The following is a 57,671-nucleotide window of genomic DNA, read 5'->3' on the forward strand; positions in this document are numbered from 1 at the left end:
ACTCCGGTTACCTACACATAAATATGTAATTGCACGTTTACCCATGATTTTTGGTCATGGCTCCCCAAGAATTCAAGAATTAAAACAGCTACACCATCTAAAAGCCTCTATTGAAGTTTTTCCAAATGTAATACTGAACGCTACAACCGTATCCAAATTTACTCAACAATTACATTATATTATTAATAGAAATCGAAAAGGAGTATTTCATTTAGGAAGCGAAAACCTGATACATCATTTTGATTTAATTAAGGAAATCACTCAAGAATTGAGTCTGAAAGATTGTATTTACAAACAGGTATACAATTCTAATAATGACAGGTATCTGGCAGTTCTTCCAAAAGATAATCTTTTGCCCAAATACCTACAATTTACTATTGATGATGTTGTTAAAGGTAGCTTAAAAATTTAAATCTTATACTACCATTTCTCCTACCCGATTAGCTATTACATTTAGTTTTTTATTGATACGGCTAAAAATTAAATTTTAATATTGTAAAATTCAAATTAAATTAGAGTAACACAAACTAATCAAAATGATAAAAACGGCATTGATTACTGGAGCCAGTAGTGGTATAGGAAAAGAACTTGCATTTATACATGCTGAAAATAAAGGAGACTTAGTAATAGTTGCTCGTAACGAAGAAAAACTATTAGATTTAAAAACTACACTAAAAGAAACTTACGGAATAAATGTGCTTGTTATTGTTAAAGATCTAACAAAACCAAATGCCCCCCAGCAGGTATATAATGAAGTTAAAAGTGCTGGTTTTCAGATTGATTATCTAATTAATAATGCGGGCTTTGGGGGCGTAGGTGAATTTTATAAAAGAAATTTAGCTCAAGAAATGGAAATGATACAATTAAATGTAATGGCTTTAACCGCTTTAACACATTTGTTTTTACAAAATTTTATACAATTAAATCAAGGAAAAATTTTAAATGCATCCTCTACTGCCAGTCTAATGGCTGGTTCTATGCAAGCAGTTTATTTTGCAACAAAAGCTTATGTAACTTCTTTTAGTAATGCTTTAGCAGAAGAGTTGAAAGGCACTAATGTAACTGTTACTAATTTAATGCCTGGTGCTACTGATACAGAGTTTGCAAAAACATCAGGCATGGATAAAACTTCTTTGTTTGATAATACTGCAACTGCAAAATCAGTGGCTACTGATGGTTACCAAGCCATGCTTTACGGAAAACTAGATGTTATTACCGGACTCACATTTTCACAAAAATTACTGATGGCACTAGTACCCTTCATACCAAAAAAAATGATGCTTAAGCAAATTAAAGAAATGCAGACTGATAAGAAATAACGATTTTTATAGTAAAACCACCCATTAAAATAGTTCTTTTTAATTGATAATAAAATAATTAAATATATAAATATACCGAATTAAAGTGCACCTTTAGAAATTCTACGTCAACATAATAATGAATTTATAGGTAATAAAAGCTATTTTTAATTTTTACATAGACTAACAGAATACGTGAACCAGTGAATATGATAAAATGTTTATCTTTAAATAATATCATTACTTTTTATAGTGTACTGTAAATCGCCAATATGAAATTGCACCTAACAATAGCGCTCCTGCAATAGTATAATACACAAAAGTTGGGGTTATTACTTGATCACCACTGGCATAGGAATGCAGCCCTGATAGATAAAAATTAACCCCAAAGTAGGTCATCAAAATACTTGCAATAGCAATCATAGATATAAAATTGTAAGTCCATTTTCCTCGTAAGCCAGGCACCAAACGCATGTGTATAACAAAAGCATAAACCATAATACTAATCAAAGCCCAGGTTTCTTTAGGATCCCAACCCCAGTATCGCCCCCAACTTTCATTAGCCCACTGACCACCTAAAAAGTTTCCAATAGTAAGCATGACTAAACCAATGGTCAGCGACATTTCATTAACCACAGTGAGTTCTCTGATATTTAATTTCATCTTTTTCTTATTGGAATTTGTGGTTAAAATCATCAACAATAAAGCTACAGCTCCCAAAATAGCCCCTAAAATAAAAGGCCCGTAACTAGCTACTATAACAGCTACGTGTATCATTAACCAATACGAATTTAACACAGGCTGCAAATTTGCTACTTCAGGATCCATCCAATTCATGTGAGCTACCCAAAGTATAATTGCCGCAACAAAAGCTGTTGCTCCTACGGTTAAATCACTTTTTCGACCTAAAGCAATACCAAAAAATACAGTTGCCCAGCCCACATAAATCATAGATTCGTAAGCATCACTCCAAGGTGCATGTCCAGACACGTACCATCGGGCAATAAGACCAGCTGTATGTAACAAAAACAACAATACAATACTGTATTTGCTAATATTTACCAAAACACGAACTACTTTACCCGAATTAAAAATTTGAACTATCGTAAAAATGATCATTAGTAACCCTGCAAAGGCATAATACCTGTATAGCTTTCTAAATATATCATATTTATTGTATGCAATTTCGGTTTGTATTTTTTTATCGGAAGGCAATACTTCGCTTCCATATTTTTTTTGGAAGTTTCTAATGCTGGTCAAATACTTATCTGGTTTGGAATAGTCTCCTGTTTTTCTAGCTTCAACCAAAGCAGATTTATAAATAGGAAGAATTTGACGTGTATAGACCGAATCAATTCCAGAAAATTTTGATTCATTTAGCATTGGTGGTGAAACCCATTTGTTATTGTCATCTTCAGGTAGTGGAAAAACACGCATAACACTTCCACTTAGTGCTGCATTTAATAAATAAAACTTTTCATGGGTTTTAATAAAATCTTTTTCAAACTGATTGGGCGTGTTTGTACTAGTAGCTGCATCCAAATATGGAGCTAATTTGTAACTACCATCTTTTTCAAAAAGATCTACCAAGGCAATTCTGCTAGCACTTTTAGGAACCCCTATAATTTTACGAATACTATCATTTTTCCAATCAATGTAAATTAAGGGTACATTGTACCAAACTATTGGATTTTCTTGCATGGAAATAAACACCTGATCGCTATTCAAACCTTCGTACTTAGTACGTTTGCTCAATTTTCGCAATAATTCGGATGCAAAAGTATTTACAGGCTTCATACGTCCACTTTCATCCTGAATAACAATAGCTCCAAACTTTTCCGCATGTGCCTTACTTACAGCATTAGCTTTTATTAATGAATCCAATTGTTTTTTTGTTGGTCTTAACGGTTCATTACTATCAGGTAATACGGATTGCGCTTTCGCAGAAGAAAAGTTTAATAATCCGCAAATCAAAAGCAAGCTCAAAGCAGCTTTTTTAAGTTTAATGTCACTCAACATTTTTTCCAAATCTTTAAAACGTGATCCTTTTAAAAATAAAATAGCCATTAAACCGATATACAATAAAGAGTATCCTAAATACGTCAACCAGCTCCCCCAAAAATCATGATTTACTGAAAGTACCGTTCCTTTTTCATCTGGAGGAAAGCTCGCCTGAAAAAAACGATACCCTTTGTGGTCAAGTACATTATTCATAAAAATTTCTTTAGGAGTTGCATTTCCATCTTCCACTAAATCAACTTTACTTTTATAGGAAGCATATCCTTTTTCGGTTCCTGGATATTTAGTAGCAATAAAATCTTTCAATTTTATAGCAAATGGCAGTTCCATTTCTTGCGATCCAAAGCGTAATGAAAGTTCCAAACCGCCCATTTTAATTTGCTTATAATCATTTACAAAACCCTTACCTCCCAAAAGCTTTAAACGCTTAGTTTCATTTTTAGTAGTAACATCAACAATCAAGGCGTTTTGTTGCCCTTTCTCTTTTATTTTGGTTGGAATCACATCATAATTCCCTTTAACTGGTGGCTCAGGTATTACAAATTGCGTCCCCGCCATTTGATACAAGGAACGCAATTGCAACTCTTGCACGCTATCCTTTACTACCTTACCTTGCAGTTGATCAGCCATGCGCATAAACGTTCCCTCAAAAGGAGCATAAATACTGTAATTTCCCTTATCATAAGTAATATTAATGGCACCCTCCGTAGGTTTATTAAAAGCATATAAAATATTATGAATATTACTTACCTCGCCAGCTTTTAAAAAATGTTCGTGTCGTTTACCTTCACCTGCTTCAACTAATTTTAGGTGTAACGCGCCATCATCACTAGGCACTAAACCTAGCTCTGCTCCTTCAACAAAGTCTACATAATTAATTAGTACTGGCTGTTTGTTAAAATCGGTAGCTACAGTAAAATCATTATTTGTTGGTGCGGCAAGCTCCAACGGGGTGTTTACTTTTCGTTGTTTTAATTCTCCGTTGTAATCGCCAACCATTAAAAGTTGTAAATACGTTTTTTCAGAAAGAAACTTGTTTGTAGTTTCCCCTTCATTAATAGGCATAATTCCCTCATAACTGATATATCTTGTTACAAATGCTCCGAGCAATATAAAAATGAATGATAAATGGAGTAGTAATGTAGGCCATTTTTCACGTTTGTGTAATCGGTATCTAAAAATATTTCCAAAAAAATTAATTAAAAATATCCCCATTATAGCTTCAAACCACCAGGTATTGTACACCCAAATCCGAGCAGCAGGAGTTCCGTAATCATTTTCTAAAAATGTACCTATTGCCATTGAGGTAGCAAACACTAAAAAAAGGATTGCCATTAATCGCGTTGAGAAAAGAACATTAGCAATTTTTTTAAAAACCATATACTATATTTATCGTCACATTATGGACATTATTATTTAGAAGTTTCTAAATTGGATGCAAATTTACGAACTGAAGTATTGTTTTGCTACAAAACCAATACATATTTAAAAGAACATTTGTTAGTATTTTTATAATACTTCTTTATTTTTAACGTATGATTAAAGTTGTTATTTTGGGCGCAGGAAATTTAGCTACGCATTTATGTATTGCATTAGAAAAACACACCAAAATTTTATTATTACAAAACTTTAACAGGAAAGGTGAAAAAATTTTAAATTGTGGAGTTCCTGTAACCAATAATCCTGACGAAATTACTGATGCCGACCTGTATATTTTTGCAATCAGTGATAATGCTTTACTAGATATAAATAATAATTTTAGCCATTTGAAAGGGCTCGTTGTACATACTTCAGGTAGCACACCTATGGACGTGCTTTCTAATTTTAACAGAAAAGGAGTGTTTTACCCTGCTCAAAGTTTTAATAAACATTTACCCGTTTCTTTCGATACTATCCCGATTGCAGTAGAAGCTTCTAACAAAAGTGATCAACAAATTTTACTGAAACTTGCTCATAGTATTTCCACAACTGTGTACGTATTAAATTCCGAACAAAGAAACGCTTTACATGTTGCCGCTGTTTTTGCTAACAACTTTAGTAATTTTATGTACATTCAGGCAGAAGAAATTTGTAAGGATAGTGGTATCGATTTTACTATTTTAAAACCCCTAATAAATGAAACAATTGCCAAATTAGCCAACAATAGCCCACGTAACGTACAAACGGGACCAGCGGTTAGAAAAGACAATAAAACAATTGAAAGACATATCACAACACTTACCGATCAAAAAAAAATAAAATTATATCAACTGCTTACCACAGCGATACAAAACTATTATGAGTAAAAGTTATAAAGAATATTTGAATGAAATTACCACGTTTATGTTTGATGTGGATGGTGTATATACAGACGGATCATTATTAATTGATCATAATGGAAACCTACTACGTAGTATGAATACTAAAGATGGATATGCTACAAAAGTAGCCTTGGACAAAGGATATAACGTTTGTATTATTTCTGGAGGCAAAAATGAAGCGGTAAAAAGTAGATTTGAAGGCTTGGGCGTTAAAAGTGTTTACCTTGGTGCGGGCGATAAAATTAAGTGCTACGATGAATATTTGAAAGCTAATAACGTTAAGCCAGAACAAGTGCTATACATGGGCGATGATTTACCCGATTTACCCGTAATGAACCGTATTGGGTTACCAACTTGTCCTCAAGATGCTGTAGCCGAAGTGAAAGCTGCCTCCAAATACATTTCGCACATTAATGGTGGTAAAGGCTGTGTGCGTGATGTTATTGAACAAGTACTTAAGGTACAAGGTAAATGGCCCACGGATGACGAACGTACGATTACTAGTGCTTAATTTTAATAGGTTAAGGGTTAAGGGTTAAGGGTTAAGGGTTAAGGGTTAAGGGTTAAGGGTTAAGGCACAACAAATCTATAATCTAAGTTCGTATACTTCCTTAAATCTTTTTTAACAAATTAATCAAATCATCACCGAACAACGAACAACGAACAACGAACAACTAAACTATAAAAATGCCAGAAATAAGCGATAGCCAGCTTTATAAAAATTTAAAAGAATACTTTGGGTATAGTGAGTTCAGACAGCAACAAAAGGAAATAATAACTGCTATTTTTAAAGGAAATGACAACTTGGTAATAATGCCTACTGGAGGTGGAAAATCAATTTGCTATCAATTACCTGCTACCTTACTCAATGGACTTACTTTAGTTATTTCGCCATTAATTGCTTTAATGAAAGATCAAGTGGATGGATTGCGTGCAAATGGTATTGGTGCTGCTTTTATAAATAGCAGTCAGGCTGCAGAAGATCAACATGCTATTTTTAATGCTATTTTAACAAATGAAATTAAGTTACTTTACGTGGCTCCTGAAAGTCTATCGCAACTTGAAGGTATTTTAAATCAAACTACTTTAAGTTTGATTGCTATAGATGAGGCACATTGTATTTCAGCATGGGGACATGATTTTAGACCGGCATATACCCAGTTAGGATTTTTAAAAAATAGGTTTCCGCATACACCGATAATAGCTTTAACAGCAACGGCTGACAAAGCCACGCGCGAGGATATTTCAAAACAATTAAATTTAAATCATCCCACCTTACATTTAAGCTCTTTTGACCGCCCAAATTTAAGTTTGTCCGTAAGGCCAGGTATTGATCGCGTTAAAAAAATTCTGGAGTTTGTGGATGATCATCCCAATGACAGTGGTATTATTTACTGCTTGAGCAGAAAAACAACTGAAAACTTAGCCGAAAAGTTAGATAGTGCTGGTTTTAAGGCAAAAGCCTATCATGCTGGTTTGGGACATCACGTTAGAGAACAAGTACAAAATGAATTTATAAATGACCAATTGCAAATTGTTTGTGCTACAGTAGCATTTGGAATGGGTATTGATAAATCTAATGTCCGCTGGGTTATTCATTACAACTTGCCTAAAAATATTGAAGGTTATTATCAGGAAATTGGTCGTGCAGGAAGGGATGGTGTACCTTCAGAAACTATTCTATTTCATAGTTATGCCGATGTAGTACAATTGCAACAATTTGCCACAAAATCAGGAAATACCGAAGTACAACTAGCCAAGTTAGATCGTATGCAACAATACGCCGACGCGCTAAGCTGCCGCCGTAAAGTACTTTTGAGCTATTTTGGCGAACTCCCCGAAAAAGACTGTGGTAATTGTGACGTATGCAAACACCCTCCTACTTTTTTTGACGGCACTATTTTAGCTCAAAAAGCATTATCAACTATTGCACGTGTTAAACAAAACGAACCCCTGGCAACTATTATTGATATTTTACGTGGGGCTCAAAATGCAACTATTTTAGATAAAGGTTTTACTCAAATTTCAACTTACGGCATTGGAAATGACGTTTCTTGGAAACATTGGCAACAATATATTATTCAATTAATTAATCAGGGAGCTATTGAAATTGCTTTTCACGAAAAAAATCATTTGAAATTAACTCCCATTGCAAAAAAAATACTGTTTGAAAAGCAAACTGTTAATTTAGCTAAAATCATCGAAAAAGCTGCATTGAAAACAGCTGCTAAAAAAGAAATTAGCGTTAAAAAGAGTACTGATTTATTTGAACGTTTACGCTTGCTTCGTTTAAAATTATCAAGAGAAGAAGAAATTCCTGCCTATCAAATCTTCAGCGATGCTTCATTGAAAGAAATGGAACAAGCTAGACCAATGACGGATGATGAATTTATTCAAATTAGTGGCGTTGGAAAAAAGAAGATGCAAGACTATGGACACGACTTTATTTCTGAAATAATTGCATTTCATAAAGAAAAAAATACTTCAAAAAAAGCTAAAAAAGAACCTACATATATTACTTCTGCAAACTTATTTAAAAATGGATTAAGCATAGCTGATATTGTATTGGAACGTAAAATTGCAGAAACCACAATTCTTTCGCATTTATGCAAAGCTTATGAAATGGATAAATCAATCGCGCTAGAAAAATTAATTGACCCAGTGGACTTAAAAGCCATCGAAAAAGCAAAAACAGCATTGGAGAATCCAAATGCGCTACGCCCCTATTTTGAATATTTTAAAGAAGAAATGCCTTATAGTACCATCCGTATTGGACTTGCCATTTTAAGCAATTAATTTTTTAGGGTAAAACTTACAATAAGTGTTTTAGTTATGTCGAAACTAATTTTGATGTAAAACAAAACATGTAATAAAATGAAAAGAAAATTATTGCTTATTCTTTTTTTAGGCGCAAGCTTAATGGCTAATTCGCAAAATGTAAGTGTTGAAAATTCACAATTTGGCGTACAAGCTATTATAATTTCTATTTATGCGCAGTATGAAAAAAAACTTACTAATTTGGTTACCTTAAGGGGAGAAATTGGACTGGAACCTGGTATTACCGCTGAAAGTGACGTTGATTCAAGAAGATTGTTTTTATCCCCAGTACTAAATCTTGAATCAAGATGGTATTATAATTTAAATAAAAGACTTAAAAAATCTAAACGAATTGATCTTAATTCTGGAAATTTTGTTTCATTAAGAACGAGTTATCACCCTGGTTGGTTTGCTATTTCAAGAAGTAATATTCCAATTAATGTTATTAGCGATATTGTTATTAATCCATATTGGGGAATTAGAAGAAATTTAGGAAAAAAATTTAATTACGAAGTGGGAGCTGGTGTAGCTTTTGTTAGTAGGTTAGAAGAATTTTCGTCCAGATCAATTAAAAATAATTTTTTTATTGCTGACTTACATCTAAGAATAGGATATACGTTTTAATGATAAATACTTGTTGTGCATTTAGAAACTTAAATTTTTAAAATGTAAGTTCGAATGCTTTTGAGGCACGAAAAAGTGTATCGAGAACTATTTCTAATTCAAAATTCTTATTCTCGGTACGATTTTTCTCCATTTTATTCCAAAAAATCACTACCATTGACAGAATTTTGCTCCAAATGCACAACAGGTAATAAATATAAATTTCGTAAAACAAAAGTAACTTTTATAGGTATAACCAAAATGCCAAACCCTTACTGTTCGTAAGGGTTTTGTTATTAATTATTATAATGATGATATCAACTGTTGTACTAGTGCTTACTTTAAATTACTCAAATAAAAAAAGATAAATTTTGTTTGGACACAAAAGTAAATATGAGCCTAGCCATAGCTACAGTATTGCTTCATTTTGAACTGTTAAGCAAAAAAATCATGAAATTTTTACAATTTATCCAAAAATAGCAAAAGCGCTTTTTTAATTTTAGATTTAACTCTAATAATCGAAACCAATCTAAAAATCGACTTAATATTATAGTTTTGTTTTGACTTTAATTGAAAAATGATAAACAAAATAGCTATTAGAATGAAATTTCCTAGAATCATCAATAAATTAGATGCTCTAAAAAATTTAAAATTCACATTAAGTAAACCACTATTCTTTAACAAAAAAACGCCTGTTGATACTTATCAATCATCGCAAAACATGGTTGGTAATCAACATTTAATTGCTCTGAATTATCTGAACGATTATAATGTAAATCTAGGTTTAGATAACACAATTACTACAAATGTATTTATTATAGTTAAGAGTAATGAAAGAGTGTGTATTAAACGCAATAGAGTTTCTAAGGAATGTTCTCAAATAAATTACAATGAAAAAAAAATATAATAAAGCAACTCATTATGCTTCAGTATTTTTTTTAAAAGATTCTAAAACTATTTACAGTTAATCATTTATAACTATATAAAATTATGTGCTACCACATTAGTCAAACCAAATCTCTTTCGGAATTAGAAGAAATATATAATGTGCGCCGAAGTAATATTTTTGCCATAGGCAAACACGCAATCCATGGTTTATACTTAGATGGTTTTAAGCATCCCGAACTTGCGATATTGACCCAAGAAAAACCAAAGGAGTTGTATCCTGCAAAATGGGGATTAATTCCAAAAAATATTATTGCCGCAATGCAAAAAAAATATTATTTAAAAATTAAAGGAGATTCCCTTAATGCCAAAAGCGAAAATATATTTGACTACCCACTTTATTCAAATTCTATATATACTAAACGCTGTATTATTCCAATTACTGGGTTTATTGGACTACATCATTTGAATAATGAAATTTACCCTCATTTTATAGAAAGATATGACCAATCAACTATTTCAATTGCTGGAATTTATAGTGTTAGTGACAATACAGTTAGCTTTACAATGTTGACTAAAAATGCCAATTCTTTTATGGCGAGGATTCATAATAAAGCGCAAAGACAACTAGTTATGCTGGATGGTAGTTTTGAAAAAGATTGGCTTTCCAAAAATTTAAACGACAAACAAATTATGGAAATTATCAATAGTAATTACAATGATAATGAGCTAAAATCATATACAATCAGTAAAAAAATATTTGAACCAAAACACACCGCTAAAAATAGGGAAACAGTGCTGAAACCTGTAATTTATTCTGAATTGGAAAATCAATTATTTTAGTTTGTTCATAAAACTGTTTTAAAGTCATTTTTGCAACATAAATATAGCATTAGCTAAAATAAAATTGCAAAAAATTAAATAAAATCACAACCACCATTCACTTTTATTTCAATATTTAAGTTTTAAAAAACATATCATGAAGCTAGTTAAATCATTATCATTTCTCTTATGGATAAATTTATTAGTAACAATTCAGGCTCAAGCGCAACATATTAATAATAAGAAAAATGAAATTATTGAAGTTGCTACATTTAAGGGGCAACAAGTAACTGGTGTTAGTATATCTGCAAAAGGTAGGCTGTTTGTAAACTTTCCAAGGTGGAGAAAAGGGGTTGCCAATTCCGTAATTGAAATTACTGAGGATAAAAAACAAATTAGTTATCCCGATAAGGAGTGGAATTCTTGGGAAATTGGACTTCCAATTAAGCAGCAACAATTTGTAGCTGTTCAGTCTGTTTTAGCTCACAAAGGAAAGTTATATGTATTGGATACCCGAAACCCTAAATTTCAGAAAGTTTTGGATGCTCCCAGAGTATTTGTATTTGATTTAGAAACAAATATTCATTTGAAAACTTATATTTTCACTAACGGCAGTTACAAACAAAACTCTTACATTAACGATTTACGCGTTGATACTGCTAAAAACAAAATTTACTTTACCGATTCAGGAGTATCAGGACTTGTTGTTTTAAACATGATTTCAGGTACAAGTACACGAATTTTAGACCAGCATTATTCCACAAAAGCTGAACAAAATTACCTTACCTTCGGCACAAAAAAATGGAAAAACACTGTACATTCTGACGGTATTGCTTTAAGTAATGATAAAACAAAATTATTTTATCATGCCCTTACTGCGTATAGCTTGTATTCAATTGATACGGATCAGTTAACTACAAATCCTGAAAAAAGTGTAGTTTTTGAAACTAAAACCGCTGCTCCCGATGGTATGATTTTTGACAACAGCGGAAACTTGTATTTTGCTGATTTGGAGCATCACAAAATTCAATACAGAAAGCCTAACGGAAGCATTTGTACTTTAGCTGAAAGTGATCAAATTAAGTGGGCAGATACTTTTAGCATTTACAATGGATACCTATACTTTACAAATTCCAGAATACACGAAGTTGAAGAATCTGTAGCTAACATGACTTTTAGTTTAAATAAAATAAAATTACCCTAAAAAATTAGTGTATTTTTAGGAAGCACTGTACATGCTATACGCTTAATCGAATTAGGACATTTGATAATATTTCTAACTTTGTTCCAAAGCTTTTTCAAACTTACGTTGAAAAACTTTAACAAAATCTAAATTAAAACTTCATTTACTTTTTAAAATTTTCAATTTGGTTTTTTAAAGCAAAATAATATAAAGTTGATTTTACATTCGATTGACATTGCTAGCTTTTATTGCTTGCTACTTATAAAATTCATCAAAAAGCTTGATTATAAAACAATGATCATTTGTCCCACACATTTCTCTAATACTGTGCATTGACAACATCGGATTACCAACATCAATGGTAGGTATTCCTATTCTGGCAGCAACCATAGGTCCTATAGTAGAACCGCACCCTATATCATTCCTACTACAAAAATTCTGATATGGAATAGCTGCTTTATGACACCATTGTTTAAATTTTGCTATTGAAAATGCATCTGTAGCATAACGCATATTTGCATTACTTTTTATTACTGGACCCGCTCCTATACGTGGTTTATGGCTAGTATCATGTTTATCTGAATAACTAGGATGTATGGCATGCGCCATATCTGCCGATATAAAAAATGAACGAGCAATAGCTTGATAAAAACCTTCGTCATTAGTTGCTAAAAAATGGTGAATACGTTTTAAAGTACCCTCTAAAAAATTTGATCCTGCTCCGTTTTGAGAGGTGGAACCAATTTCTTCATGCTGAAAATAAACAGCCATTTGAATTTCATTAGCAGGAATATCTGAATTCATTATGGCTTCAAAAGAAGCATGCACACTTGCCAAATTATCTAATCTAGGGGCATAAATAAATTCATCATAAAAACCTCCAAAACTAGATTTTTCTGCATCAAATAGAAATAAATCCCAGCTTAAAATTATTCCCTCAATATCCGCTGCTTCTTTCAACCAATCTTCAAAATTAATTGCTCCTCCAAGTCCAATTATTGGAAACATATGTTCTTGTGGATTTGGTGTAAACCCTTGTTTGTTTACGTCCCTATCTAAGTGAATAGCCAATCGTGGTATCCGTAATTTTTTGGTTACTGTAACAATATGCTGTTTTAATACACCTGCTTTATCTTCAACAACTACATTCCCTCCAAAATAAAGGTCTTTATCAAACCAACTACTAAGTAATACTCCACCATAAACTTCAATATTTAGTAAATGATATCCCTCCTTGGTAGCAATTGGATTGTTTTTAATTTTTAAACAAGGGGAATCAGTATGTGCACCTATTATTTTATATGAATAGTCTTTGGTCCACTGTTTTGGGGTTTTAAATATAATAATGGAACCATTTGCTCTAGTTACAAAATACTTTTTTGCTTCAGTTAAAAGCCATGCATCTTGCTCATTAAGTTCTTGGTAATTTTGTGCTAACAGTTCTTTTTTAAGATGATCAACTACATGAAATGAAGTTGGATTAGCATCAATAAAATTTAACAGGTTTTTAGTGTAAGACATTAAGGTATTTTTAGAATCCTAAATATACTTAATTCGTCCAAGTTGCCTATCGTTTCCAAGCCATTTATTACTACAAATATGTACCTCTTGAATTAATTCCTTACTTACCAAAAGATAGTTAATACTGGTTTTGGTTTTGAATTACTCAAATATAAATTTGGTCTTTTCTGTTTGGACGTGAAAGAAAATATAAGCATAACCTCTACTGGAGTAACTACTTTTGTTGGTCTTTATCAGAAGATAATTTTATCAAGAATAAGGACAATTTTACAATTAGTGATAGCGCCGTAAAATTTTATTTTAATGAATGTACTATATGTCCTCAATTTACAGGAGAATATGCTATTGAAATTCCTTTAGCTGAAATAAAAACCTTTATCTTGTATAAGAACATTCTTAAAAGTTAAGCTGTTGTTCTTTTTTAACCAACAAACGATATTAAAATTTTAAAATATGAAACTGAAAATAGAAACATTCATGCAAGAGGTTAGAGCAAGAAATTCGCACGAACCTGAATTTTTACAGGCCGTGCAAGAAGTTGCCGAAACCGTAATACCATACATAGCATCTAAAGAAATCTATAATGGGAAAAATATTTTGCTAAGAATGGTGGAACCCGAAAGAGCCATTTCATTCAGAGTCCCTTGGATTAATGATTCGGGTGAAATTTGTGTGAATCGTGGCTATCGTATTCAAATGAATTCGGCTATTGGTCCTTATAAAGGAGGGTTGCGTTTCCATCCTTCGGTAAACATGAGTATTTTGAAATTTCTTGCTTTTGAACAAGTATTTAAAAATAGCCTAACTACCCTACCTATGGGCGGTGGTAAAGGCGGGGCGGATTTTGACCCCAAAGGGAAATCAGATGGTGAAATTATGAGATTTTGCCACAGTTTTATGGGGGAACTGTGCAGACATATAGGTCCTAATACCGATGTTCCAGCTGGCGATATTGGTGTTGGCAGTAGAGAAATAGGTTTTTTATTTGGCATGTACAGAAAAATAAGAAATGAATTTACAGGTGTGCTTACCGGTAAAGGTTTAAGTTGGGGAGGTTCAGTTATTAGGCCTGAAGCCACCGGATATGGTACCGTTTATTTTGCTTCGAACATGCTAGCTACCAAAAAAGATACCATAAAAGGAAAAATTATTTCCATTTCTGGTTCGGGTAATGTAGCGCAGTATGCTGCTGAAAAAGCCAATCAGCTTGGCGCAAAAGTAGTAACACTTTCCGATTCATCAGGATTCATTTATGATAGTGATGGAATTGATTCGGATAAACTAGCATTTGTTATGAAATTGAAAAACGAGGAACGCGGAAGGATTGATGCCTACATAAAAGCTTATCCAAACGCTACATTCCATGCCAACGAAACACCTTGGAATATTCCCTGCGATATTGCGTTACCTTGTGCTACACAAAATGAATTAGATGATGTAGCTGCCGAAAATTTATTAAAAAATGGATGTATTTGCGTTTGTGAAGGGGCTAATATGCCTACAACACCTAAAGCAATTGCTCTTTTCCATAAAGCTGAAATTTTATTTGCCCCAGGGAAAGCTTCAAATGCAGGCGGTGTAGCCACATCTGGTTTAGAAATGACTCAAAATTCTTTACGTTACCACTGGTCTCGCAAAGAGGTTGATGAAAAATTACAAGAGATCATGGAAAATATTCATTCCGCATGCATCACTTACGGAACTAATGAAAATGGCTACGTAGATTATGTAAAAGGAGCTAATATTGCTGGCTTTGTCAAGGTAGCCGATGCTATGATTGCCCAAGGTGTTGTATAAATTTTGTAAATGAACACCTAAATTTTGATTTTTAACAGATCAACTCAATAGTTAATTAACTAACGTAATAAACTAAAATTTTTAATGTAAACACTCATTTATCACAAGTTTATACTGGGACTTATGTCCTACTAAACATAAAAAATTAAATTATGGAATTATTAAAAAACAAACCATTAAGGGAAGTAGCAAAATCTTTATTAAAAATAGGTTATGATGCACGTTTTATGTTAGAAAAAAATATGTTATTCAATCCGTCATCCAACAAAAAATACAGTGATACCGATTGTATTTTAATGGCATATAATACCTACGATAAAAAAGAGTGCCCAAATAATGTGGATTGTATTCTGTATTTAATTAAATGCATTGATGGTACTAAAGGTAGCTTGCTTTTCAGCAAAAAAAAGCATTCTAATACCCAACACGAAAATTTTATGCAACAACTACTTATGGATTTTAAAGCTTAGTATATTTAGGTAATTAAAAGTTTTAAACACTATTTAATTACCTAAATATTCAATGGCTTTTAAGAGCAAAATAAAAGGAAATTGGAACAACTACTTATCTAATAAGTTTACCTAACGGCAAAAGTTAAATATATTAATCGATAGCTTTTCTAACAATTTTTCTGATTATTTCAGTAGTTACTCCAAAAGCAATATGACCAATAAACTCATTAGCTACATAACTTTTTTTATTTCTGTTAGGCCAGGGTTCCGTTTTTAATGCGGGTAAAATGCTAGCGTGTGTTGTTCCATATAAGGATGTTCCCATAGTAGTTCCCATACCTTTAGTAACCTTTGGATCTTTTTCTGCAGCTATACCATAAAGGGCTCCTATAGTGATCCCAAATATCCAATGAATCTTTTTTTCGGCTGGTTTTTTTTCTGAAGCTTTTAAGCCTGTATTTGTTTTGATTTTGGTTATCCGATCTGCAATTATTACTGGTGGTGAATCTGTATCCGTTGATCTAACAGGGAGCACCTCTTCCAACGAAGATTTTAATTTTGTTGCTACAATACTTCCAATAATTCCCGCAAAGGCACCTTTTATTAAATTCTTTTTCATAATACTATCTTTAACATAAAGTTAGTGTTAGCATTTAGTACTATTGAATTCAATCCCAATAATATTGGACTGTTTAGCTATTGAATGATTTTATAATTTTAAGGAAATTGTTACAATTGACAATGGTCAGTTTAAAAATCGTAAGGCAGATGTGAGTTATTACATTTTAGCTCAATACAAATTAAGGTATGCTATTTTACTGATGTTTTTCATTAAAATCACCAAATTTATATATCTAAATTGAACCCGCTTAAATCTATTGAACGATTGCTGACTATGAGTAGTTTTTTTGAATATAATGTGTCAATGCCTTTTTAAAATCGTGTCTCTTTAAAGAAAAAGTTTTAGAATTTTTATCTAAATAGTCAGCAATTACAATGCCTTTTTTAGCTAAATTTAGTTTCAGATTTTTATGAGATTTTGTGATTATAACATGTATTAATTCCAATAATTGCTCAAGATTTTGTTCATCAAAAAATTTTATTTTTTCTATAAATTCAACTTCACTCATCTCGGAAATCTCTTTTAAAGTCAAATTGATAGTCCTTTTTAGATCTGATTCTATAGTTGTTAACTCATTTTCAAGATTTTTGGGTTCGATTTTTACAATAAGGCCTATAAGTTTTTGAAAAACTAATGTCAATTTTTGAATTTCTCTCTTTATAAAGTCTTTTTCTTCTTGCATTTTAGAATTTTTATTAAGCTTTTGTGTTAATTACATTTCATTTTAGTTGATGTCATTTTTTTGATCCAGCCATAATGATGCAATATTTAAATTAGTAAAATACTCGATTTTATTGAACTTTCAATACTCATAACGAAGTTCTCAGTTTTTTGAGTAGTGACGTGTAAGCTAACCCTCTAGTATTAAATCGTAAAAAAATGGGAAATAAATTATCTGATTTAAAAGATACCTCTTATAACAGAAATGTCAATGTTACAGTTATTGGATTTTATAATGATAAATAAGCCCTATCATGTTAAAAAACAAATATTTAACCGTTTTTGATAAGCATATTTGCTATTTGCTTATGCATACAAATATCGCCTTGTCTCATCGTGTAATTTGATAAATAAGTACTCCATACACATGAATCCGTGGAATTTATACTAACGTTCCTGTACTTGTTTTGCAATAGGCTTTCCTAATAAATTTATAGGATCAACTATAGGCAAAACAATTCCCGCTAAATTTGTTTTGGATAATTTTTCTAAAACAACACCCCTTGCAGTAGAATAAGCAATACTTGTTAGTGTTATGATTAATAGCCCTTCAAACTTAGGTTTATTATCCTCATTTAAAGAATAATAAGTATTCATTTCATCGATTTTAAAATGGGAATCAATTAAAAATACCGCTTCTCCTTTATTTTTATGAGCTTCGGCATTAATTCTAATTTTTAAACCAATTTTTATTAGACCTTCTTTTAAATTATGTTGTACGTGGTGTCCAATATCAATTTTGAAATTAGTTTTGGTTGGTTTTTCAAAATCCTTAAACAATATTGTTTGGGTATCTACATGTAGTAAATGAATATGATTTGTGTTAACTTTCATAATTAACTTGCTGTAGAATAATCCGTATCTTCATAACTTATAGCCTTATTTCTAACTTCATTGGCACCACCAGGTACGGTTCCAAAATATACATTTACATATTCTTTTACTGGCTCAGGGTTTATAAGATCAATACCCAATGCCACCTCCATTTTTGTAATGCTCTTTAAGGTTAGGTTATGCAAGCCTGAAAGCCACTTGGAAACTTCAGAAGGTGTTTTACCAAGCATTACAGCAAACTCTCCCTTTTTAATGTTACGTTCTTTTAAAATAGAAACTACTTTTTCAGTAATGGCTAAATTACGTTCTATGAATTTATCTATTGCTGGATTAGGGTTTGTTTCTAGCCAATTTTCTAATATATTTTCTTCAGGAAATTTCATTTTTTTCGATTTAGTAATTTAATTCAAAATCTTCATCACAATCTAATAAAGTATAATCACTATTCCAGTAGATATCTTTTTCTTTTAAGGCTATATGTATTGCCTTACTTAATTTATTTGCTAGCTCAAAATGTGGTTTTACCTGTTCACAATCTTGTGCTTTTAAAGTTGTTTTAACTGCTCCGCTAAACAAAAACACTACATGTTCGTTAACTTTTAAACAATATAACCTTAAGTTGTTCTTTTTTCCTTTTTCTATAAAGTAAGGTGCTATATGCGCATTAACGGGTGGTAATGCATGTGTTTCGGCTATGCAAGATTCATTCCTGAAAAAACGGTCTTGTGCTCCATACTTTTTACCTATTTCACTTATCCACTTTAATATATGACGCAGTTTATTTTTTGATTTGCTGTTTTCATGATTTTTTACAAATTGGTTATAAAGCGTTTCCCCTTCTCCATCTAGGTTAACGGAATAATAAGCTACATACTTATATTTAAATAACGGTACTATTTGTGCAAAATTATTCACTTATAAGTTAATTTACAAATTATTTTCACTTAAAAGTGAATTTTTAATGATTTTTGATTGTTTTAAGAGTAGACTTTAATGTCTTTTTTAAAGGTATAAACTGTTTAGCATAAGCTAACCCTTAACTTTATATTTAGCCTCAGGCTCAGCAACCATACCCAATTGCTCCTCCGATTCTTTTAGATTCTGATCTACATCAGAATGCGTTACACGCACCTGTCCATTCATTAACATAGGTAATAACCAATCTCTGAGTTCTGCTAGCTTTTGGTTTTGTTTTAAATTAGTTTGGATTTTTGCTTGAATAGGATTTATTTTTTTATAAAACATTTCCATATTTTTTATTGGTGGTATTACACTTTTATGATTTGTTACAAAGGATTCAAACAACAAATTTTTTATACCACTAGTCTTTCCCTCCCAGCCAAATAAAACTCCTGCATCATATAATCTTTTCCACTCATATGCAAAATTAAAAAATGACTTTTCCTCTTTTAAAGTAACTGCTTTACAAAAGTTGGAGCAAATTAAAGGATTTTCAAAACGCTCTAAGGTTTCCTTTATAATAAAAGACATTCTTCCCGTAGATTGAGTTGGACTTCCTCCAGAAATTTCAATTATAAAATCTCCAACTTCTAATATTTTATGATTGTTTTTCTCTAAAATGAAACGTGTTGGACTTTTTACTTCCCCTTTACCATTTAATCCATTTAAATCTGCACCACGAATACAAGAAACTTTATTTATGTAATTACCTTGTAATTTTTCTTTTCCCCAATCACCACTTTTGTCATTTTTTATCCATGATGACAAAGAATCCACCTCCCACCCTTCAGGAATCTCTCTTTTCAACTCTTTATTAAAAACCATTTTACCACCCGATGATTTATAAGGTTTTCCGTTTTCATCAGGGAAATCGAACTGCACAAACCAATAATCGTAGAGTGTTTTTTCCATGGCTTCCAACTCTTGGTTTATTTTGTTGTTGACTTCTATTTTAGCATCTAAATCGGAAAGGACTTTGGCTATTTTTTTTTGGATTGATAAATTAGGTATTTGAATTTCAAAATTTTTTATATCATTAGAGTTTAAATTTTTTCTAACCCCAGAGGATAAATTTCTTAAATTAGAATAATGTGTTTTCAAATTATAATAAACATATTCAAAATCAGCTTTATTTTTATCAATTTCAATATTACAACAAGCTTGATTCGTTGTTGTTTCATTTTTCAATATAGAAACACTTCCTCTTGTTTTACCTTCGCCATACATGGCAATACTCAATGTATTAGCTGGGTTTAATTTTATAGAAGTATTTTCTAAAGCGTACTTAGTAATTTTTTCGATAGAATTATAAACATACTTTTTTCCTAACTGTTCTGTTTTAACCCAAGAAATATCTCCATCATCCCAAAATTTATTATTTGATCTTAATGGAGTTAATCCGCTACTTATCTTAATTGAAATACTCTTAAGAGACCTATTATTCATATTTAAGCATTTTCAAATTCTCTTGAATCTCCTTTTCTAAACTTTTAGATTCAGCAAACAAATTTTCTAAATTACTTTCAAACCCCTTCATTTTAGTAGCAAACTCTTCAGCGGTAATATCTACATATTCAATTTTTACTTCAAAATATTGGCCTGCGCTTAGGCTGTAATTTTTTGCTTTAATATCATCATAAGAAACGACCACCGAAAAATCATCTTCCGCCTCTTTATTATTGAATACACTAATTATGTGTTCTTCTTCCGTTTCGGTGAGTACCGTTTTTTGGTTTTTACCTTCTTTAATGGTTTCTCCTAAATTAGAAGCATCAATTAGTACTACATCTCCTTTATTACTTTTATCTAAAAATAAAATAGACACGTTAGTACCTGTAGTGGCAAAAATATTACTCGGCATACTTACTACACCTGCTAACATTTTACTTTCTACCATTTTTTGGCGTATTTTTTTATCTATACCACTCTGTGCGGTTATAAACCCTGTAGGTACCACAATGGCTGCTTTGCCATTTTTATCTTCTAAAGAGTGCATTATATGCTGTAAAAACAACAAATAAATTGCCATGGACTCTTTTTTCTTTTTTGGTATTTTTGGAATACCTGCAAAAAAGCGTTCTTGATTTTCTTTACTATCTAAATCTTCGCTATAATCCGAAAAATCTAATTTAAACGGTGGGTTCGATACTATGTAATCGAACTTTTGGAGTGCTCCGCTCTTTTCTTTGTGAAAAGGCTCTAATATGGTATTTCCTTTTACAATATTGGGTATGGAATGTACCAGATTATTCAGCACCAAGTTTAAACGCAATAAATTGGACGATTTTTGAGAAATATCCTGCGAATAAATACTGCATTTTTCTTCGCCAATTTGGTGGGCTAAATTCATTAGCAAAGTTCCAGAACCTGCTGAAGGATCGTAACAAGAGGCATTAGTGACTTCGCCCTTTACTAAACAACGTGCCATGATTTTGGCTACCGCATGCGGTGTAAAATACTCTGCATATTTACCACCACTATTGGTATTGTAATCCTTAATTAAGTATTCAAAAATACCGGCATAAAAATCGAATTTTTCGCTAAAAATATGTTCAAAACTGAATGCTGTAAGCTTGTTAATGATGGCTCTGCAAAATCCATCGCGATCGTCAGTTACGTATTTACTTAAATTTTCGAACAATACAATTTTTTCGCCACCATTAGTAATTACTGAAAATATGGAGCTGTTGGCTTCCGCTATTCCTAATAAAGTATTATCAAAAAGTTCTGCAAATTTAGGATCGTTCTGCTTTTGGTGTAAACTGGTTATAAATTGCGCTGGTTTTAGTACTGCCGTACTTTCATTTAATTGAAAAGTGAGCATTTCAAAATCCTCATCACTATAACTTCTTAGTTTAGCTTCCCAATCTTTGGCGTTAGCAATTTCTGTATCTATTTGTTTTACTTCGTATACAAACTTGTCATTTAAAAATTTGTATAAAAATACCTGAGTAATAATTTTAAATTCATTTCCATCATTTCCCAAACCATAATTAGCACAAACACTTTTAAGATCATCTATCAGTGTTTTTGTTTGTGTTTCAAAGGCAACTGCTGTGGTCATATTCTATTTCTATTAAGCTACGGTGCCGTAGTATTCGTTCATGTATTCTTTAACTATTAGATTTTGTATGCGTTTGGATGCAGCTACATCTAGGGGAATCTGCTGTTTTTGTTTAAACTCAGTGACCACTAAACGCATCATTAATTTTTCTACATAATTTTCATTTTCTAATAGTTTGGTATTTTGCAATAGTTCTTTGTCTATGGCTTTTTTTAGGCCACTTAAGGCTTCAAATAATTTAAGTTCACTATCGGTAAGCGGATTTTTTTCAGATAAACGTTTGTGTAAACGGGTGTACTTTTCATCGTTATCGTATTTGGCTTTTAATAGCTGATCTTTACGGTCTAATTCTTTTGCTTTATCATAAATGGCATTTAAAGCATCAATATTAGTTTCCATTTCTTCTTTTGACACCTCACTTAAGTTTTTCTTCTTAAATAAACGTTCCAACTCTTCGCGTAAAGTAATAAATTCTGGTGATTGTTGGTCAAAATTGCCACCCAAAGCTTCTCTTGTTTTTTGAAGCGTATTTTTTAATTGATCTGCCAAAACCATTTCTTCTTCCTTTACCTTAGTGAAGGCAAAAAGTACATCTTCCAAAGCAATGTTTAATAAGTTACTGGTATCTACATTGTTTTCTAAAGCCTCTTTGGTATTAATCATAGCTAAACGATTATTAGCTTCACGCGATAGCACGGTTAACTTTTTAAAGTCGAGTTTTTCTAATAATTCATAGTTACCTGAAAGACGGATTAAATTGTATAAACTCTTTGCATTATTTAATGCTTTTACAATTTCTAAAAGTTGCTTTTTATCAGAAATTTGATTGATTTGCTGAGAAAATAACTCTGCATTCTGCGTATCGAAATGAAACAAAACTTCCTTAATTTGTTGTACTTCTTGGTTTATTTCATCATCGGTTTTAAACAATGCCGAATAATGTTCTAACTCATCACCCAATTCCGATTGTAGTTCTTTAAAATAATCTTGATTGGTTTTTTCGAATTCTTTTTGAATATCTGCAAAATCGACCACATATCCGTATTTGAAATCTTTATAAGTACGATTCACACGGGTTAGTGCTTGTAATAAATTATGTGCTTTAATTACGCGACCTATGTATAATTTTTTAAGCCTTTTAGCATCAAAACCAGTAAGCAGCATATTGAATACAAAAAGGATATCTATTTTCCCTGCCTTAAATTTTTCTACCCAATCTTTACGTAATGTTTTATCGCCAACGTCATGTAAAATGACTTCAGAGCGTTTTACTTTTCGTTCATTTAACTTTTTGTCTCCATAAGTTAGAGGCGCTTCTGCAGCCATGAATAATGCTTGAGGTTCCGCATATTTTGCAGTAAATATCTCTTGCATTTTTTTAGCCTGATCTGCAGAATCACAAATGACCATAGCTCCAATACTATTATCATTCATGGTTACACGGGCTTTTTCAAAATCAGCTACTATATAATCGAGCATAGGCTCTACAAACTTTTCGTGTGCATACACAATTTTTCTGTCTGCATTGCCTTTTAGTATTTCTATTTCTTCCAGAGCCTTTTGAAGCGTTAGCTTGTAACTGGTTTCAATTTCTTCTCTAATTAAGCGCAGTGTATAACCATCTTTAATCGAAGAATTATAATAATACTTATGAATGTAACTACCAAATAGTGTTTTAGAGTTGTATTCTTCCCCCAACAAAGGCGTCCCTGTTAAGCCAATTTTTACCGCGTTTTTATCAGCTTGTTCCAAATTAGCCAAAAAACTCCCTTTTGGATTATAGCTTCGGTGTACTTCGTCTAAAAAGAATACACGCTGAAGGCTTAGATTATAATCAGTGTTTTTAATAACATCAGGATCATCCTTAAACTTTTGGATATTGACTATGGTAATTTCAGCTTTTCCAGAGTTATTATGTATGGCTTGGGTAGATTTTATTTCTCTAGAAAATTCGTCACGAGAATTAATTTTATGAACCACTAAGCCTCTTGCTTTAAACTCTCTGCCTGCTTGAATAAGTAAATCCAATCGATCTACAATAAAGTAGAATTTTGGAATGATTCCTTTTTTACGGTAATAATGCGTTAAGTGTTTTACATTAAAATAAGTTAACGCTGTTTTACCACTACCTTGGGTATGCCAAATAATTCCTTTCTTTATATTATTCTCTAGCTTATCCTCAATAGCCTTGGTTGCAAATAATTGAGGATAACGCATAATATGCTTTTGCAAACCTTCGGTTTCCTTTACATAGGCAATGGCAAATTCTAACAGAAATGCTAAACGTTCCTTTTGAAAAAGAGAAGTACAAATTCTATTTGTAGGTGAGTTTAGACTTTTGTTAGTTGAAAATTCTGGCGCATTTTTAATGCTTAACAAGTTGTTGTCTTTAAGTACCTTATTTTCTGTTTCATCTGAAACAGAAGTAAGCAGCGTTGCTAAGTCAAATTCATTTTCTTCTCTAAAGTAATTGAATATAGGTTTGAAATAAGAGGTAGCGCTGTAAAAAGCACCTTGTAAAGGTTCAGTAGCCATGTCATCGTATTCCATGTTATTAGAAAAAACCATCAATTGTGTTATGTTGATGAATTTTCTAAACTTTTTATTTTGAAAACGAGTGGTCATTCTCTTGTGTTCCGCTCTAATTCCTTGTAAATTATTTGGCTTTTTAACCTCAATAAAAACTAATGGCAGTCCGTTGATCAGTAAAATAATATCAGGTCTAAAGTTGTCATCATCCTTTTCATAAGGTAACTCTGTAACTACATTGAAAGAATTATTATCGAAGTTTTCGAAATCGATCAAACGAACTCCAGATCTATCAATTAATCTTTTATAGAATGCCTTACCTAAATCTTCATTTTCTAGAGCCAATGAAATTTCGGCATATTCGCGTTCTATTTCAGCATCTGATAATTGAGGATTTAATTTAGATAATTGAGACTTAAAAATATTAATAAAAATATTCGTATTAGTGTCCCAAACTTGACTTTTAAGTGATAAATAAGTGTAACCCAACTTTATTAAATGTAATACTGTGGGTATTTTAACTCTAGAATCCTCGTTAAAAGCCATAAAAAGTTCGTTGATTAGGTTACTAATATAACTTTAATGAACTGTACGAAACAAACTTTAAGCTTGTAATTTTATATAAATATAGAATTGAATGATTGTATACGTATATAATCGTACAATGTTAATAATGAATATAAAAGACTATTATGATAATTCAAAATTTGAAAAAAATAGGAGTAGCTTTATTAGGTGTTGTCATTTCTATTTTTACAATTTTAGAAATACTTACATTTCCCACTAAAAACACTCCGATAAAAATTTAATACCCTCCCCTAAGCTCTTTACTTTACGCTCAATTAATATTAAGTTACGCATGCATAACATAGTAATGCATTTAAGTTTAAAGTAACTTAAAATGCTTCATGAATACCTCAATTACATTTACAAAAAAAAACATAATGAAAGCTTATTATCTATCATTTATTGTATCTGTTATACTTTCTATTACACAAATACAATCCCAACAGATTAATTATCAAAGATCTAATTCAAAGTCGCAAGAACAAAATAATGAACTACCATTTAACCCAACCTTAAAACCATTTTACCATGGCGTAGCTTCAGGAGATCCTTTGGAAGACAAAGTCATTATTTGGACTCGTGTGACACCAGATGAAGATGCTACTATAAATGTAACCTGGAAAATCGCTACAGATCCTGACTTAACTAATATCATAAATTCAGGTATAACAAGTACTTCAGCCAATAAAGACTACACGGTAAAAGTTGATGTTACAGGACTAAATCCTTCAACTACATATTATTATTCTTTTAATGCTTTAGGAAAAGAATCTATAACAGGAAGAACCCGAACTACACCAACAGATAGTGTAAATCATTTACGTTTTGCTGTGGTATCTTGTTCTAATTACCAAGCTGGATATTTTAATGCTTACAGGAAAATTGCTGAACGTAAAGACCTTGATGCTGTTATCCATTTAGGAGATTATATTTATGAATACGGTGCAGGAGAGGACACCTACGGATATGATGAAAGCAGGGCTGACAGAGCTAATATTCCTGAAACTGAAATATTGAATTTAGCAGATTACAGAATGCGTTATTCACTATATCGCCTAGACCCTGATTTATTAGCTGTTCACCAACAAAACCCTTTTATTGCCATTTGGGACGACCATGAAAGTGCTAATGACTCATACACGAATGGGGCTGAAAATCATGGAGAAGATGGTAAAGATGAAGGAGATTGGAATTCTAGAAAATCTATTTCCAAGCAAGTCTATTTTGAATGGATGCCAATTAGAGATGAAGAAAACTTTAAAATAAACAGAACTATTCAATATGGAAATTTGGCAGATATTATTAATATTGATACACGTCTAGAAGGACGAGACGAACAAATATTTGATGTTACAAACCCTGCGTTATACGCTTCAGACAGGACCTTACTAGGCGTACCTCAACGTAATTGGATGTTTAATGAATTGAGTGAGTCTACAGCTAAATGGAAAGTACTTGCAAATCAAGTAATTTTTTCGGAATTTAATATTGGATGGGCTGCACAGGGTGACCAAACACCTCAAGAAGTAGAAAGTATTTTCTTAGATATTTGGGATGGTTATCCTGCAGAAAGAGATTTGGTTATTGATTATATTGAAAATAACAATATTGATAATACCGTCATATTAACAGGAGATTTCCATAGCACATTTGCTTTCGATGTTTCTAAACGCCCATCTGTTTTTAGTCCTGGAGCCCCCTCTAGTATCACTTACGACCCTGAAACAGGTAGCGGATCTGTAGCTGTAGAGTTTGCAACACCAAGTATAACATCAGCTAATTTTGATGAAAATATAGGCGTAGCTGCAAGTGCTGGTGCCGAATTTCAAATTAATAAACCCTTACCAATTACAGGAAATCCAAACCCTAATCCTCATTTAAAGTATGCCGATTTAGACCAGCATGGATATATGATTTTAGATTTAACAACTGAAAAAGTACAAGCTGATTGGTTTTTTACTAATATTTTTGATCAATCTAATAATATTGAAACTGCTGGAGAAAGTTGGTTTTCCAACGATAAAGATAATCATCTTCAAAAAGCATCTTCCATAAGTGCTAACAAATCTATACAGCCAGAATTAGCTCCGATGCCAACAAATGTTTTATCCGTCGACTCATTTGAAAATGAAAATTCTTTAGCTATTTTCGAATTCTATCCAAATCCCTTAAATCCAAACAAAGAAGAACTTGCTATTCAATTTGGTTTAGCTCTTGGCTCTAGTATCAATATAGATCTTAAAGACCTTGACGGAAGTATTGTTAAAAGGTTGTATTCGAATTATAACAGTGCAGGAATTTACAAAAACAGCTTTGATTTAAGCTTCCTTTCTTCAGGTGTTTATTTTATTACTATAAACACCAATACCTCTTATGCTACAAAAAAATTAATAATTAACTAAAGATTATAAAACCACCTTAACAGGTTGTTTAAACACAAAAATATTTGAACAAAAATAAATAATCGATTGACAAGCCTATTCTCAATCGATTATTTATTTTTCTATCTTCCTCTTTTTTAAATCTTTTGGTTTGATTAAACTACCATCCTCTTAAAACTAGGTCAAACCAAAACTTAATATTTACAATTTTGACTACTCCGTTCTTGTGTCTCAATATTTTGTTGGTAGTCCACACCTTCTACGCTTCACTTCTAAATAACATGCTTTTCTGCGAATAGGAAAATCTTGGATTTGAGTTACAGGATAAAAGCCTTTAGAATGTAATCGCTTTTGAGATTGTTCGCCCATCGGTAATGGCTTTTCTTCTAAAACTAGTGTCAATCTATCATTAGATTCTTTGGCTTCTATAATATCAAAATATTCTAAAATCCCTTCGGGTAAAAAGTAAGCAAGTAGTTCTTTGGAGTCCAATTTATTGTTTTTAACAAAAATCTAAAATTTTATAACACCCCACAACTTTTCGGGTTGATCCGAAAAAACCACCAAAAGCAATTATGCTTTTGGTGGTTTTTAAAGAATGTTTAGTTTGCAATATTAAGCTGAAATATTGCTTGCAATAGGCTTATAAACTCTAATCCAGTCCACTTTCATACTATTTTTGTTAGGATCTGCTAAATCTTCATCGCTAGGAGTTCTTTTATCAAGTACATGCCAATTTTGAGATTCAACATTTATAATGATATCCATTTCCTTATTAAAACCAGTTCCTTTTTGGAAATTGTAAGGATCAATAACATTTACTTTTGATTGTTCGCTTGCTTTTTTAAGTGTTGCTAAAGAATATGTAGTGGAGGTTTCAAAATTATTTAATTTTTGATATCCAGCGTCCATATCCAGTTTACCATCAGTCATTGATGGGTAATCATAATCCCATTTACCATTAATTTTGTTAGCCATGGCCTTGTCGTAAAGCACTCGAACCAACTCACCGTCAATGTAATATTCAAAATGAATAGGACTTACCCAGTTGACACCAACACGTACATATTTACGATTTCCGTTATTCCAGCTGTATTCACCCCAACTAGTCACTCCATTTCTTCTCCACCAGGATTTGAGGTCTGTTGGTTGGTAATCAGTAAAAGGCTCTCTAATAAAAGAGTGGTGACTTAAATGTATAAATTGTGAAAAATATTCATTTTTAGGTTCTTTACCACCATAACATTCAATAATGTCAATTTCCTGAGTGTCATCAGGACTTAATAGCCAAACATCTGAAGCTAGCGCAATATTAGCAACACTAATACTAGCTTCAACAAATACAGGGTATTTTACCTTTTTATTACTTGTAATACAACCAGCGTTTACACCAGGAACACCCATTTTTTCAGTACTTGGGTTTCTTGATGATTTTATAATTAAATCGTCGCCATTTACTTCAACATGATCATACTGCCAATAGGTTGTTCCTGGTCCATTCCAAGCATTATGGTAAAAATTATACCATTTGCCATCTCCAAAATCGGTTCTTATGGTTGCTGGTTTATGTAGGTAGTTAAAATCATCAGAAGTGTCAGTTTGTAATTCCCATTTCATGGAATCACCAGCATTTGCGGGTACAGGAATTTTTTGAAATTCCATTTCTACAACTGGAGTAGTGTCTTTACTCTCATTTTCGGAATTGTTTTGCTCATTCTGTTTGGACTTACCATTACAAGCAATAAGCATAGACACACCTAAACTTATTAATAATAGATTAAATTTCATAAAGTAGTTTGGTTATTAATTAAATTCATCTTTAAGCTATTTTGTAAAAGCTTAAAACTATTGTTGTTTTAAAGCATAAAAGTAGCTTTTTTACTACTTTTCTACAACTATTTAAGAAGATCAATCTATTTTAACGTTTTTATAGCTGATTTTATGTGTAAAACTTAAGTTAATTTTTTTTAAAATTTAAATTCTAAATTTTAAAAGAATGAGTTGTAAATTGCAATTAGGCAAGTATTTATCACAATTAATACTATTGTTGATATTAAATTACTTATTTGAAATGGTTATTTTTCATTTGAAACTTTAAAATAATATCAAACTGCAGAAAAGGCTAAACTTATATTTTCTCTATGATCCAAAAAAATATTTAATTATTGTTTGAGTAATTTAAAATTAGCGCCATTGTAAAAAAGATAATGGCTCAATTTGTAAAGATTATCATAAAAAAAAGCCGTTTAGTTATTTGCTAAACGGCTCTTTGATGTTCTATATCCTAATTAAATAACACATTACTTTGTAGCCTCGTCGGGTGTTTGTATTTCAATTTTTAATTCATTAGCTTTTTCATCCAAATCCATAAAAATAGCATCTCCTTCTTTTAATTTTGAAGAAACAATTTCTTCAGCTAAAGCATCCTCGATAAATTTTTGAATAGCTCTTTTTAAAGGTCTTGCTCCATATTGCTTATCAAATCCTTTTTCGGCAATGTAATCCTTCGCTTTATCACTCAATGTTAATTCATATCCTAAATCTTTAATACGAACAAACAATTTTGTTAATTCAATATCAATAATCTTATGAATATCATCCTTTTCAAGTGCATTAAAAATAACAACATCATCAATACGGTTTAAAAATTCTGGAGCAAATGCTTTTTTTAGGGCTCCTTCAATAATTCTTTTTGCATTTTCATCTGCTTGAGATTTTTGAGAAGCGGTTCCAAAACCAACACCTGAACCAAAGTCTTTCAACTTTCGGGCACCAATATTGGAAGTCATTATAATTATTGAATTTCTGAAATCTATTTTGCGTCCAAGGCTATCTGTTAAATAACCATCATCTAATACTTGCAATAGCATATTAAATACATCTGGATGTGCCTTTTCAATTTCGTCCAGTAAAATCACGGAATAAGGTTTGCGTCTTACCTTTTCAGTTAGCTGACCACCTTCTTCATAACCTACGTATCCTGGAGGTGCACCTACCAAACGTGAAATTGCAAATTTTTCCATGTATTCACTCATATCCACACGGATTAATGCCTCCTCACTATCAAATAATTCTTTTGCGATTACTTTGGCTAATTGGGTCTTACCAACGCCTGTTTGTCCTAAAAATATAAATGAACCAATGGGTTTGTTAGGATCTTTAAGCCCAGCTCGGTTACGTTGGATCGCTTTTACCACTTTTGCAACGGCGTCGTCCTGCCCTATGACTTTACCTTTAATAAGTTCAGGTAATTCCGCAAGTTTAGTAATTTCTTTTTGAGCAATTCGGTTTACAGGAATTCCTGTCATCATGGAAACTACATCCGCTACATTATCTTCATTAACAATTTCTTTGTGCTCTTTAGAGTCAGCTTCCCATTGTTCTTGAGCAACGGCTAATTGTTTTTCAATATTTTTTTCGTCGTCACGAAGCTTAGCAGCTTCTTCGTATTTTTGTTTTTTGACTACGCTATTTTTAAGTTCTCTAACCTCCTCTAGTTTGCGCTCTAAATCCAATATTTTTTTAGGAACATCAATATTTGTAATATGTACACGAGATCCTGCTTCATCTAATGCATCAATAGCTTTGTCTGGTAAAAATCGATCCGTCATGTATCGATTTGTTAATTTTACACAGGCTTCTATAGCATCTTCAGTAAAAATTACATTATGATGTTCTTCATATTTCCCTTTGATATTATTTAAAATTTCAATGGTTTCTTCGATATTGGTAGGCTCAACTATTACTTTTTGAAAACGGCGCTCTAAAGCTCCATCTTTTTCAATGGAGTTTCTGTACTCATCTAGCGTTGTGGCACCTATACATTGAATTTCACCACGTGCTAACGCAGGTTTAAACATGTTTGAAGCATCTAAGCTACCAGTGGCACCGCCAGCACCAACAATGGTATGAATTTCATCAATAAAAAGAATGATATCATCATTTTTTTCTAATTCATTCATTACTGCTTTCATGCGCTCCTCAAATTGACCACGATATTTGGTACCTGCAACTAAGCTAGCCAAATCTAAAGTAACTACGCGTTTGTCAAATAGAATACGAGAAACTTTTCTTTGTATTATACGCAAAGCTAAACCTTCAGCAATGGCAGATTTACCAACACCAGGTTCACCAATTAAAAGCGGATTATTCTTTTTACGACGACTCAATATTTGCGATACACGCTCAATTTCTTTAGTACGACCTACTACTGGGTCAAGTTTTCCATCTTCAGCCATAGCTGTAAGATCCCGACCAAAGTTATCAAGTACTGGTGTATTTGATTTTTTTGCGTTTTTAGTACCTCCGGAACCTGTATTTCCAAAAGACTCACGTTCGCCTCCTTCTAAATTTTCACTTTCTTCAGAAAATGATTCGGAAGTAGGTAAATCGTAATTTTCATCATCATTTATAATCATACCTTTAAATTGTTCTTTAACACTATCATAATCTACTTTTAAACGATTTAACAACTTAGTAGTCGGATCGTTATCGTTTCTTAAAATGCATAGTAGTAAATGTGCAGTATTTATAGAGGTGCTTTGGAACAACTTAGCTTCTAAAAAAGTTGTTTTTAATGCACGTTCAGCTTGCCTTGTTAAATGCAAGTTCTTTTTTTCATTTGATGCTACTGCTACTGTGGTATTCGCAGGGCTAAGAATTTCAACTTTTCTACGTAAGTGAGCTAAATCAACTTCCAACGCAAATAAAATATCAATAGCTTTTCCGCTACCATCACGCAATAAGCCTAACATTAAATGTTCTGTTCCTATAAAATCATGCCCTAAACGTAATGCTTCTTCTTTGCTGTAAGCTATTACATCTTTTACTCTAGGCGAAAAATTATCATCCATAAGCTTTCTTTCTACGTTAAATTTATGATTTTTTATGAATTAAATGGCAAAAATTATGCCCTTTAATAAATGTTTTAGTTTTGATGATGTTTTTTTGGTTTTGAGCGAACGGTTAATAATTTTCAAAATATTGATAAACTGTAGTATAAGTGAATTTAAAATTATAAAATGGTTTCGTATCAAAATCCATGATTTGGCAGTATATTTGCCGACTAGCGAGTCGCCTTATCGCTCTTTAGCAGTTAAAGAGAGGAAAGTCCGGACACCATAGTATGGCATAGCGGGTAACGCCCGTCTGTTTTGATTAATTAAAACATGGACAAGTGCAACAGAAAGCAGGTACAGGTAATGCTGTAGTGAAACCAGGTAAACTCTATGTGGTGCAACGTCATGTAAACCAGCGCTAAAAGGGTTATGCGCCCAAGTTGGAGGGTAGGCGGTTATAGTTATTTAGTAATAGATAACACAGATAAATGATAAGGATTTCGATGTTATCGAAATACAGAATCCGGCTTATAGACTCGCTTTTCTTTTATTTTAAATGTTTCTGTCGTTCTAAAGTTAGCTGTTAATGTGTTTTTTAGTTAGGTTTTATACGTTTGGACTTATCTTAGCTTCTACTTATAATTTTGACAAAATTTAATTGAAATTTGTGTTGATTTTGAAGGATCAAGCATAAAAAGATTCTTCAGAATTGTGAAATTTAATATTGAGAATAATGGTATTATATCAACAAAAACCTCATCATTCTAATTTATCGACAACCTACCATGATGAATCATAAATGGGTATGACAAAAATACAGTTGTAGTCCTTGTTTTTAATTTTATTTATCATTTTTTTTGATGAATGAGTGTAATTTTGCCAATAAAACATTGATTTTTTTAGAATTTAATATTAAAGAGACATTTAGTCATAAAACACACTAATTTCATCAAGAGATTTTTATTCTATATTGGGAACATAGATTTTTTCAGCCGCATATCCAACAGAGAACAACATAAAAGCTTTCTCATTTTTGGGTCGATCAAGTAAGTCAGCCAAAAAATTCATAGGTCTAAGAGTGTGGTTTAATGTTACAAGTCCTGCGTTATGAATAGCAGTGATCAACATGCCACATGCAATTCCTACAGACTCATTTACATAATAGTTATTACTTTTCTGGTTGGTTTCATTTAAGTCATAGGTCTTTTAAAAGCAATAATTAGCCAAGGAGCTGTTTCTATAAAAGGTTTGAATATATCAGTACCTAACGCTTCAAGATCCTTTTTCCAGCGTTCACTCATTCTACTTTCGTAACTTTTCTTTTCTTCGACCTCGGTAGCAATTCTAGTTTTAGTTTTTAATTCTTTATTGGAAACAGCACAAAATGTCCAGGGTTGTTTGTGGGCTCCAGAAGGAGAAGCAGAAGCCGAAAGAATTAAATTTTCAATAACACTTTTAGGAATAGATTGATCAGAAAACATTCGTATTGATCTTCGTTTATTTAACTAATGATAAAAAGAAGCACTGCGATCAATCATTTCTGCTTTAGAGTACTGAAAATCTTGACTATATTTTACATGATTATGATTGTCGATAGTTATTTTTTCTTTTGGATGAATCATTGTTGTGAATTAATGGTTTACGAATTAAAAAAGATATTTCTTAAAGTAAAATGGCGTTACAATATCAATCATTAAAATAAATATGCACAAATTTATATCAAAAAATAAAGTTAATTTACCATTGTTGCAAAAGCATATTATTTAGTAAATCGAAATAATTCCATCCTATAGCTCTGGCTGCTAATAATGTTAAACTATCTTGATCTTGCCTATGTAGCCTAGATGGTCCTGTCATATTTGGCTTTAAATTTAAATCAAATAAAAAGTAATTCCCCTTTTTGTCAGCTCTACAATCAATTCTAATAGGAGCCTTTATTTGAAGGAGCATAGCTGCTTTTTCGCATTGTTTGCATGCCTCAATGATATTTTTGGCATTGAGTTCATCTTGGTTTAAAACCTTGCTGTTTTCAATTACAGCAACAACTCCATTGTAAGGAGCAATTCCATTTTGATGATTAACTCTTTTAACGGCGGGCAAGCTCCATGGTTTTACAAATGCTTGATTTTTGCTATTTATTTTATAATTACCAGGAGGCATTACAGTAACTGTAATTTCTTGACCACTTAAAAATTGTTCAACATAAGCGCTATCGCCATATAAATTGGTTGAAAATAATTCAGTTAATTTAAAATCTAAATTCTCTTTATTTTGAACAACAGAAACTCCTTGGCTTCCTCTGCCTCTAAGTGGTTTTAGAACCAAAGGGAAATCAATAGTTAATTTAAAGTTTGTAACTTCTTTTTTTGAAATAAACTGAGTCTTAGGTATAGAAATATCGTTTGCTGTCAGCAATTGATTAGTTATCCATTTATCATCATAAGTATCTACTAAATTTGGAGATTGTCCTACAAATTTTATTGACGAATTGAAAAAATGAATTATTGGATGCTCATTGTACAATATGGTATTTAACCATAAAACATTAGCACCTTTATCAATTGCTAATTGAATTCCTTGTTTTGTGTCTGGAAAAACCCAATCCAAATCATTGTTTAGATCTGGTTTATCAAAGGGAGTAATAATTGATACTCCACTTTTATGTAGCTCTACGGCTATATCTGCTCCACTATCTGAATAGCCTCCGGGTTTCATTGGTTTTTGAATTCCATTTTTTATTGGAGTTACTTTATATTGATATAAAACAGCTACTTTTTTCATTAGTGAAAGTTACTAAAAAAGATGCTTATTTTTAGTGCTATTGAAAAAATGAGCTATAGAATAATTTGTAGGCAACTATTTTATAGTTATACAATTCTCATTTCGGTAATATCATCATCATTTTCTGCAACTTCATTTTCAAAAAAACTAAAAACAGAGCCACCATAACGTTTGTCATAACTAAAATTAGGATGACTTTCTAATGAAGTATGTTTAGAGTGTTCAATAATTAGTACGCCATCGGGTGCAATTAATGAATTATCAAAAGCTAAATCTACTATTTTTGAAAATTGTTCAGTACTAAAATCATAAGGAGGATCAGCAAAAATGATGTCATAGGATTGACTCGATTTTTCTAAAAAAAGAAATACATCACTTTTTATAACTGAAATAGGTAAATCTAATTCTGCAGCAGTATTTTCTATAAATTTAGCACAAGCATAGTGTTTGTCAACTGCGGTAATTTCTTCGGTACCCCGAGAGCCAAACTCGTAACTGATGTTTCCTGTTCCCGAAAACAAGTCGAGTACACTTACTTGCGAAAAATAATAGAGGTTATTAATTATATTAAACAAGGCTTCCTTAGCCATATCGGTAGTAGGGCGTACGGGAAGCTTTTTTGGAGCTGTCAAACGCTTGCTTTTATGTTTTCCTGAAATGATTCGCATGTTACTTGTTAACTAATTGATGGAGCACATTTATAGTCTCTTTTTCTGTTTTTGGTTGTGCAATATGTCTAATGTAAGTAAATAATAGCTCAAAAAGATCATTATCTATGGTATTAATTAACTCAACTTCAACTTGATTGGAGGACAGGTTAAGTTGTTCCAAACAAAACAGTACGTAATACATAACATCTTCATTTGCAGTATAAGTGAATGAGTTGAACAATAGTAAATCGGTACCTTTTGTGCAAATAATGTCAAATTGTTGTGTTGTTACATAAATGTGAACTTTTTCAGAAATACTATATTTTTCCTTGTCAAGCACATGGTTGATTAGTATGCCACTAGAGTGGTAAAAGTCAAATTCACCTAATTTTTCCAGCAAAAAATTATTGACATTGATATAAGGTATAAACACATTTATAATACCTGTAGTCAATTCATCATAAGTTATATAATCTGTAGTTAATGTTTTAACAGAATAATTCAAATAGGTTTTTAATTCATTTTCTTTAAATAAAGCTTTAGGTACTAAAGCAAATAACTCATTGTAATAAATTACGTGGATTGCACTAAAATTAGCTTGTAATTCAGGTTTTGTAGTAAAGGCTTCTGAAACTTGATCTAACAATTGCTGCTCAGTAAACGAAAAATCACCGCTACTTTTAGTAAAAGTTGAAACAACCTCACTAGTATTTGATGTGATTAAAAAAGAAAATCCATTCAAACTTAATTGAATGGATAAACTATATGATGATGTATTGTTCAAGTTTGAAACAGTACTATTTGTCATAAACTATAGGCCAGTTACCATTTGTATTAATTTCTTCAAGTGAGCCAACAAATATTTCAGGTCCATTGATCTCATCTAAAGATTCTACTTCATCTTCCTCAGCTAAATATTGTTCTGGCTGATCGTATAATAAACTTCTTTTAGGTATTGAGGCGATAAAAACAGGATATAGGATTTCATTTTTTTCCACAACACTTGTTTTCATTTCAATGTTTACCACTTTATCTTCGCTCAACTTAATTTCTGATAATTTTTGGTAAGCATCACTATTTTTAAATAGAGAATCCTTAACAGATTCATATCCTAATATATCAACCACCACAGTATCTACCGATCGATCAATACGGAAAGCTTTGTCGTAGCGCGTAAAACTTGAATCTCTTCGTTGAGTAATTGTAAATTTAGCCGTATCAATAAATTTGGCTAAAGCATTAAAATCGCGAGCATATTTACCAGTAACAACTTTATGTGCTTGTTGGGATCGTCTAATATCTTTCAATTGTTGTACAGCAAGAGCAAAACGTTGCTCTTTTACTTGTTGAAATCGTACCGAGCTATATACAGAATCATAAACTTTGTATCCCAAAAAGGCAATTACAACCCATAAGACTAATTGTACCAGTAATTTCATGTTAATTCAGTAGTTATTTATGTTATAAAGCAAATCTACAATTTTTTTTGAATCACAAAAGTCCTGAGGAATTTTTTCTTGATTATCTTTGAAAATTCTTTGTTTCTACTAATTCGGCACATTTGACGGCAGCATCATTTTACAAACTATTAATAAGTAAATTTCCGCATAAAACTACATCATCGCAGGATGAGTGTTTGTTATTACTTTCTGATTTTTTATTTAGTAAAGAGGCTACATCACTATTTATTTTAAAAGGATATGCAGGTACAGGAAAAACTACTTTAATAGGTACGCTAGTCACCCAATTATGGCAAGCAAAAATGAAATACATGCTGTTAGCGCCAACAGGTAGAGCGGCAAAAGTAATTTCAAATTATTCAGGCAAACAAGCACAAACCATTCATCGACACATCTATTACCCCAAAAAAACTAATAATGCGGGGGTTAGTTTTACGCTTAAAAAAAATAAATTTACAAATACACTTTTTGTAGTGGATGAATCATCAATGATACCTGATTTACCTACGGAAAGTAAAATGTTTGAAAATGGTTCACTGTTAAATGACCTGCTTCAATATGTATATTCAGGCACAAACTGTAAAGTTTTATTTATTGGAGATACTGCTCAATTACCGCCAGTCAAATCCGAATTGAGTCCCGCTTTAAACGAACAAACCTTAGCACTTGATTTTGATAAAAAAGTAACCACTATTGAGCTTAATGAAGTGGTACGTCAATCCTTAGATAGCGGTGTATTAAAAAATGCAACGGCACTCCGTGAACATCTTCAGGATACTTTTTTTGAAGAATTTAAGTTTGATATTGAAGGGTTTAAGGATATAAAGCGATTGGTTGAAGGCAATGAAATTATTGAACATTTACAAGATTCATATGGAAAATACGGACATGAAGGTACTGTAATTATAGTGCGATCAAACAAACGCGCTAATTTGTACAATCAGCAAATAAGGCAACGTATTTTATTTAAAGAAAATGAACTTTCAGCTGGTGATTTTTTAATGGTGGTTAAAAATAATTATTTCTGGTTGGAACCTAATTCAGAGGCTGGTTTTATTGCAAATGGCGACATTATTGAAATCCTGGAAATTTTTGCAATCAAAGAATTATATACATTTCGCTTTGCAGAAGTTAAAATTAGAATGATTGATTATCCGAACATGCAGCCATTTGAAACAGTTTTAATTTTAGATACTTTGACATCGGAAAGTGCCTCAATGAATTATGAGGATAGTAACAAATTATATCAAGAAGTACTTAAAGACTACAGTGATCTAAATTCTAAATACAAAAGGTTTCTGGGAGTTAAAAACAACTCATTTTTTAATGCCTTGCAAGTAAAATTTTCATACGCCATTACCTGTCATAAATCTCAAGGAGGGCAGTGGCCTCATGTTTTTGTTGAGCAACCTTATTTGCCAGATGGAATTACTAAAGATTATATGAGGTGGTTGTATACTGCAATTACGCGCGCTCAAGAGCAATTACATTTAATAGGATTTAAGAACAAAGATTTTACTGTTAATGATTGATTATAAGAATTTTTTAAAATAGTTATAATTAGTCATTCATTAAATTATTATCGTTAAAAAGCACTTAATAATCGCTTAAAAGCATTTTTTGTTGTTAGTGTAATTTATTTTACTTACATTTGTAATGAAATTAGTCATAAGCAGGTAAATTTCCCCAAGGTTTATTTGTGACGAGCCACTAAACATATAAAACATGCTTAGTGGTTTTTTTATTCATAATATACCAATCTAAAAAAAACAATTTTTAGGGTATTTTTATAAAATTTTAAGTGAATAGAATTTTGAAGTAAAGGTTGGAATAAATTTTTAATAACTGAACTACGCCCAAGGAAATGATATTACTTACAATATTTGTAGGGATTTAGCTTATTTACTAGACTAGTAGTTCTCGTATTTAGCCATAAATCCGATTTTTCAATTGTTCAAAACTACAGCTATAAAATCTTAATTTTTTTAGATTAAATTTGCTAAATGATAACAATACTTTCACGTTTTATTTTGTTCCAAGTTTTAGACTGGAAAATTGTTGGAAATTTTCCTAAAGACTTAAAAAAATATGTTGTCATAGGAGCACCGCATACCAGCAATATGGATTTTATCATAGGATTACTCGTTAAAACTATATGTAAAACCAAAATTAATTTTGTAGGAAAAAAGTCATTATTTCGATTTCCCTTCGGTATTTTTTTTAGAAGTGTAGGTGGCGTTCCTGTGAATAGAAAAAAAAATGAAAAGCTAGTTGACAGTATAGTAAATGTTTACAATGAAAGAACATCATTCATTTTGGCAATATCTCCTGAAGGCACACGTGACAAGGTTGAGGATTGGAAAACAGGGTTTTATTATATTGCAAAACAGGCTAAAGTACCCGTAGTAGCACTTACATTTGATTTCGGAAAACGACAAACGGAGATTTTTGAACCGTTTTACACTACAGATAATAAAGATGCAGATTTTAAATTCTTAAAATCAAGATACATAGGAATTAAAGGTAAAGTAGTAGAAAATAGCTATGGTTAAAGCCGTGTTAAAGTAACAAATGCTAAATGGTTTTTTGTAATTTGTATTAAAATAAATTTTATAAAAATGGCACAATTAACTTTACAAGGAAATTCAATTAACAGTTTAGGTTCATTACCTGAAGTTGGTGCTCAAGCACCGGATTTTAAATTAATTGCAAGTGATTTATCGGAAAAAACATTGGCAGATTATAAAGGCAGTCGCGTTGTTCTTAATATTTTTCCGTCGATAGATACTGGCACTTGTGCAACCTCTGTTCGTACTTTTAACAAATCAGCTTCAGCACTTGAAAATACAAAAGTACTTTGTATATCAAGAGATTTACCATTTGCAATGTCCCGATTTTGTGGTGCCGAAGGATTAGAAAATGTAGAAACACTATCTGATTTTAGAGAAGGTCAATTAGGTAAAGATTATCAATTAGAAATTATTGAAGGGCCATTACAAAAACTACATTCAAGAGCAGTCGTTGTTTTGGATGAAAATGCTAAAGTACTGCATACAGAACAAGTAACGGAAATTGCAGATGAACCTAATTATGAAGCGGCTTTAGCCGTGTTATAATTACTGTTATTTCTCTTTATTTCTTACAATAAAACAACGCTGTCGCTTTGCCTCGGGGTTGTTTTTTTGCATTATAGATTCTCATTTAAATGCATCATTTACTGCTGGTGATAGTATTGTTTCATAATTTCATTCCATTGAATACTATATCTACTTGGCTCAATGAAATTTAGGTATTACAGATTTAACACATATAAATAATTAAATTACGGCAGGCAATGCCTTAGATTTAGTGTTGTTTTTTACTTAGCTATTTAAGTGGTGATAAATCATTTTTAGGTGGTGATTTGAAGGTAGCAACTGTATAATATGTTGAAATTACGCATATTAGAGAAATCTATTGCTAATGGTATTGCTTTTATAGACTGAAAAGATTGTGCTCCGTGGATTTTGTAAATGCTTATTTTGCATGTCTTAAAAGGATTCCTATTATAGCGAACAAAATTGATTTTTATTAAAATAAGTAAGCATGAAGTATCTAGTATTATTTTTTTTCATCTCTTTAATATCGACAACTTTTTATGCGCAGTCAAAAATTAGAAAAGTGAAGCAAGAAGACATAAAACGACTCAATTTAGAGTCCAAAATTGTTGGTAAAACAGCTTTTCCAGCATTATATCGTTTTAAAAAACAACAATTGATTTTGAATGGAGCAGGGTTAAGAGAACTACTTTGGGTAGACGTGTATGCGTGCGGATTGTATTTAAGAGATCCAGAAATTAATGCGCTAACCATTGTAAATAAAGACGAATTGATGATTATGCGTATGGATATTTTATCCAAAGCAGTATCCAAAAAAAACTAATAAGTGCTTTTAAAAAAGGGATTGATAATGAAAACAGTGAAGTTGTATTAAAGCAACTTGCGCAAGAAATTAGTACTTTTTTATCCTATTTAAATAATTTAGATTTAAAAGTGGGCGATAAAGTTGATGTAGTTTAGGAACCTAAAATTGGGTTATCGCTATATTACAATTATAAAAAGATAGGGACTACTGGAAGCTTAAATTTTAAAAAAGCCATTTTAAATATTTGGTTATCAAACAAGCCAGTAGATAAAAGCTTGAAACCAGAACTTTTGGATGGTGCAACGGAATTTTTGAAAAATTAAATTTGAAAAAAGCTACTAGCCTACTACACCAGGGCAAAAGCATTTAACTTTTAAAAAGACTAGAATCATCTTAACTCATATTAACTTTAAGGTATTTTCTTACCATAAAAGAGAAAAAATGTCAAACCTTTTAGATTCGAAATCTAAGATAAATCTTTTTCAACTATATTTTTCAAACTTGCCTGATCCTCGCCGTACCGAAAAAGGACGTCTAAGACATTGCATGTCAGATATTCTGTTGCTTACTTTTAGTGCGTGCTTTGTGCCTACCAAAGTGGGATTGCAGCTTATTGTTTGGTGAGCATGTGCTAGATTGATTATAAAACACGGTTCTTTTACAAAAGGATTATCCTCAAAAAATACCCTGAGGAGGTTTTATGTCAGCTAAACCTAAGATTTTTTAAAGTTGTTTTAGTCAATGAATTAATTTTTTTAAAATTTAAACGTACGGATTACCTAATAAATTTCAAAAATGACTATACAACGCTATTATTATATTGGACTACCTAATAAATGTGGTACAATTTTACTAAGCCACATTTCTATATTTATTTTGAGTTAATTTTAATTCCATTTCTAAAGGAGTCAAATAATCTAAAGCTGATTGTATTCTTTTAGTATTGTACCAATTTACATATTGATCAATAGACCTGTAAAGCTGCTCACTATTTGAAAAAAGGTACCTATTTAAGCATTCATACTTAATTGTTTTAAAAAAGCTTTCAGCTACAGCGTTATCCCAACAATTTCCCTTTCTACTCATACTTTGAGTAATTTTGAGATTTGAATTTAGCAAGGAAACTATTTTATTTGAAGTGTATTGAACACTATAGGCTTAGCAAAATTGTACCAACAAATGTAGTTACTCCAGTTCTGGAAGATATTGATACAGGAAAGCAAGAAAGGCAGTGTAGGTATTTTAAAGCTAAAGTATTGACAAGCCATAAAGCAGATCAAACGGATGATACTTTATAATCAGCAATAGATAATGACCAGACTATTGTCTTCACGGATCAAAGTACTTCATATGTAAATATCGCTGATTATGTAGAAGTACATATGAGTGAAAAATCGAATGAACAGACTACCAAAGAAACTTTGAAGTGGGTGCATATAGCTATCAGTAATGCAAAGAGGAACTTTGTAGGGACTTATCATAAAATTAAAGCCAAATATCTTCAACTCTACCTTAATGAATTCGTATACAAACCCAATAGAAGGTATTTTGGAGAGAAAATCTTTGACAGGCTAGTAATAGCTAGCATTACAGCAAATGGACACTAAGCGGATATACATAATTTTATTTCAGAAATATTAATAAAACAATTAATTCAATCAAAATTTAATGAGTGAAAGAACAGAATTTCTAGGTGAAAGAAAAAAAGGGAACAAATTAATTAAAATTGTTCCCTTTAAAATTATTTTCAATGTTATAATCAAATTACACCCATTCGTTAACATGCTCTCCGTTACCTACTGCGATTTCGCGTGCTGAAATAGTGATTTTTTCAGTCATTGGGTTTTTACCGGTAGCATCAAAATTTTCAGTATATTTTACAGCGTAAGCATCGGTAAACTTTAATTCTTTAGAAGTTGCTTCCGTATCTCTTTTTAAGAATACAATAGAACCACTTCTCATTTCGAAATTGTTGAACATCCAGTCAGATAAACTAGTATCTGATGTAGATTCAACCTCAATAGTAATCATTCCACCACGTGTTACAGAAGATGGACGACCTGTAGCATCAGTTTCCTGACTTAAACCATAGTGACAGTTTAATACGTTAAACTCGTTTCCTGCTACTTTTAATTTTGCTTTAAAAGACATAATAAAAAAATTTAAAAATTATAATAATAAACGTGAATTATTCACGCTGTAAATATATAATTATTAGCCTTATAACCAAATAAATTTTCTGATCATCAAGCAGTTCTCAAAATTTTAATGTAGATTTTTTCTTGTAAAAACGAGTAAAACTAACCGCTGAGCCAAAAATGTTAAAATTTAAAAAATAATTTTTTAAGCTCTTTGGCAAATGATTATATCATTTTCTTTAATATTATTGGCGTCAATTGTTTTAGTGAAATCGTAGTAATTTCTTTTTCCTAAAAAATTAGGTTTGGAGTAAAAGATCCAGCCGTAGGGCTTGTTACCATTTTTAATATAAGCAATATTACTTTCGGGGTGTCTTTCGTTATAATCGTTAATAAAAAAATAGAATAATTTTCCAAACTCCATTTGTTCAGGAGCTTTTAATCTAAAATTGCTAATTTCAGAACTATCCGGTTCTTTATTAAATTCAAATGAAATCACTACTGGATTTTTTAATTCACTCTCTTTTGGATCTTTAATAGAATTATCGGTTGGATAAATCCATCTTTTAAACACTGGTACCGGAACGGCTACAGAAAACTCATATAACTTTACCAACATAAAAGGAACTAAAAAACAAATACCTGCTCCTAAAAAAATGTACATAAAGTCTAGTTTATAAAACTGGATCGTGAATAAAAATCCAATTAATCCTATACAACCCATGGCTAAGGTGAAGAAAAATTCCGGCCAAAAATCGGTTTTTTTCTCAGAAATATTACTGAAAAATTTTTGCATTATTAAAACATGCAGGCTTCCATAAATTAAAAATAAAATTTGAAAACTTATAAAATTTGCTAATGGTGAATTTTGCAACACATTATCGTTAGATAATAACGCTGTTACTGCAAATACTAAAATTATTGCTAGTGTATAAATAAAGAAAGCCTTCTTATTCTTTTTTAACAGTTTGCGTAATTTGGTAACAAACCCCATGATAACACTGCCAATTATCAGCATTACTAAACCTAATTTTACAAAACCTGGTGTTAAGGTAATCATTAGCATACTTAATTTATATTTTAGCCGAAAGTCCTAAAACAGCACTTTCTTCGTTTAAACAAAATATTTCTTTACTAGAAGTATTATTGACTTGTATTTCATATTCCGCTTCCAAAGGAACAAAATACTCACAAAAAACACTAATAAATTGTGTTCCAATTCCATTCTTGGTAAAAAGATGCCTGCTATTTAAGTTAGAAATTGTAATGCAAATAGTAAAAAACGGAAATAATACAGTAGTTTTTTTGGTGTCCAATGATAAATTTAAACCTAATACCTGTTCTTCGTGATAATTACCTGAATTATTTAAAGGTTTAAATGCATTGTAAATTTCAACTTTCTCTTTGATAATTTTTTCCAAACATTTTGCAATAAGATCTTTGTCTTTAGATATTTTGTGTGCAAAAGGCAGTGCTTTTACGAATTCAAAAATGTACTTAGCAGGAACTTTATCTCGTATACCCCAAAAATCAATAGGAAACGAATCCTTAATACTATTATTAAATTTGAAAAGATTGTTTTTTTCTTCTTTTTCAATGGCTATTTTCTGAAGAAAAAATTCGTTCTCCAAGGGAGCAAACAGCATACGGGCATCTTTTTCTTCCTTACGATTTTTTCTGCGAATTTCTTTGTAGGCCATTTGGGTGTTAATACCTACAGGTTTATGAAATACTCCTTGCGGTATCGCATCGTACATCCCGTTCCTTGAAATCTGAATTTCAAACTTTCCTTTATCGTTTATTTTGGAGTTTAAAATGTCCCGTCTGAAACCGCGGGCAAAATTACTTTTAAACAGAACTACAATGTCTTCTTCTTCTAAATATGTGTTTTCAAGTAATTCTAAAACTAAAATCTCAGCCTTTAAATCGTGAAAATTTTCGCTGAATTCTTTATGGATAGTAGCTAAATCTGCCGTAATATTCATTCAAACAAATTATTTATTAATTTGTTCTAAATTTACTTTTCTGCCGGCAGATACAAAAAGTTTTTGCCAGTGTTTATTTTGCAAATCACTTATTTGAACTCCGTTTTTTCCATTTGCTGCACGGCGAGAGGTAGAATGTACAAATTTACCGTTTGTCAAATAAACCCCTACGTGAGTAATAGGATCATATTGTGATCCTGTTAAATTAAAAAATATTAAGTCGCCTTCATTTAAATGCTCCTGACCAATAAATTTATCTGTTGTCGGTGATAAAAATTGCTTATCAGCCGTACGTTCAATTAGAAAACCATATACATCGTGGTATAAGAACTGTGAAAAAAACGAACAATCAATACCTGATTTGTTTTCGCCTCCCATAAGGTATCGGGTACCTTCCCAAGAATCTATAAACTTATATAATTTTACGCTATTTGCTTCAGAAACCGGGATTCCTAATATAGAGGCGTATTTTTTTTGAATAGGAAGCACTCCTTTGAATTCTGTTTTATTTTCCACCTCTGGCTCATCGTCAAAATTTGGTATTTTAGCGCCTCCGCATGAAGTAGCCAGTAAAACGCAGCATAATCCAAAAAGTAGTTTTTTCATTAAAATATTTATGGTAATAATAAATGTTTGTTTTAATACTTATCTAAGTAAAATACTAAAAAACGCAAATCATAGTTTGTAAATTTACAAAAAAAATTAACTTTATAATCTAAGCTTTATTTATTTTGCGCTATTATAAATTACCCCTTACTGTTGATAAAATTCTTTTAAATGAAGAAGCAAACACATGTTCTTTAGAAGAATCTATTTCAAAGTTCATTCATTTAATTGCCACCTCCCACTTTGGAGAACTGGATTACGATGCCTCTTTTGGCTGTAAAATTTGGAATGTGGATTTTGATAATCTTAGTGGTACGGATAAGTTAAAAAATTCAATTTCAAAATCAATTTCAAAATCATTGATTTTGCATGAAAAACGATTAGAAAAAATAATGGTTGACGTATCAGTAATTCAGGATGAATTTAAGGGTAAAACAAAACATAATCGTGTAAAAAAACGAGTTGATATTAAAGTTTCAGGCACTAAAAAACAAACAAATGAATCTTTTTCGTGTGTAGAAAGTTTTTATATTGCTCCACTAGCCTATTAAACTATGCAAACAAAGAGTGACATAAAAAACAGGATGATTAAAAAGGCTGCTGAAATGTGGGGCGTTACTCCCAGCGATATAGACAGTACTTTTGACCCGGTAGTTTCCTTACTAATTGGCGCCTGTGCTACGGAACTTTCAAAAATTTCCAGTGATATTTCTAATTCACAAAACAGGATTGCCGAAAAACTTATTGATTTAATTTCTCCCAATACGGTTACTGGTGCAAAACCAGCTCATGCTGTTATACATGCAATGCCCGTAGAAGCTCATGCCGAAGTGTTACCCGTTGATCAGCTTATTGCTAAAAAAAGAATTAAAAATTCGGATGGAAATGTTTTTTACAAAAAAGCCTATTTTTCTCCTATTAAAAACTTTAAACTAGTCAATGCTCATATTGAATACGCCATAGCAGGTAATACATGTATTCAATACGAAAAAGAAAAAAAAGCGATTAATTCGCAAAGGATTGGTTTAACTGATAATGTTATCGCTCCCGAGGCTACTTTATTTTTAGGAATTCCTAAAACTGAAACTAAGATTTCTTTAAAAAACACCAATATTTATTTTGAAATTGGAGATCTAAGCTATCAGGAATTGTTTTACAATCAGCTAAAACAGGCAGAATTTTATTATAACAATCAACCCATAAAAATTAGTTTTGGACTTAGAACACCCCAAACTATTGACAGGGATAATATTAGCGAAATATTTTCTGGCGGATCGCAAAAAAATTATTCTGCAGAAAACGAAATCGAATCGCTTTATAAAAAAAATTACGTAAAAATACTATCCGATTGCTTGCTAAACAAACCCATTAAAAACTTTGATTTTTTAGCACATATAGACTTAGAGGAATTTGAAAACTTTAAAGAGTACCAATGGCTTAAAATCGTATTCCCAAGTACAGTTTCTACTAAAATACTAAGTAATATTTATGCTGCTCTTAATACGTTTCCAGCATTAAACCGCAGGTTAGAAAGCACATCATATTCTTTAAAAGAATTTTCGAACATTGTTCCTTTTAGTTCATCAGATATTTTTTTAGATATCAAAAAAGTGAGTGATGATTTTGGTAAAACTTATACGGCAATTACAAAAGACAATACCAGTAAAAAAGGCACTTTTGCTATTAGAGATAAAAATATTAGCCGATTGGATGCTCGGAAAGCAAAAGATTATTTAATCAATTTACTGGATCTTTTAAAAAATGAAAGCGCTGCATTTTCTACCTTAGGATATGAAAATTTGCAATCAAATATTCGTAAACTCAATCAAAACATTTCTGCTTTAGAAGATCGGGTTAGTGATATGAATATTGAAACTGATGAAGTGCACTATTTATCACTTAATCCTTACAACCAAAAAGGAACTATTTTTGTTGATTACTGGACAACTATAGGTGAAGAAGCCAACCTATTAAAAGTAAATACCAAACTAGAAATTTACAAAGGTGTAGATATTGATGCTCAAAAAAGTTTTTTGGTAACTCCATCTCAGCAGGGCAAAAATTCATTGAGTGAACAAGAAAAATTATTCAGTTATCGCAGGGCATTATTATCACGAGACCGTATTGTTACCAAAGAAGATGTTAAAGCGCTGTGTTTTGATATTTGTGGTACAAAAATTGAAAATGTAACTTTTTCAAAGGAGTTTAAAACTCATTCAGATTATAATAAAGGTTTAATTCCTACAATAGTGATAACAATTAAGAAGAAAATTGATGTTAAAACTGGGGATAATGAGTGGATTATGATAAAAAATAATATATTGTCCGTTCTTAAGGAAAAAGCAACCAGTTTGTTTCCTTATTATATTAAATTTACCAACTAAATACGCTAAATAAATAAGTAATACATGGAACAAAAATCCAGTAGCAGTTATATTGATAAGAATGTGATTTATATAATGTTAGGAACACTGTTGCTTGCAAGTATAGTATTAATAGCGAAAGTTGCCAACCACGATCCTTGTAATATTATGAATTTTGAAGTTAATGCAAGTCAATTTAGAGTTGGTGAAATTATTCGTTTTAAAGATTATTCTGAAAATGTAACCGAAAGACAATGGTCTTTTGGTGATAGTACTGATAACAGGTATACTGAAAATCCATTCCATACCTATAGTACTCCTGGAACTTACTCAGTTGAATTATTAGTTAACAACAATTGTTCTGTAAGTAAGGAAATTGTAATTAAGGAAAAACTGGATATTATAGATTCTACCCGAATTGCTAATTTTAAAGTTCCTGCTAGTATTACTGTTGGTGAACTGATATCGGTAACCGACATAACTAAAAAAGCTACCAGTTGGGAATGGCGTTTTGGTGAAACTTCTGAAGTTAATTCTACCTTTCAAAACCCAACTTACACCTACCAAACTCCGGGTTTAAAAACGATTACTTTAATCGTAAATGGCGATCCCAGGTATAGTACTCAAAAAAGAATTACAGTATTACCGAAAGAAGAAGAAAAAGTTGTAGAACTTTCAAAACGCCAAAAAAGAAAATCTTTACGCGAGGCAAAGCGAGACCGTGAATCTTTAATTAAGTACGATCCTGTTGTTAAAGCTGCACCAACGCCACCATCTGTCAAAATATCAAATGCCCCAAAAGCGGTTGAAAAACCTCAAATTTCGAGAAGTGCATTTGCTAAAAAAAATTATACAGGTTAGTGAAGAAAAAGCAACTGCCGATGATTTTAAGCCTTACATGTGTGGTAATTTGCAAACCATGACTATGATTAAAGGAAAAAAATCAACATTTTTGGAATTATGTGAAAAAATAAAAGGTAAAAAAATAAAAATAAAATCATTAGCACTTTACAAAAACGAAAAAAATAAGTGTATTGAGTATATTTCTATTGATTATTCTAAAAGCTTTTTTTAATTATGTATAACGGCACTACTTATAATTATGTAAATTGGGTGGATGGAATGAAGATTAATAAATCTCATTTTATGGATTCTGATAATGCAAACATTGCTTTAATATCAAAATCGACTTCTATTGTAGTTCACTCAAACCAATACGGTTTGTTACCTGATGTATCTTCAGGCAAAGATTCTAAAGACAGCATACAATTATCTTTAGACGGGCAAAATAATTTATCTATAAATATTATCAAATGTAAAGCAGTTACTCCTGGGGGGTACTATATAGAAATCTCCGAATTGACTAATGCTTTGTTAGATAAAAGCGGAAAGTTTGAAACAATTTCAGCAAATTTAAATGCTAGTTTAAATACCGATGATGCGTATTATATAGTTTTAAAATTTGATCCGTTTAAAAAAATTCCTGTTGGTGAAGCCAAAACTGATGAAGAACCACCAAGACATCCTTATTCTATAGGGAGTTATTCTTTACATACCGTACCCGAAGAAGAATTAAAACATACCAATTTAGGTAAGAGTTATTTGATAGTAGGAAAAATATTGTTTGAAGATGATAAACCGCAAATAGACGCTAATTATATTCCTCCATGCTACTCCATTCAAAGTCATGGCGACTTAGTTTATATATATTCGCAAATAGGAATTTTTTTTAAAACTATTGAGAAATATGCAATTCAAATCATTCAAAAAATTCTACAAAAAAAACAGAATAATGAATTATCTGAAATGATCCAATTTATTGCTCAAAATGTATGGCAATATACCTCGGGTATTATACCAGAATATCATATTGAAGATCGTATGACTTCTCCAGTAAAAATTACTACTAAGCTTATTACTCTTGCCCGTGTTATTAAAAATAGTATGGATATTTATATTGGTACTGGTAAAGAAGAATTAGTAAATTATTTAGTAAACTGGAGCGACACTACACAAGGTGAATTCGAAAAATTATTAGATGACATGATTGAGATTGATTACAAACATTATGATATTAATCAATCACTGAATACTGTTTCTCAATTTTCAAAGGTAATTCAGTTACTATTTAAAAAATTAGATGAACTAGATTATATAGGTAAAAAACCAGATTCTAATATATTTGTAAAAGAAGAAGTAATTGTAAAAGAAGAGGTAAAACAACGACGTAGTTTTTTACTGGATTAAAAATAACACTATTGTAACAAATTTATGGAGCCAAAAAATAAAAAAGAGCGCACTACCAGCATATTAAAATTTTCTTTATTATTCTTAGTAACTATTATCTTAATATTATTTGCAGCCTTTTTCGACTTTAACCGGTTACCTCTTAAAGAAAACAGCATATTAAAAAATAAAGTTTCAATTGCTGAAAAAGAACTTATATATCAAAAAGAGTTTTCAAAAAAATCCGAAGAAATAAAAGCGCTTATTGATTCGTTAGATACGCCAGGTCAAAATTTACAATACTTTAATGCTTTAATTAATTCTAAAATTGTAGAATTACAAAAAAGTATTCCTGCCAAAGATTCTACTAATAATTACGATATTTACGTGAATTCTGTACAATCTTATGTAGATATACAAGAACTTAAAACAAAGTTGAAAAGTTATGACGGTGTTGATGCCAAATTGAAAGATTACCAGCAAGAATTAGATCGCATCACTTCCAAATATGATGAAGCTCAACGTTTCTTAAGTTCGATGAGAAGAAATAGGTAAATACTTGACATAATAAATTTTCTTTTAAGGTTCAATAATATAACATAACGGATAATATAAAATTTTGTATTCCAAATTTGTCTCATTCCATAACCTATCATAAACCCCTTTCATTCGATTAATAACCTTATTAAATACCTTTACATCGGTTGGTTCCAAAACGAAATTTTGATTTGAGGTCACAAATATTTTTTATTCAGCTTATTGACTTACTCTCTTTAACCTAGTTGAAGTTCAATCATATTAGCTATACAAATCAGCTTATGTCAAGACAATTGCTTTTATTGTTAGCAACCTGACTATTTCAAATTATGGACTTCTTTGGCTTTTTTCCAATTTTTACTGAGTATAGGTTTTTCCATGCTTGTTCTTCTTTCTGATAATTCTCCTGAAAAATGACAATACTTTTCTGGATAACTACGGTTTTTGTGTTCATCCCATTTTTTAAATGAATTGTAATTCATTGGTTTGTCCATATTAAAGGGAATCTTACTCCCTGATCTAATACAATAACCTATCTTTTTATCTCTAGTACTTTTTTCCTTTTTCATAAAAAAATCAGACAAATCATCAAGTACAATTTCTGAGCGTACATATTTTTTTGAACTCAAAATATTCTTCTTTACGTATTTTGGCTTTTTATTAAAAAGTAAAACTGCTTGATCGATCACAGTTTTAAAATACTCCCAAGAATCCGCATCTAAATTATTTTCACCCGTAAATGTACCTTTTAATGATTTTTCCATTAAAATTCCAGTTTCAATATTATTATTTTGAGAAAATCCATAAAAATTCATTGATGTAAGCATTGCTTTGGAATCATTGGCATAGTATTTTGCATGAAGTCTTTTTTCAAAACGAATTTCAACATTCGGGAATTGCTTGAAAAATTCAAAATCTTCTTGCTTCATACTTTTTGAAATATCATCTTCATTTTTACCAAATAAAACCGTCAACTGTATTTCAGGCTTTTTCAAGTGCGTCAACAAAGCAGATTTATACCTATCGTGAAGTTTTATGTATGGAGATATTAAAATAATGTGGTCATGTGCCGACACAAAAAAATTTTCAAGTGCTGCATTAAGGTCATTTCCTTTTAAAAATTTAGCCATTGATTTAAGTTAGTATTTCATTTAGACTTATTGCAAATAGTTAGTTTAAGAAACGAAGGGCATGTCATCAGCAATACGCTTCTTATTGATAATAAGCTAAATATAATATTTTATTTATTTTTTGTTTGAAGAAACTAATTTTATTTTTTAACAATGCACAGCCTTTTTAGATAAAAAAACGCCGTGTTTTTGAGCATTACTAAATTAATCCTATTATCAGATGGAAACTTTTTTCTTGTATAATCAAGAACAACTAAAAATTTTTAAAATAATGAATTCAAAAAAAATTCTTCCTTATTGGCGCCAGAAAATAACGTCTAACTGGCTGGACTACCCAATAAATATTATAAAATATGTTCAATGCCTTTTAAGTAAAACCTTATTTTATTCTAGGCCAAGATTTACTTAATTTATAGGCACCGCCAAAAGGGTTTAATCCCCTAAGGCTTGCCTTGAAATTTTAATGATATTTTCTTTAAATGCCTAGTGAGCTTGCTCCAAGGTAGTTTACTAATCTTCCTTTTTCTCAAAATATCTAACATAATCTACCTTCATACTTGTACCATCAATAGCATCGGTAACTTCTCCTCCTATTCTCGCTTTTAGAATCGCTAAACTTAATAAGATGTTTGTTTTCGCATGACAAAGCTCATTATCTTCTTCTCTAATCAATTCTCCATCAAAATAGAATTTAAACTCAGTAGGAGTCCATAAAAATCCATAGGTATGGTAGTCTTTTGAAAAATCATCTCCTTCTTCCGTATCAAAATGAGCAAGTTCTACCCATTCCTTGTCTTTCAAATATTCTATTTTATAATTTGTAATTAGGTTATACCATGTTTCAGTATTTTTTGTCCAGGCATTTGTAAACTGTATACACCCTATATCTACTGCTTTCTTAAATTTTAATGTAATCCATTTTTCTCCTTCAATCTGTGAGATCCATTCATTATTGGCTCCTCTAATTACTCCATCAACTACATTTTGTGCATCAGTACTTCTTTCTTCTTTAAATACATATTTCCCACTAGCGTCTACTTTAACATTCTTTTTTGCTGCATGATTTACAAGCTCGCTATAGTTATCAGCATCTTGTGGACGTCTAGGGTTTTTCGGATATCCTTTTTCTGTTGGTGCATACACAAAGATTTCTCCTATATTTATTTTTTTTCCATGCCTAGAAGAAATTCTTACTTTCTTTGTTTGTATTGGAGTTTCTAAAATATGAGAATAACTGTCTTTAGGAATTTTACTTCCAAAGAAAAAAGGTTTTGGATCATCTTCATGATGCCCATATTCATCTTTATCCGTCCAATTATGAATATTCGTGTTTACTTTATTGGGGTAATGCCCTTCATTAACATCTAACTCAAAAGCTTTTTCTCCTTCTGGCACACCATTTTTAGGCCACATCCAAAAAGAATTGTTCGTTCCCGTAGCTCCTGCATATTTGTATTTAGCCTCAAAATAACCATATCCAAAATCTTCTTTCGTCCAAATATTTCCACAGGTCCAATCTTGACCTCCTCTACTTTCTTTCTTCGCTTTTAGTTCTAAAATACCATCATGTACTTCTGCATTTTCTCTCCAACGACTACATAATACATATGCTCCTCCTGATTTAGAATTTTGAGAATGCCAACGTTGGTCTAAGTCAGCATCAGTACCATTAAACTCTTCACTCCAGCTTAATTCATAATTTTCTTCTATTTCTTTTGGTAGTTGTGCCCAACTAGAAACAACAGCAAACATAGATATTAGGATTGTAATCTTTTTCATAATAAATTATTTTGAACTTAAAATTTTAGTATTACTAGTATTGATTCTTTCAATTTGATTTTTACTTAAAGATTTTGAAAAGAACACCTCTTTTTTGAACTTGGTTTGTGTCTGCTTTAACTTAAGATCTTTAACATCTAAACTTAAATCACAATCAAACCTTCCAAGAATAGTATGATCCTTACTCCAATCATCAGCGGCATTATCAAAATGCGATAGCCCCCAAGTAATTCCCCTACCATTTCCATTACTATCGAATGCGTCTGGTACACAAGGGCCTGCTGCTATAGGCAATAAAGCCGTTACCGAAGCAACACTAAAATTGACACCATCAGGCGCATACTGAATGGTATTAGCTTCATTACCATTTCGAGTAGCTATGGTTGCGATTCCCTCTTCAAAAGGAAAATATGCAGTTTCATGACTAGAATTTAATATTGGATTTAATGGATGTTTTTTAAAAGGACCTAAAGGATTATCTGCTATGGCTAAACCATTTACACATAAATAATCTGGTCGATCTCCAAAGGCCGCTTTGTAGTACAAATAGATTTTTCCTTTGTATACCAATGGATAAGGATCGTGAATTGAAAATTGATCCCACGTTCCTGGTTTTCCATTTTCAACTACAATTTTATTTAATGGTGTCCATGGTCCATCTGGAGAGTCGGCATACGAAACGGTCACAGGGCAGTGATCTCCTTTTTTACCACTAGCTTCCATAAATCCCTGATAGTACAGATAGTACTTTCCCTTAAATTTTAAAACATCTGGAGTAGCTACTGATCGCCATCCCACTAAAGGTTTAGAAGGGCGTGATACCGCTAAACCTTGCTCTTCCCAAGTAAATCCATCTTTACTGGTAGCGTACCATATTTCACATAAATCCCAATCTGCTGAAGGAATTTCATCTGTAGATAAATGTGCATTTCCGTAACCTACTGGTGGGTATTTTGTGTGCCTTTTAGTATACCAAACGTAGTATTTTCCATTTTCAATTATGACTTTAGAAGGATCACGTCTAGAAATAGTTCCATCTCCACCATTATAATCAAATCCTTTCAACTGTGTATATGCAAAACTTGTAAACAACTCATTATCTTCTGGACGAGGTGTTTTATAATCTGTATATAAGCGTTTCATCGCTTTACTTAAAGGACGATCAGGCATTGACTGTGGAATATCCCAAGGGAAACCACCGTAATCTTTTTTCTTTTCTAAAGAAGATATCTCTTGCTCTGTTGATTTACTTTTTTCGTTTATTTCTTTTCCTCCAGAATCGCATGAAATCAATTGAATTGACACGATCAAAGCAAAAACGATTTTAACTATCTTCATTATTTTGATTTTAGTTTACTACTATTTATCCAATATATTTTCTCAACCAAAAATTTAAGATTAAGGTTTTATAGGCTCTAGTTACCAATTTTTATTTATCTCTTGAATTTGATAATATGCCTTTTTCTTTTCTCTATTTTCGCTTACCACTCCCCATTCTCTAAAACCAGATTTTGGTGTTCCTTTATAGTTACTTCGGTAATCATTATAAGACCATAGAGATACCCCTACTAAATAAGGAAGCTCCTTCAATTTTTTCAAATCTGCTATCAACTCTTCTGAGAATTCAGAATCTGGAGCAGGGCCTATTTGAGATCTTCCTATTTCGGACATAAAAATGGGTTTCCCTGGAAACTTCTCATGTGTTTTAGTGACAGCCTTAACAGCATCTCCGTAAGAATTGATACAAATAAAATCCAGTTTTTCAAATGGCTCATTTGTCAAATCTGAATTTTTACCATATGTAGTAAGACTTACATAAGTCTTTAAACGTGTTTGATCTAATTCTTCAACATAATCCAACATCGAATTGATATATTCATATTGATCTTTAGTAAGTGTTTTATCTTCCCACTCACCTTCTGGGTCTCTTAGTTCGTTACCTACACTCCAACCTATTACAGAAGGGTGATTAAAATCTCTTTCGATCATTTCACGCATCCACTTTTTTGCAAGAGGACTATCCTTAAAAGTTTGTGGATCATCATCACCCCATACTGGTATTTCTTGAATTAAAAGATACCCTTCTCTATCGCAAAAATCCAAAAGGGTCTTGGATAGTGGAGCATGCATTAATCTAGAAAATCGTCCCCCTAAAGCTTTAATATCTTTCATATCAGCTTCTACAATATGTTTAGGTTCTGTATTTCCATATTTTGGATGATCATGAACTCTATTTAGTCCATTTTCACGTAATAGTTTATTATTTAAAAAAAGCTGTTCTCCTCTAGCTTCAATTTTTCGAATTCCAAAATTATCTGTAAGTGTGTGGACTATTTTTCCATTAACCTTTAGTTTTGAAGTTAATTTATACAAGTTAGGATGGTCTAAATCCCATAGCTTATAAAGGCTTAAATCTGCAGGGTAACTCATTTTAGTTTCTATAGTACCCAATGAAGAAATCGTAACAGGTACCTCACCCAGTAATGTTCCATCTATATAGGACATCACTTTCACTTCATTATTCTCATTACTAAGGTTTTCTATAGCATGTTTAATTACAAAAGAAACTTGTCCCTTCTCAAAATCAGGTGTTGCATCTATGTGTTGATATTTCATTCTAGCTTTATCAAATGCTTCCAATGAAACAGTACGACTAATACCACCCCAAGCCCACCAAGCTCCACGTTTGTAGGAATTATCAGCCATCACAACTAATTCATTAGGTTGATCTGGTAATAATTCTTGATTAATATTGAATTCAAATGGGGTATAACCACCAACATGTTTTCCTAATAATTTTCCATTCAACCAAACTTTTGCTGTTTGATATACCGCTCCAAAATGGATTTGAATATGTCTATCCGACCAAGAGCTAGGCACTTCAAAAGTACGTTTGTAAAATGCTTTTCCGCTATACGTACTGTACTTTTCTTTAGTATCCCAATTCCCCGGAACTACAATAGAATCCCATTCTTTTATTGCTTTTTGTTGTTCATAGGTTTCAACATCTTTGGAAGCTAAAAATTGCCAAGTACCATCTAAAGATATTTTAGTATCTATGGGTTCACTAGCACATGATAATAGGCTACTAAAGATGAAAAAGCTTAAAAATAACTTATAAAAATAATCCATTTTAATATTAAATTATGCTACAAAAACCTCAAATAATGCAGCCGGAACTGATTTTGAAGGGTGTTCTAGCTTTATACGTAATCCTTTGGTATTAATTGATTCTTCCAATATTATAGTATTAATAGTTTGGTAATTCCCTTGCTTTTCGAAAAGTAAATCACCCTCTGCACTATATATTTTATAGGTATTGATACAAAAAGGGATGATATCTTCTGGGTGTCCATATTGTACCGTCTCCATCGCATGATCGTAATCTGTATCGAAAAATAGTTTTATTTGATTAATCGTCTGTAATTCATCCCATTCAATATTTATTTCTGGAGTATTATCTGTTAAATCTGCTACCCAAGCATTGGTACCTTTCCATGGTCTTACATAACCATTTCCAAGGTTTGCTGCTTCATAAATCTCCAAAGGAGGCGAAATACTTAAGCTAATATTTTTCCCTTCAGGTCTTCTATTAGGAATCCAAAATTCAAAAGCATCAACACCAATACCATCTGGAGGTGTTTGTTTCCCTGTATTAGATACTTTTTTGTTTACTCCATTAAAGGCAGTCATTATACCTGTAATTAATTGATCACTTTCTTGTAATTCTAACTTCTCATTCGCCATAAATGTGACAAAAGCATAGCTGCTTTCTGATATTATAGCTTCAAAACTAAATTCTATGGTTTGTTCTCCCTTTTCAATGGAAATTATTTTTTGTTCTAATATAATTTCAGGAGTATAATTATGGGCTAACTCTGATGTACGTAATTGCACTTCT

At 31.5% G+C, this 57,671-nt stretch carries 51 protein-coding genes, 1 other RNA gene and 2 pseudogenes (2 of these 54 running past the window's edge); 26 read left to right on the forward strand and 28 right to left on the reverse strand.

Annotated features, from left to right (window positions below; genetic code table 11):
* Both GMC_RS0105145 and GMC_RS0105150 read left to right on the forward strand, forming a co-directional pair.
* On the forward strand, positions 1-412 hold the 3' portion of the coding sequence (locus GMC_RS0105145) for a sugar nucleotide-binding protein (RefSeq protein ID WP_010521134.1). The gene continues 407 nt to the left of window position 1, outside the view; 412 of the gene's 819 nt are visible here — the last part of the coding sequence; its start codon lies beyond the left edge, outside the window; its stop codon occupies positions 410-412.
* 124 nt (positions 413-536) lie between these two features.
* On the forward strand, positions 537-1,319 hold the full coding sequence (locus tag GMC_RS0105150; RefSeq protein WP_010521135.1) for an SDR family NAD(P)-dependent oxidoreductase: 783 nt from the start codon (positions 537-539) through the stop codon (positions 1,317-1,319).
* A 219-nt stretch (positions 1,320-1,538) separates the two neighbouring features.
* Here the strand turns inward: GMC_RS0105150 and GMC_RS0105155 are convergent, their stop codons facing one another.
* Positions 1,539-4,697 carry a cytochrome c biogenesis protein gene (locus GMC_RS0105155; protein WP_010521136.1) on the reverse strand — a complete coding sequence of 1,053 codons (3,159 nt, stop codon included), beginning with the start codon at positions 4,695-4,697 and terminating at the stop codon, positions 1,539-1,541.
* A 155-nt stretch (positions 4,698-4,852) separates the two neighbouring features.
* On the opposite strand from GMC_RS0105155, the gene GMC_RS0105160 reads away from it, so the two are divergent.
* From GMC_RS0105160 to GMC_RS0105195, 7 genes are all read left to right on the forward strand, one after another.
* Positions 4,853-5,602 carry a Rossmann-like and DUF2520 domain-containing protein gene (locus GMC_RS0105160; RefSeq protein ID WP_010521137.1) on the forward strand — a complete coding sequence of 250 codons (750 nt, stop codon included), beginning with the start codon at positions 4,853-4,855 and terminating at the stop codon, positions 5,600-5,602.
* Positions 5,595-6,128, forward strand: a complete 534-nt coding sequence (locus GMC_RS0105165) for a KdsC family phosphatase (RefSeq protein WP_010521138.1) — start codon at positions 5,595-5,597, stop codon at positions 6,126-6,128. Before GMC_RS0105160 ends, GMC_RS0105165 begins: the two co-directional genes overlap by 8 nt.
* A 176-nt stretch (positions 6,129-6,304) precedes the next feature.
* A complete protein-coding gene (recQ, locus tag GMC_RS0105170; RefSeq protein WP_010521139.1) occupies positions 6,305-8,413 on the forward strand; it encodes a DNA helicase RecQ in 2,109 nt (702 codons plus the stop codon).
* A gap of 78 nt (positions 8,414-8,491) precedes the next feature.
* On the forward strand, positions 8,492-9,058 hold the full coding sequence (locus GMC_RS0105175; protein WP_010521140.1) for a hypothetical protein: 567 nt from the start codon (positions 8,492-8,494) through the stop codon (positions 9,056-9,058).
* Between the two features lie 580 nt (positions 9,059-9,638).
* Positions 9,639-9,944 carry a hypothetical protein gene (locus GMC_RS0105185; protein WP_010521141.1) on the forward strand — a complete coding sequence of 102 codons (306 nt, stop codon included), beginning with the start codon at positions 9,639-9,641 and terminating at the stop codon, positions 9,942-9,944.
* An 83-nt stretch (positions 9,945-10,027) separates the two neighbouring features.
* Positions 10,028-10,765, forward strand: coding sequence for an SOS response-associated peptidase (locus tag GMC_RS0105190; RefSeq protein ID WP_010521142.1), 738 nt, complete (start codon positions 10,028-10,030; stop codon positions 10,763-10,765).
* A 136-nt stretch (positions 10,766-10,901) separates the two neighbouring features.
* Positions 10,902-11,948, forward strand: coding sequence for an L-dopachrome tautomerase-related protein (locus GMC_RS0105195; RefSeq protein ID WP_010521143.1), 1,047 nt, complete (start codon positions 10,902-10,904; stop codon positions 11,946-11,948).
* A gap of 234 nt (positions 11,949-12,182) precedes the next feature.
* Here the strand turns inward: GMC_RS0105195 and GMC_RS0105200 are convergent, their stop codons facing one another.
* A complete protein-coding gene (locus GMC_RS0105200; RefSeq protein ID WP_010521144.1) occupies positions 12,183-13,448 on the reverse strand; it encodes a M18 family aminopeptidase in 1,266 nt (421 codons plus the stop codon).
* Positions 13,449-13,615: 167 nt separating this feature from the next.
* Between GMC_RS0105200 and GMC_RS22955 the strand changes: the two genes are divergently transcribed.
* From GMC_RS22955 to GMC_RS0105210, 3 genes are all read left to right on the forward strand, one after another.
* Complete coding sequence (locus tag GMC_RS22955; RefSeq protein ID WP_369073176.1) at positions 13,616-13,855, forward strand: RsiV family protein; 240 nt, start codon at positions 13,616-13,618, stop codon at positions 13,853-13,855.
* Positions 13,856-13,901: 46 nt separating this feature from the next.
* Positions 13,902-15,245 (forward strand): NADP-specific glutamate dehydrogenase, encoded by a 1,344-nt coding sequence (gene gdhA / locus GMC_RS0105205; protein WP_010521145.1) that lies wholly within the window; start codon positions 13,902-13,904, stop codon positions 15,243-15,245.
* Positions 15,246-15,397: 152 nt separating this feature from the next.
* Complete coding sequence (locus GMC_RS0105210; protein ID WP_010521146.1) at positions 15,398-15,715, forward strand: hypothetical protein; 318 nt, start codon at positions 15,398-15,400, stop codon at positions 15,713-15,715.
* 133 nt (positions 15,716-15,848) lie between these two features.
* Here GMC_RS0105210 and GMC_RS0105215 read toward each other — a convergent pair whose 3' ends face one another.
* The 8 genes from GMC_RS0105215 to GMC_RS0105255 form a co-directional block, all read right to left on the reverse strand.
* The gene (locus tag GMC_RS0105215) at positions 15,849-16,316 is read right to left on the reverse strand and encodes a DUF1440 domain-containing protein (RefSeq protein WP_010521147.1); all 468 of its coding nucleotides are present in this window, start codon (positions 16,314-16,316) and stop codon (positions 15,849-15,851) included.
* 274 nt (positions 16,317-16,590) lie between these two features.
* Positions 16,591-17,001 (reverse strand): hypothetical protein, encoded by a 411-nt coding sequence (locus GMC_RS0105220; protein WP_010521148.1) that lies wholly within the window; start codon positions 16,999-17,001, stop codon positions 16,591-16,593.
* A 425-nt stretch (positions 17,002-17,426) separates the two neighbouring features.
* A complete protein-coding gene (locus GMC_RS0105230) occupies positions 17,427-17,873 on the reverse strand; it encodes a hypothetical protein (protein ID WP_010521149.1) in 447 nt (148 codons plus the stop codon).
* Between the two features lie 2 nt (positions 17,874-17,875).
* Positions 17,876-18,256 carry a helix-turn-helix domain-containing protein gene (locus GMC_RS20535; RefSeq protein ID WP_010521150.1) on the reverse strand — a complete coding sequence of 127 codons (381 nt, stop codon included), beginning with the start codon at positions 18,254-18,256 and terminating at the stop codon, positions 17,876-17,878.
* A 10-nt stretch (positions 18,257-18,266) separates the two neighbouring features.
* Positions 18,267-18,788 (reverse strand): hypothetical protein, encoded by a 522-nt coding sequence (locus GMC_RS0105240; RefSeq protein ID WP_010521151.1) that lies wholly within the window; start codon positions 18,786-18,788, stop codon positions 18,267-18,269.
* Between the two features lie 114 nt (positions 18,789-18,902).
* Entirely contained in the window at positions 18,903-20,279 is a 1,377-nt protein-coding gene (locus tag GMC_RS0105245; RefSeq protein ID WP_010521152.1) for a restriction endonuclease subunit S, read from the reverse strand.
* Positions 20,272-21,897 carry an HsdM family class I SAM-dependent methyltransferase gene (locus GMC_RS0105250; protein ID WP_010521153.1) on the reverse strand — a complete coding sequence of 542 codons (1,626 nt, stop codon included), beginning with the start codon at positions 21,895-21,897 and terminating at the stop codon, positions 20,272-20,274. The genes GMC_RS0105245 and GMC_RS0105250 overlap by 8 nt, the downstream gene beginning before the upstream one ends.
* A 12-nt stretch (positions 21,898-21,909) precedes the next feature.
* Positions 21,910-24,972 carry a type I restriction endonuclease subunit R gene (locus GMC_RS0105255; protein ID WP_010521154.1) on the reverse strand — a complete coding sequence of 1,021 codons (3,063 nt, stop codon included), beginning with the start codon at positions 24,970-24,972 and terminating at the stop codon, positions 21,910-21,912.
* Between the two features lie 398 nt (positions 24,973-25,370).
* Between GMC_RS0105255 and GMC_RS19120 the strand changes: the two genes are divergently transcribed.
* Positions 25,371-27,395, forward strand: coding sequence for a T9SS type A sorting domain-containing protein (locus GMC_RS19120; RefSeq protein WP_010521155.1), 2,025 nt, complete (start codon positions 25,371-25,373; stop codon positions 27,393-27,395).
* 210 nt (positions 27,396-27,605) lie between these two features.
* Here the strand turns inward: GMC_RS19120 and GMC_RS19125 are convergent, their stop codons facing one another.
* The 3 genes from GMC_RS19125 to GMC_RS0105280 all read right to left on the reverse strand — a co-directional run bounded on the left by GMC_RS19125 (position 27,606) and on the right by GMC_RS0105280 (position 32,227).
* The gene (locus tag GMC_RS19125) at positions 27,606-27,866 is read right to left on the reverse strand and encodes an ISAon1 family transposase N-terminal region protein (protein WP_010521156.1); all 261 of its coding nucleotides are present in this window, start codon (positions 27,864-27,866) and stop codon (positions 27,606-27,608) included.
* Between the two features lie 123 nt (positions 27,867-27,989).
* On the reverse strand, positions 27,990-29,162 hold the full coding sequence (locus GMC_RS0105275; RefSeq protein ID WP_010521157.1) for a LamG domain-containing protein: 1,173 nt from the start codon (positions 29,160-29,162) through the stop codon (positions 27,990-27,992).
* A 512-nt stretch (positions 29,163-29,674) separates the two neighbouring features.
* Positions 29,675-32,227, reverse strand: a complete 2,553-nt coding sequence (locus GMC_RS0105280; protein ID WP_010521158.1) for an ATP-dependent Clp protease ATP-binding subunit — start codon at positions 32,225-32,227, stop codon at positions 29,675-29,677.
* Positions 32,228-32,439: 212 nt separating this feature from the next.
* On the opposite strand from GMC_RS0105280, the gene rnpB reads away from it, so the two are divergent.
* Positions 32,440-32,759: RNase P RNA component class A (gene rnpB, locus GMC_RS20540), an RNA gene on the forward strand.
* Positions 32,760-33,402: 643 nt separating this feature from the next.
* Here the strand turns inward: rnpB and GMC_RS22125 are convergent.
* From GMC_RS22125 to GMC_RS0105305, 5 genes are all read right to left on the reverse strand, one after another.
* Entirely contained in the window at positions 33,403-33,693 is a 291-nt protein-coding gene (locus GMC_RS22125; protein WP_238527928.1) for a nitroreductase family protein, read from the reverse strand.
* Positions 33,694-33,949: 256 nt separating this feature from the next.
* A complete protein-coding gene (locus GMC_RS0105290; protein WP_010521159.1) occupies positions 33,950-34,993 on the reverse strand; it encodes an ATP-grasp domain-containing protein in 1,044 nt (347 codons plus the stop codon).
* Positions 34,994-35,079: 86 nt separating this feature from the next.
* Complete coding sequence (locus tag GMC_RS0105295; protein WP_010521160.1) at positions 35,080-35,661, reverse strand: RsmD family RNA methyltransferase; 582 nt, start codon at positions 35,659-35,661, stop codon at positions 35,080-35,082.
* Between the two features lies 1 nt (position 35,662).
* A complete protein-coding gene (locus GMC_RS0105300; protein ID WP_010521161.1) occupies positions 35,663-36,451 on the reverse strand; it encodes a DUF3822 family protein in 789 nt (262 codons plus the stop codon).
* Positions 36,441-37,082 (reverse strand): hypothetical protein, encoded by a 642-nt coding sequence (locus GMC_RS0105305; protein ID WP_010521162.1) that lies wholly within the window; start codon positions 37,080-37,082, stop codon positions 36,441-36,443. Before GMC_RS0105305 ends, GMC_RS0105300 begins: the two co-directional genes overlap by 11 nt.
* Positions 37,083-37,204: 122 nt before the next feature.
* Here GMC_RS0105305 and GMC_RS0105310 point away from each other — a divergent pair, with 122 nt between their 5' ends.
* The 5 genes from GMC_RS0105310 (at position 37,205) to GMC_RS22960 (ending at position 41,329) form a co-directional block, all read left to right on the forward strand.
* Positions 37,205-38,635: an ATP-dependent DNA helicase gene (locus GMC_RS0105310; protein ID WP_010521163.1), complete on the forward strand. Its 1,431-nt coding sequence runs from the start codon at positions 37,205-37,207 to the stop codon at positions 38,633-38,635.
* A gap of 471 nt (positions 38,636-39,106) precedes the next feature.
* Positions 39,107-39,655 carry a 1-acyl-sn-glycerol-3-phosphate acyltransferase gene (locus tag GMC_RS0105315; protein WP_010521164.1) on the forward strand — a complete coding sequence of 183 codons (549 nt, stop codon included), beginning with the start codon at positions 39,107-39,109 and terminating at the stop codon, positions 39,653-39,655.
* Positions 39,656-39,721: 66 nt separating this feature from the next.
* On the forward strand, positions 39,722-40,219 hold the full coding sequence (gene tpx, locus GMC_RS0105320; protein ID WP_010521165.1) for a thiol peroxidase: 498 nt from the start codon (positions 39,722-39,724) through the stop codon (positions 40,217-40,219).
* Positions 40,220-40,763: 544 nt separating this feature from the next.
* The gene (locus GMC_RS22545) at positions 40,764-41,024 is read left to right on the forward strand and encodes a chalcone isomerase family protein (protein ID WP_010521166.1); all 261 of its coding nucleotides are present in this window, start codon (positions 40,764-40,766) and stop codon (positions 41,022-41,024) included.
* A 146-nt stretch (positions 41,025-41,170) separates the two neighbouring features.
* Positions 41,171-41,329 carry a chalcone isomerase family protein gene (locus GMC_RS22960; RefSeq protein WP_094766256.1) on the forward strand — a complete coding sequence of 53 codons (159 nt, stop codon included), beginning with the start codon at positions 41,171-41,173 and terminating at the stop codon, positions 41,327-41,329.
* Between the two features lie 529 nt (positions 41,330-41,858).
* Here the strand turns inward: GMC_RS22960 and GMC_RS19135 are convergent.
* Positions 41,859-42,155, reverse strand: a pseudogene (locus GMC_RS19135) (transposase); the annotation flags it as partial.
* A 47-nt stretch (positions 42,156-42,202) separates the two neighbouring features.
* Between GMC_RS19135 and GMC_RS19140 the strand changes: the two are divergent.
* Positions 42,203-42,613, forward strand: a pseudogene (locus tag GMC_RS19140) (IS1595 family transposase); the annotation flags it as partial.
* 157 nt (positions 42,614-42,770) lie between these two features.
* On the opposite strand, the gene tssD reads toward GMC_RS19140, so the two are convergent.
* The 4 genes from tssD to GMC_RS19145 form a co-directional block, all read right to left on the reverse strand.
* The gene (gene tssD / locus GMC_RS0105345; RefSeq protein ID WP_010521169.1) at positions 42,771-43,157 is read right to left on the reverse strand and encodes a type VI secretion system tube protein TssD; all 387 of its coding nucleotides are present in this window, start codon (positions 43,155-43,157) and stop codon (positions 42,771-42,773) included.
* 192 nt (positions 43,158-43,349) lie between these two features.
* On the reverse strand, positions 43,350-44,204 hold the full coding sequence (locus GMC_RS0105350; RefSeq protein WP_010521170.1) for a TssN family type VI secretion system protein: 855 nt from the start codon (positions 44,202-44,204) through the stop codon (positions 43,350-43,352).
* Positions 44,205-44,217: 13 nt separating this feature from the next.
* Positions 44,218-45,129: a hypothetical protein gene (locus tag GMC_RS0105355; protein WP_010521171.1), complete on the reverse strand. Its 912-nt coding sequence runs from the start codon at positions 45,127-45,129 to the stop codon at positions 44,218-44,220.
* A gap of 9 nt (positions 45,130-45,138) precedes the next feature.
* Positions 45,139-45,735 (reverse strand): C40 family peptidase, encoded by a 597-nt coding sequence (locus tag GMC_RS19145; RefSeq protein WP_010521172.1) that lies wholly within the window; start codon positions 45,733-45,735, stop codon positions 45,139-45,141.
* Positions 45,736-45,860: 125 nt separating this feature from the next.
* On the opposite strand from GMC_RS19145, the gene GMC_RS0105365 reads away from it, so the two are divergent.
* From GMC_RS0105365 to tssO, 6 genes are read left to right on the forward strand one after another with little or no spacing between them, the layout of a single operon-like run.
* Positions 45,861-46,286 (forward strand): GPW/gp25 family protein, encoded by a 426-nt coding sequence (locus GMC_RS0105365; RefSeq protein ID WP_010521173.1) that lies wholly within the window; start codon positions 45,861-45,863, stop codon positions 46,284-46,286.
* A 3-nt stretch (positions 46,287-46,289) separates the two neighbouring features.
* A complete protein-coding gene (locus tag GMC_RS0105370) occupies positions 46,290-48,119 on the forward strand; it encodes a type VI secretion system baseplate subunit TssF (RefSeq protein WP_138940569.1) in 1,830 nt (609 codons plus the stop codon).
* A 24-nt stretch (positions 48,120-48,143) separates the two neighbouring features.
* Positions 48,144-48,959, forward strand: a complete 816-nt coding sequence (locus tag GMC_RS0105375; protein WP_029489613.1) for a PKD domain-containing protein — start codon at positions 48,144-48,146, stop codon at positions 48,957-48,959.
* A complete protein-coding gene (locus GMC_RS0105380) occupies positions 48,934-49,173 on the forward strand; it encodes a hypothetical protein (protein ID WP_029489614.1) in 240 nt (79 codons plus the stop codon). The genes GMC_RS0105375 and GMC_RS0105380 overlap by 26 nt, the downstream gene beginning before the upstream one ends.
* 2 nt (positions 49,174-49,175) lie before the next feature.
* The gene (locus GMC_RS0105385) at positions 49,176-50,345 is read left to right on the forward strand and encodes a hypothetical protein (protein WP_010521175.1); all 1,170 of its coding nucleotides are present in this window, start codon (positions 49,176-49,178) and stop codon (positions 50,343-50,345) included.
* 24 nt (positions 50,346-50,369) lie between these two features.
* The gene (tssO, locus tag GMC_RS0105390; protein WP_010521176.1) at positions 50,370-50,879 is read left to right on the forward strand and encodes a type VI secretion system TssO; all 510 of its coding nucleotides are present in this window, start codon (positions 50,370-50,372) and stop codon (positions 50,877-50,879) included.
* 299 nt (positions 50,880-51,178) lie between these two features.
* On the opposite strand, the gene GMC_RS0105395 is transcribed toward tssO, so the two are convergent.
* The 5 genes from GMC_RS0105395 to GMC_RS0105415 form a co-directional block, all read right to left on the reverse strand.
* Positions 51,179-51,991: a phospholipase D family protein gene (locus GMC_RS0105395; protein WP_010521177.1), complete on the reverse strand. Its 813-nt coding sequence runs from the start codon at positions 51,989-51,991 to the stop codon at positions 51,179-51,181.
* Between the two features lie 510 nt (positions 51,992-52,501).
* On the reverse strand, positions 52,502-53,770 hold the full coding sequence (locus GMC_RS0105400) for a family 16 glycosylhydrolase (protein ID WP_094766254.1): 1,269 nt from the start codon (positions 53,768-53,770) through the stop codon (positions 52,502-52,504).
* Between the two features lie 6 nt (positions 53,771-53,776).
* Complete coding sequence (locus GMC_RS0105405) at positions 53,777-55,108, reverse strand: glycoside hydrolase family 117 protein (protein ID WP_010521179.1); 1,332 nt, start codon at positions 55,106-55,108, stop codon at positions 53,777-53,779.
* 81 nt (positions 55,109-55,189) lie between these two features.
* Positions 55,190-56,902 (reverse strand): glycoside hydrolase family 2 protein, encoded by a 1,713-nt coding sequence (locus GMC_RS0105410; RefSeq protein WP_010521180.1) that lies wholly within the window; start codon positions 56,900-56,902, stop codon positions 55,190-55,192.
* A gap of 12 nt (positions 56,903-56,914) precedes the next feature.
* Positions 56,915-57,671: the final stretch of an FAD-dependent oxidoreductase gene (locus GMC_RS0105415; RefSeq protein ID WP_010521181.1), read on the reverse strand. The gene runs 1,523 nt beyond the window's last position; 757 of the gene's 2,280 nt are visible here — the last part of the coding sequence; its start codon lies beyond the right edge, outside the window — the gene reads right to left on this strand; its stop codon occupies positions 56,915-56,917.

The organism is Aquimarina agarivorans (assembly GCF_000218485.1).
Classification (GTDB): domain Bacteria; phylum Bacteroidota; class Bacteroidia; order Flavobacteriales; family Flavobacteriaceae; genus Aquimarina; species Aquimarina agarivorans.

What these genes read in the sequence shown, in the direction of transcription:
- GMC_RS0105150 (WP_010521135.1), top strand. Translation starts at nt 537, where the DNA reads ATGATAAAAACGGCATTGATTACTGGAGCCAGTAGTGGTATAGGAAAA.
- GMC_RS0105155 (WP_010521136.1), bottom strand. Translation starts at nt 4,697, where the DNA reads ATGGTTTTTAAAAAAATTGCTAATGTTCTTTTCTCAACGCGATTAATG.
- GMC_RS0105160 (WP_010521137.1), top strand. Translation starts at nt 4,853, where the DNA reads ATGATTAAAGTTGTTATTTTGGGCGCAGGAAATTTAGCTACGCATTTA.
- GMC_RS0105165 (WP_010521138.1), top strand. Translation starts at nt 5,595, where the DNA reads ATGAGTAAAAGTTATAAAGAATATTTGAATGAAATTACCACGTTTATG.
- recQ (WP_010521139.1), top strand. Translation starts at nt 6,305, where the DNA reads ATGCCAGAAATAAGCGATAGCCAGCTTTATAAAAATTTAAAAGAATAC.
- GMC_RS0105175 (WP_010521140.1), top strand. Translation starts at nt 8,492, where the DNA reads ATGAAAAGAAAATTATTGCTTATTCTTTTTTTAGGCGCAAGCTTAATG.
- GMC_RS0105185 (WP_010521141.1), top strand. Translation starts at nt 9,639, where the DNA reads ATGAAATTTCCTAGAATCATCAATAAATTAGATGCTCTAAAAAATTTA.
- GMC_RS0105190 (WP_010521142.1), top strand. Translation starts at nt 10,028, where the DNA reads ATGTGCTACCACATTAGTCAAACCAAATCTCTTTCGGAATTAGAAGAA.
- GMC_RS0105195 (WP_010521143.1), top strand. Translation starts at nt 10,902, where the DNA reads ATGAAGCTAGTTAAATCATTATCATTTCTCTTATGGATAAATTTATTA.
- GMC_RS0105200 (WP_010521144.1), bottom strand. Translation starts at nt 13,448, where the DNA reads ATGTCTTACACTAAAAACCTGTTAAATTTTATTGATGCTAATCCAACT.
- gdhA (WP_010521145.1), top strand. Translation starts at nt 13,902, where the DNA reads ATGAAACTGAAAATAGAAACATTCATGCAAGAGGTTAGAGCAAGAAAT.
- GMC_RS0105210 (WP_010521146.1), top strand. Translation starts at nt 15,398, where the DNA reads ATGGAATTATTAAAAAACAAACCATTAAGGGAAGTAGCAAAATCTTTA.
- GMC_RS0105215 (WP_010521147.1), bottom strand. Translation starts at nt 16,316, where the DNA reads ATGAAAAAGAATTTAATAAAAGGTGCCTTTGCGGGAATTATTGGAAGT.
- GMC_RS0105220 (WP_010521148.1), bottom strand. Translation starts at nt 17,001, where the DNA reads ATGCAAGAAGAAAAAGACTTTATAAAGAGAGAAATTCAAAAATTGACA.
- GMC_RS0105230 (WP_010521149.1), bottom strand. Translation starts at nt 17,873, where the DNA reads ATGAAAGTTAACACAAATCATATTCATTTACTACATGTAGATACCCAA.
- GMC_RS20535 (WP_010521150.1), bottom strand. Translation starts at nt 18,256, where the DNA reads ATGAAATTTCCTGAAGAAAATATATTAGAAAATTGGCTAGAAACAAAC.
- GMC_RS0105245 (WP_010521152.1), bottom strand. Translation starts at nt 20,279, where the DNA reads ATGAATAATAGGTCTCTTAAGAGTATTTCAATTAAGATAAGTAGCGGA.
- GMC_RS0105250 (WP_010521153.1), bottom strand. Translation starts at nt 21,897, where the DNA reads ATGACCACAGCAGTTGCCTTTGAAACACAAACAAAAACACTGATAGAT.
- GMC_RS0105255 (WP_010521154.1), bottom strand. Translation starts at nt 24,972, where the DNA reads ATGGCTTTTAACGAGGATTCTAGAGTTAAAATACCCACAGTATTACAT.
- GMC_RS19120 (WP_010521155.1), top strand. Translation starts at nt 25,371, where the DNA reads ATGAAAGCTTATTATCTATCATTTATTGTATCTGTTATACTTTCTATT.
- GMC_RS0105275 (WP_010521157.1), bottom strand. Translation starts at nt 29,162, where the DNA reads ATGAAATTTAATCTATTATTAATAAGTTTAGGTGTGTCTATGCTTATT.
- GMC_RS0105280 (WP_010521158.1), bottom strand. Translation starts at nt 32,227, where the DNA reads ATGGATGATAATTTTTCGCCTAGAGTAAAAGATGTAATAGCTTACAGC.
- GMC_RS22125 (WP_238527928.1), bottom strand. Translation starts at nt 33,693, where the DNA reads ATGTTTTCTGATCAATCTATTCCTAAAAGTGTTATTGAAAATTTAATT.
- GMC_RS0105290 (WP_010521159.1), bottom strand. Translation starts at nt 34,993, where the DNA reads ATGAAAAAAGTAGCTGTTTTATATCAATATAAAGTAACTCCAATAAAA.
- GMC_RS0105295 (WP_010521160.1), bottom strand. Translation starts at nt 35,661, where the DNA reads ATGCGAATCATTTCAGGAAAACATAAAAGCAAGCGTTTGACAGCTCCA.
- GMC_RS0105300 (WP_010521161.1), bottom strand. Translation starts at nt 36,451, where the DNA reads ATGACAAATAGTACTGTTTCAAACTTGAACAATACATCATCATATAGT.
- GMC_RS0105305 (WP_010521162.1), bottom strand. Translation starts at nt 37,082, where the DNA reads ATGAAATTACTGGTACAATTAGTCTTATGGGTTGTAATTGCCTTTTTG.
- GMC_RS0105315 (WP_010521164.1), top strand. Translation starts at nt 39,107, where the DNA reads ATGATAACAATACTTTCACGTTTTATTTTGTTCCAAGTTTTAGACTGG.
- tpx (WP_010521165.1), top strand. Translation starts at nt 39,722, where the DNA reads ATGGCACAATTAACTTTACAAGGAAATTCAATTAACAGTTTAGGTTCA.
- tssD (WP_010521169.1), bottom strand. Translation starts at nt 43,157, where the DNA reads ATGTCTTTTAAAGCAAAATTAAAAGTAGCAGGAAACGAGTTTAACGTA.
- GMC_RS0105350 (WP_010521170.1), bottom strand. Translation starts at nt 44,204, where the DNA reads ATGATTACCTTAACACCAGGTTTTGTAAAATTAGGTTTAGTAATGCTG.
- GMC_RS0105355 (WP_010521171.1), bottom strand. Translation starts at nt 45,129, where the DNA reads ATGAATATTACGGCAGATTTAGCTACTATCCATAAAGAATTCAGCGAA.
- GMC_RS19145 (WP_010521172.1), bottom strand. Translation starts at nt 45,735, where the DNA reads ATGAAAAAACTACTTTTTGGATTATGCTGCGTTTTACTGGCTACTTCA.
- GMC_RS0105370 (WP_138940569.1), top strand. Translation starts at nt 46,290, where the DNA reads ATGCAAACAAAGAGTGACATAAAAAACAGGATGATTAAAAAGGCTGCT.
- GMC_RS0105375 (WP_029489613.1), top strand. Translation starts at nt 48,144, where the DNA reads ATGGAACAAAAATCCAGTAGCAGTTATATTGATAAGAATGTGATTTAT.
- GMC_RS0105385 (WP_010521175.1), top strand. Translation starts at nt 49,176, where the DNA reads ATGTATAACGGCACTACTTATAATTATGTAAATTGGGTGGATGGAATG.
- tssO (WP_010521176.1), top strand. Translation starts at nt 50,370, where the DNA reads ATGGAGCCAAAAAATAAAAAAGAGCGCACTACCAGCATATTAAAATTT.
- GMC_RS0105395 (WP_010521177.1), bottom strand. Translation starts at nt 51,991, where the DNA reads ATGGCTAAATTTTTAAAAGGAAATGACCTTAATGCAGCACTTGAAAAT.
- GMC_RS0105400 (WP_094766254.1), bottom strand. Translation starts at nt 53,770, where the DNA reads ATGAAAAAGATTACAATCCTAATATCTATGTTTGCTGTTGTTTCTAGT.
- GMC_RS0105405 (WP_010521179.1), bottom strand. Translation starts at nt 55,108, where the DNA reads ATGAAGATAGTTAAAATCGTTTTTGCTTTGATCGTGTCAATTCAATTG.
- GMC_RS0105410 (WP_010521180.1), bottom strand. Translation starts at nt 56,902, where the DNA reads ATGGATTATTTTTATAAGTTATTTTTAAGCTTTTTCATCTTTAGTAGC.